The sequence below is a fragment of the Bradyrhizobium sp. Leaf396 genome (assembly GCF_001424605.1).
Classification (GTDB): domain Bacteria; phylum Pseudomonadota; class Alphaproteobacteria; order Rhizobiales; family Xanthobacteraceae; genus Bradyrhizobium; species Bradyrhizobium japonicum_C.
The window spans coordinates 1-55720 of record NZ_LMQJ01000028.1 but is presented as its reverse complement, the minus strand read 5'-3'; the positions used below and the strand labels follow the sequence as shown (position 1 = coordinate 55720).

The 55720-nt window shown below is 65.1% G+C and carries 48 protein-coding genes and 1 pseudogene; 25 read left to right on the top strand and 24 right to left on the bottom strand.

From position 1 onward, the window contains the following. Positions 1-141: 141 nt before the first annotated feature. Genes hmgA through ASG57_RS23605 form a run of 4 tightly spaced genes read right to left on the bottom strand, consistent with a single transcriptional unit; the run spans position 142 to position 4322 of the window. Complete coding sequence (hmgA, locus tag ASG57_RS23620) at positions 142-1488, bottom strand: homogentisate 1,2-dioxygenase (RefSeq protein WP_024342969.1); 1347 nt, start codon at positions 1486-1488, stop codon at positions 142-144. Between the two features lie 2 nt (positions 1489-1490). After that, on the bottom strand, positions 1491-2447 hold the full coding sequence (locus ASG57_RS23615; protein WP_024342970.1) for an MBL fold metallo-hydrolase: 957 nt from the start codon (positions 2445-2447) through the stop codon (positions 1491-1493). Positions 2448-2471: 24 nt separating this feature from the next. Next, positions 2472-2696: a DUF2783 domain-containing protein gene (locus tag ASG57_RS23610; RefSeq protein WP_024342971.1), complete on the bottom strand. Its 225-nt coding sequence runs from the start codon at positions 2694-2696 to the stop codon at positions 2472-2474. 12 nt (positions 2697-2708) lie between these two features. Then, a complete protein-coding gene (locus ASG57_RS23605; RefSeq protein WP_057197678.1) occupies positions 2709-4322 on the bottom strand; it encodes an FAD-dependent oxidoreductase in 1614 nt (537 codons plus the stop codon). A 110-nt stretch (positions 4323-4432) separates the two neighbouring features. On the opposite strand from ASG57_RS23605, the gene ASG57_RS23600 reads away from it, so the two are divergent. After that, positions 4433-4975 (top strand): MarR family winged helix-turn-helix transcriptional regulator, encoded by a 543-nt coding sequence (locus ASG57_RS23600; RefSeq protein ID WP_024342973.1) that lies wholly within the window; start codon positions 4433-4435, stop codon positions 4973-4975. A 58-nt stretch (positions 4976-5033) separates the two neighbouring features. Here ASG57_RS23600 and ASG57_RS23595 read toward each other — a convergent pair whose 3' ends face one another. Beyond that, positions 5034-5840 (bottom strand): N-acyl homoserine lactonase family protein, encoded by an 807-nt coding sequence (locus ASG57_RS23595; RefSeq protein WP_057197676.1) that lies wholly within the window; start codon positions 5838-5840, stop codon positions 5034-5036. Between the two features lie 366 nt (positions 5841-6206). Between ASG57_RS23595 and ASG57_RS23590 the strand changes: the two genes are divergently transcribed. The 4 genes from ASG57_RS23590 to ASG57_RS23575 all read left to right on the top strand — a co-directional run bounded on the left by ASG57_RS23590 (position 6207) and on the right by ASG57_RS23575 (position 12780). Further along, positions 6207-7742, top strand: coding sequence for a caspase family protein (locus ASG57_RS23590; protein WP_024342975.1), 1536 nt, complete (start codon positions 6207-6209; stop codon positions 7740-7742). Positions 7743-7886: 144 nt separating this feature from the next. Then, positions 7887-8558 carry an OmpA family protein gene (locus ASG57_RS23585; protein ID WP_024342976.1) on the top strand — a complete coding sequence of 224 codons (672 nt, stop codon included), beginning with the start codon at positions 7887-7889 and terminating at the stop codon, positions 8556-8558. 158 nt (positions 8559-8716) lie between these two features. Then, on the top strand, positions 8717-9646 hold the full coding sequence (locus ASG57_RS23580; protein WP_024342977.1) for an RND family efflux transporter: 930 nt from the start codon (positions 8717-8719) through the stop codon (positions 9644-9646). Then, on the top strand, positions 9646-12780 hold the full coding sequence (locus ASG57_RS23575; protein ID WP_024342978.1) for an efflux RND transporter permease subunit: 3135 nt from the start codon (positions 9646-9648) through the stop codon (positions 12778-12780). Before ASG57_RS23580 ends, ASG57_RS23575 begins: the two co-directional genes overlap by 1 nt. Positions 12781-12982: 202 nt before the next feature. Here ASG57_RS23575 and ASG57_RS23570 read toward each other — a convergent pair whose 3' ends face one another. Beyond that, positions 12983-13657: a Crp/Fnr family transcriptional regulator gene (locus ASG57_RS23570; RefSeq protein ID WP_024342979.1), complete on the bottom strand. Its 675-nt coding sequence runs from the start codon at positions 13655-13657 to the stop codon at positions 12983-12985. Positions 13658-13892: 235 nt separating this feature from the next. Between ASG57_RS23570 and ASG57_RS23565 the strand changes: the two genes are divergently transcribed. From ASG57_RS23565 to ASG57_RS23515, 11 genes are all read left to right on the top strand, one after another. Then, a complete protein-coding gene (locus ASG57_RS23565; RefSeq protein ID WP_057197674.1) occupies positions 13893-15968 on the top strand; it encodes an AsmA family protein in 2076 nt (691 codons plus the stop codon). A 236-nt stretch (positions 15969-16204) separates the two neighbouring features. Further along, positions 16205-18652, top strand: a complete 2448-nt coding sequence (locus tag ASG57_RS23560; protein WP_057197672.1) for an adenylate/guanylate cyclase domain-containing protein — start codon at positions 16205-16207, stop codon at positions 18650-18652. 220 nt (positions 18653-18872) lie between these two features. Beyond that, on the top strand, positions 18873-19739 hold the full coding sequence (locus tag ASG57_RS23555) for a hypothetical protein (RefSeq protein ID WP_057197670.1): 867 nt from the start codon (positions 18873-18875) through the stop codon (positions 19737-19739). Positions 19740-19930: 191 nt separating this feature from the next. After that, complete coding sequence (locus ASG57_RS23550; RefSeq protein ID WP_230646820.1) at positions 19931-20638, top strand: GntR family transcriptional regulator; 708 nt, start codon at positions 19931-19933, stop codon at positions 20636-20638. Positions 20639-20684: 46 nt separating this feature from the next. Beyond that, the gene (locus tag ASG57_RS23545) at positions 20685-21647 is read left to right on the top strand and encodes an ABC transporter substrate-binding protein (protein WP_057197668.1); all 963 of its coding nucleotides are present in this window, start codon (positions 20685-20687) and stop codon (positions 21645-21647) included. A gap of 5 nt (positions 21648-21652) precedes the next feature. After that, on the top strand, positions 21653-22408 hold the full coding sequence (locus ASG57_RS23540) for an ABC transporter permease (protein WP_024342985.1): 756 nt from the start codon (positions 21653-21655) through the stop codon (positions 22406-22408). Next, on the top strand, positions 22387-23193 hold the full coding sequence (locus tag ASG57_RS23535) for an ABC transporter ATP-binding protein (protein WP_051160764.1): 807 nt from the start codon (positions 22387-22389) through the stop codon (positions 23191-23193). Before ASG57_RS23540 ends, ASG57_RS23535 begins: the two co-directional genes overlap by 22 nt. 7 nt (positions 23194-23200) lie before the next feature. After that, positions 23201-24022, top strand: coding sequence for an ABC transporter permease (locus ASG57_RS23530; protein ID WP_057197666.1), 822 nt, complete (start codon positions 23201-23203; stop codon positions 24020-24022). A gap of 9 nt (positions 24023-24031) precedes the next feature. After that, positions 24032-24691, top strand: a complete 660-nt coding sequence (locus ASG57_RS23525) for a polysaccharide deacetylase family protein (protein WP_057197664.1) — start codon at positions 24032-24034, stop codon at positions 24689-24691. A gap of 3 nt (positions 24692-24694) precedes the next feature. Next, positions 24695-25564, top strand: a complete 870-nt coding sequence (locus ASG57_RS23520; protein WP_057197662.1) for a fumarylacetoacetate hydrolase family protein — start codon at positions 24695-24697, stop codon at positions 25562-25564. Positions 25565-25600: 36 nt separating this feature from the next. Continuing rightward, positions 25601-26644 carry a uroporphyrinogen decarboxylase family protein gene (locus ASG57_RS23515; RefSeq protein WP_200948582.1) on the top strand — a complete coding sequence of 348 codons (1044 nt, stop codon included), beginning with the start codon at positions 25601-25603 and terminating at the stop codon, positions 26642-26644. Between the two features lie 32 nt (positions 26645-26676). Here the strand turns inward: ASG57_RS23515 and ASG57_RS23510 are convergent, their stop codons facing one another. From ASG57_RS23510 to ASG57_RS23500, 4 genes are all read right to left on the bottom strand, one after another. Continuing rightward, positions 26677-27945 carry a Spy/CpxP family protein refolding chaperone gene (locus ASG57_RS23510; RefSeq protein WP_057197659.1) on the bottom strand — a complete coding sequence of 423 codons (1269 nt, stop codon included), beginning with the start codon at positions 27943-27945 and terminating at the stop codon, positions 26677-26679. Positions 27946-28105: 160 nt separating this feature from the next. Beyond that, positions 28106-29179, bottom strand: coding sequence for a LysM peptidoglycan-binding domain-containing protein (locus tag ASG57_RS23505; protein WP_057197658.1), 1074 nt, complete (start codon positions 29177-29179; stop codon positions 28106-28108). A gap of 154 nt (positions 29180-29333) precedes the next feature. Then, entirely contained in the window at positions 29334-29471 is a 138-nt protein-coding gene (locus ASG57_RS38055) for a hypothetical protein (RefSeq protein ID WP_155248772.1), read from the bottom strand. Between the two features lie 79 nt (positions 29472-29550). Next, a complete protein-coding gene (locus ASG57_RS23500) occupies positions 29551-30597 on the bottom strand; it encodes a class I SAM-dependent methyltransferase (protein WP_024342993.1) in 1047 nt (348 codons plus the stop codon). A 138-nt stretch (positions 30598-30735) separates the two neighbouring features. Between ASG57_RS23500 and ASG57_RS23495 the strand changes: the two genes are divergently transcribed. Then, positions 30736-31782 carry a GlxA family transcriptional regulator gene (locus ASG57_RS23495; RefSeq protein WP_230646821.1) on the top strand — a complete coding sequence of 349 codons (1047 nt, stop codon included), beginning with the start codon at positions 30736-30738 and terminating at the stop codon, positions 31780-31782. A gap of 88 nt (positions 31783-31870) precedes the next feature. On the opposite strand, the gene ASG57_RS23490 is transcribed toward ASG57_RS23495, so the two are convergent. From ASG57_RS23490 to ASG57_RS38050, 3 genes are all read right to left on the bottom strand, one after another. After that, entirely contained in the window at positions 31871-32845 is a 975-nt protein-coding gene (locus ASG57_RS23490) for an ABC transporter substrate-binding protein (protein ID WP_024342995.1), read from the bottom strand. 188 nt (positions 32846-33033) lie between these two features. Next, positions 33034-33156 carry a hypothetical protein gene (locus ASG57_RS39715; protein ID WP_283805299.1) on the bottom strand — a complete coding sequence of 41 codons (123 nt, stop codon included), beginning with the start codon at positions 33154-33156 and terminating at the stop codon, positions 33034-33036. Between the two features lie 99 nt (positions 33157-33255). Beyond that, positions 33256-33432: a hypothetical protein gene (locus tag ASG57_RS38050; RefSeq protein WP_156402783.1), complete on the bottom strand. Its 177-nt coding sequence runs from the start codon at positions 33430-33432 to the stop codon at positions 33256-33258. Positions 33433-33651: 219 nt separating this feature from the next. Here ASG57_RS38050 and ASG57_RS38800 point away from each other — a divergent pair, with 219 nt between their 5' ends. Both ASG57_RS38800 and ASG57_RS23485 read left to right on the top strand, forming a co-directional pair. Continuing rightward, a complete protein-coding gene (locus tag ASG57_RS38800) occupies positions 33652-33822 on the top strand; it encodes a hypothetical protein (protein ID WP_196232439.1) in 171 nt (56 codons plus the stop codon). Between the two features lie 349 nt (positions 33823-34171). Continuing rightward, positions 34172-35062 carry an efflux RND transporter periplasmic adaptor subunit gene (locus tag ASG57_RS23485; RefSeq protein ID WP_024342996.1) on the top strand — a complete coding sequence of 297 codons (891 nt, stop codon included), beginning with the start codon at positions 34172-34174 and terminating at the stop codon, positions 35060-35062. A 115-nt stretch (positions 35063-35177) separates the two neighbouring features. Here ASG57_RS23485 and ASG57_RS23480 read toward each other — a convergent pair whose 3' ends face one another. Further along, positions 35178-36026: a caspase family protein gene (locus ASG57_RS23480; protein ID WP_024342997.1), complete on the bottom strand. Its 849-nt coding sequence runs from the start codon at positions 36024-36026 to the stop codon at positions 35178-35180. 420 nt (positions 36027-36446) lie between these two features. Here ASG57_RS23480 and ASG57_RS23475 point away from each other — a divergent pair, with 420 nt between their 5' ends. From ASG57_RS23475 to ASG57_RS23465, 3 genes are all read left to right on the top strand, one after another. Next, on the top strand, positions 36447-38174 hold the full coding sequence (locus tag ASG57_RS23475) for a hypothetical protein (protein WP_057197654.1): 1728 nt from the start codon (positions 36447-36449) through the stop codon (positions 38172-38174). A 152-nt stretch (positions 38175-38326) separates the two neighbouring features. Beyond that, positions 38327-39052 (top strand): thermonuclease family protein, encoded by a 726-nt coding sequence (locus tag ASG57_RS23470; RefSeq protein WP_057197652.1) that lies wholly within the window; start codon positions 38327-38329, stop codon positions 39050-39052. A gap of 102 nt (positions 39053-39154) precedes the next feature. Beyond that, a complete protein-coding gene (locus ASG57_RS23465) occupies positions 39155-40342 on the top strand; it encodes a pyridoxal-phosphate-dependent aminotransferase family protein (RefSeq protein ID WP_057197650.1) in 1188 nt (395 codons plus the stop codon). A 65-nt stretch (positions 40343-40407) separates the two neighbouring features. Here ASG57_RS23465 and ASG57_RS23460 read toward each other — a convergent pair whose 3' ends face one another. Together ASG57_RS23460 and ASG57_RS23455 are read right to left on the bottom strand one after the other, a co-directional pair. Beyond that, positions 40408-41511, bottom strand: coding sequence for a hypothetical protein (locus tag ASG57_RS23460; RefSeq protein WP_057197648.1), 1104 nt, complete (start codon positions 41509-41511; stop codon positions 40408-40410). Then, the gene (locus ASG57_RS23455) at positions 41511-42947 is read right to left on the bottom strand and encodes an MBOAT family O-acyltransferase (protein ID WP_024343002.1); all 1437 of its coding nucleotides are present in this window, start codon (positions 42945-42947) and stop codon (positions 41511-41513) included. Before ASG57_RS23455 ends, ASG57_RS23460 begins: the two co-directional genes overlap by 1 nt. A gap of 248 nt (positions 42948-43195) precedes the next feature. Between ASG57_RS23455 and ASG57_RS23450 the strand changes: the two genes are divergently transcribed. Beyond that, positions 43196-45295 (top strand): S9 family peptidase, encoded by a 2100-nt coding sequence (locus ASG57_RS23450; RefSeq protein WP_057197646.1) that lies wholly within the window; start codon positions 43196-43198, stop codon positions 45293-45295. Between the two features lie 27 nt (positions 45296-45322). Here ASG57_RS23450 and ASG57_RS23445 read toward each other — a convergent pair whose 3' ends face one another. Together ASG57_RS23445 and araD are read right to left on the bottom strand one after the other, a co-directional pair. After that, the gene (locus tag ASG57_RS23445) at positions 45323-46042 is read right to left on the bottom strand and encodes a ribonuclease activity regulator RraA (RefSeq protein ID WP_057197644.1); all 720 of its coding nucleotides are present in this window, start codon (positions 46040-46042) and stop codon (positions 45323-45325) included. Between the two features lie 99 nt (positions 46043-46141). Continuing rightward, the gene (gene araD / locus ASG57_RS23440) at positions 46142-47881 is read right to left on the bottom strand and encodes an L-arabinonate dehydratase (RefSeq protein ID WP_057197642.1); all 1740 of its coding nucleotides are present in this window, start codon (positions 47879-47881) and stop codon (positions 46142-46144) included. A 262-nt stretch (positions 47882-48143) separates the two neighbouring features. Between araD and ASG57_RS39840 the strand changes: the two are divergent. Together ASG57_RS39840 and ASG57_RS23435 are read left to right on the top strand one after the other, a co-directional pair. Further along, positions 48144-48242, top strand: a pseudogene (locus ASG57_RS39840) (response regulator); the annotation flags it as partial. Between the two features lie 52 nt (positions 48243-48294). Beyond that, on the top strand, positions 48295-51903 hold the full coding sequence (locus ASG57_RS23435) for a PAS domain S-box protein (RefSeq protein WP_057197640.1): 3609 nt from the start codon (positions 48295-48297) through the stop codon (positions 51901-51903). 165 nt (positions 51904-52068) lie between these two features. On the opposite strand, the gene ASG57_RS23430 is transcribed toward ASG57_RS23435, so the two are convergent. The 6 genes from ASG57_RS23430 to ASG57_RS23405 form a co-directional block, all read right to left on the bottom strand. After that, positions 52069-52704, bottom strand: a complete 636-nt coding sequence (locus ASG57_RS23430) for a response regulator transcription factor (RefSeq protein WP_024343007.1) — start codon at positions 52702-52704, stop codon at positions 52069-52071. A 475-nt stretch (positions 52705-53179) separates the two neighbouring features. After that, positions 53180-53683 carry a response regulator gene (locus ASG57_RS23425; RefSeq protein WP_024343008.1) on the bottom strand — a complete coding sequence of 168 codons (504 nt, stop codon included), beginning with the start codon at positions 53681-53683 and terminating at the stop codon, positions 53180-53182. A gap of 137 nt (positions 53684-53820) precedes the next feature. Next, positions 53821-54138 (bottom strand): hypothetical protein, encoded by a 318-nt coding sequence (locus tag ASG57_RS23420; protein WP_011083221.1) that lies wholly within the window; start codon positions 54136-54138, stop codon positions 53821-53823. A 2-nt stretch (positions 54139-54140) separates the two neighbouring features. Beyond that, positions 54141-55019, bottom strand: a complete 879-nt coding sequence (locus ASG57_RS23415) for a CheR family methyltransferase (RefSeq protein ID WP_057197639.1) — start codon at positions 55017-55019, stop codon at positions 54141-54143. Between the two features lie 30 nt (positions 55020-55049). Continuing rightward, a complete protein-coding gene (locus ASG57_RS23410; RefSeq protein ID WP_024343010.1) occupies positions 55050-55439 on the bottom strand; it encodes a response regulator in 390 nt (129 codons plus the stop codon). Positions 55440-55474: 35 nt separating this feature from the next. Continuing rightward, positions 55475-55720, bottom strand: a 246-nt coding sequence (locus ASG57_RS23405) for a chemotaxis protein CheW (RefSeq protein WP_200948581.1), incomplete at its 5' end; no start/stop codon positions are given.

Below are 55720 nucleotides of genomic sequence, written 5' to 3'. Positions count from 1 at the left end.
AAGGATTCTATAACCGGACAAGGCTCCATTCCGCACTCGGATATATCCCCCCGATCGAGATGGAGCTAAAAGCCGCTTAACCCGTCCACTTTATCGGGGGAAGATCACACCCTCTCCCGCAAGGGGAGAGGGCGACGAAAGCTACGGCCTGCTCGGATCGAAGCGCTTCTCCAATCCGTTCCAGCAATCGGCGTAGTCCTCCTGCAGCGTCGAGGATTTCGCCGCATGTGCGGTGACGCGCTGCGGGTAGCGGGTCTCGAACATGAAGGCCATGGTGCCGGTCAGCTTCACGGGCTTCAATTCGCCGTTGCTGGCGTGCTCGAAGGCGTCCCGGTCGGGACCGTGCGGCAGCATGCAATTGTGCAGGCTCATGCCGCCGGGGACGAAGCCTTGCGGCTTGGCATCGTAGACGCCGTAGATCAGGCCCATGAACTCGCTCATGATGTTCATGTGATACCAAGGCGGACGGAAGGTGTTGTCCGCGACCATCCAGCGCTCGGGGAAGATCACGAAGTCGATATTCGCGGTGCCTGCCGTCTCCGACGGCGAGGTCAGCACCGTGAAGATCGAGGGATCGGGATGGTCGAAGCCGATCGCGCCGACGGGAGAGAAGGTGCGCAGATCGTATTTGTACGGCGCGTAATTGCCGTGCCAGGCGACGACGTCGATCGGCGAATGAGGGAGCTGCGTCTTGAACAGCGAACCGCCCCACTTCACGAAGAGCTCGGTCGGCGTGTCCTTGTCCTCGTAATGCGCCACGGGCGTGAGGAAGTCGCGCGCATTGGCGAGGCAGTTGGCACCGATCGGTCCGCGCTCCGGCAGTGTGAACGCGCCGCCATAATTCTCGCAGAGATAGCCGCGCGCCGGCCCGCTCGGGATCTCGACGCGGAACTTGACGCCGCGCGGGATCACCACGATCTCGCCCGGCTCGGCATCGATGCGGCCGAACTCGGTGACAAGGCGAAGATTGCCTTGCTGAAGCACGAACATCAGCTCGCCGTCGGCATTGTAGAAATGCTGGTCCACCATCGACTTGGTGATGAGGTAGACATGCGCGGCCATGCCGGCCTGGGCGTTGACGTCGCCCGCGGTCGTCATGGTCTGCACGCCCTGAACGAAGGTGACTTCATCCTTCGGAAGCGGCGTCGGATCCCAGCGCAGCTGCGCGATCGGCAGGTCGTATTCATGGCAAGGCGCCGAGCGCCACAGCCCGGCATCGGCCTTCTCGAAGCGGCCGGAATGCTTCACCGAGGGGCGGATGCGGTAGAGCCAGGAACGCTCATTGCTGCCGCGCGGCGCGGTGAAGGGCGAGCCGGAGAGCTGCTCGGCATAGAGCCCGTAGGCGCAGCGCTGCGGCGAGTTGCGCCCGATGGGCAACGCGCCCGGCAGCGCCTCGGTCTCGAAGCTGTTGCCGAATCCGGACATGTAGCCCGGCGTCACCTGGGCCGAGCTGCGGACGATCTGGTCAGGCGAGGTATTGATGTTCATGACTATCCTCCTCCTTGCAGGGCGGCCCACATTTCCTGGTCGCGCTTGTCGGTCCAGATCACGGGATCATCGATCCCCGATGCCTCGTCGTAGGCGCGCGAGACGTTGAATGGCAGGCAGTGCTCGTAGATGGCGAAGCTGGAAAACTTGGGATCCATCACCTCGCGGGTCGCCGCCATCGATTCCTTCAGCGTGCGCCCCTTGGCGACGGAGATTTCGGCGGCGCCATAGAGCGAGGTGACGAAGTCGCGCGTCATGGCGATGGCCTCGCGAACCGTGCTAACGCCCTTCAGCGCATCGCCGCGGCCGGGCGCGATCGCCTTCGGATTGAAGTTGCGGATCTCGTTCAACGTCATCGGCCATTCGCGCAAATGCGCATCGCCGCAATAGCAGGCCGAGTGATACTCGATCAGGTCGCCGGAGAACATGACTTCAGCATCGGGCACCCAGGCGACGATGTCGCCGGAGGTGTGGCCGGCCCCTAGCTGCATCAGGCGTACTTCGCGCTTGCCGAGGTAGATTGTCATCTCGCCTTCAAACGTCAGCGTCGGCCACGTCAGGCCGGGGATGCTCTGCGCATCCTGAAACAGCCGCGGGAAGCGACCATATTCGGAATCCCAGTCCTGCTTGCCGCGCTCTTCAATGAGACGATAGGTCTCCTGCGAGGCGACGATACCTTGTGCTTTGTAGGCGGAAGCACCAAGCACGCGCACGGCGTGATAGTGCGAGAGCACGACGTATTTGATCGGCTTGTCGGTGACGGCGCGGACGCGCTCGATCACCTTGTTGGCCATCGCTGGCGTCGCCTGCGCGTCGAATACGAGGCAGCCGTCGTCGCCGACGATGACGGCCGTGTTTGGATCGCCTTCCGCAGTAAAGGCATAGAGATCGGTGCCGATCTCGGAGAAGGTGATCTTCTTCTCGGAGAGATCGCCGGTGGATGCGAAATTCTTCGCCATCAATTCGTCCTTCAGGTCACAGGGTTATTGTTGTTGCTGTTGTTGCTGCTGGCCGTCGATCATGCGGCGCCTGGCAAGCCCGATCGCCTCGCGCAGCACGTCGATGTCGCCGATATGGTTGGCGAGGATCAGCACCAGCGCCGCGTCGAAATCGGCGCTCTGCTCCTCAGTGAGACCGCGATGCGCCTCGACGATGGCGCGGAAGGCGTCGTCCGGGCGAACGAAGTTCGAGCTGGTGGAGAGAGCCATTGCGCAAGAACCTCAGTTCAAACCCTGGGCGCGTGACAGCGCAGCCGCGATCATCGCGCCAGTCGGATGGCGGAACCGCGCCGCGACGTAGCCGTCGGGGCGCAGCAGATAGGCCGTTGCAGGCTGCGCATCGTAGCGCTTTGCGGCGAGACCCGCCGGGTCGGCCAGCCCGGCCTCGCCGCCGACGCGAATGTCCTTGACGCCGTCAGGGAGTTCGATCGGCGCACCATTGCCGAACGACAGCAGGGCGAAGTGTGTTCCACCCTGGCGAAAGACGTCGGTGAGATAAGTCTGTTCACCCTCGCGCGCGGCCACGGGCGCATCGAGCATAGAGCAGCCGGGGGGCGGCCCACCGGACCAGGCATCCGCATCGCGCGATGACAGCGGCGAGTCGTAGCTGCACGGCACCGACAGCCTGCCGCCATTGACCATGCGCTTGCCGAACTCGGTCTCCTTGGCAAGCGACAGCACCGCCTTGCGCAGCCGCGCCTCCTGATGCGAGTTCGGCGCCATGAAGTCGGTCGAGCGGGTGGATTCCCGAATGTTCTCGTCGGCCGCCATGCTGCGCTCGATATGGTAGCTCTCCAGCAGGCTCGCGGGCGATTTGCCACGCAGCACGCGATCGAGCTTCCAGGAGAGGTTTTCGGCGTCTTCGAGCCCCGAGTTCGCACCGCGTGCGCCGAAGGGCGAGACCTGATGCGCGGAATCGCCGGCAAAGATCACGCGGCCGTGGATGAAGCGGTCCATCCGCCGGCATTGGAATTTGTACAGCGAGATCCACTCGAACTCGAACTTGTCGTGGCCGAGCATGCGCGCGATCCGCGGCCGCACGTTTTCCGGCTTCCTCTCGACGACAGGATCGGCATAGCGGTTGAGCTGAAGATCGATGCGCCAGACATCGTCGGGCTGACGGTGCAAGAGCGCCGAGCGCCCGGCATGGAACGGCGGATCGAACCAGAACCAGCGCTCGGTCGGGAATTCCGCGGTCATCTTGACGTCGGCGATGAGGAACTGGTCCTCGAACACCTGGCCGGCGAACTCGGCGCCGACCATCTGCCGCAACGAGGAGCGTGCGCCGTCGCAAGCGATGACATATTGCGCATTCAGGCGATAGGCGCCCTCCGGCGTTTCGATCGTCAGCAGAGCGGAATCGTTGCGCTGTTCGAGTGCCGTCACCTTGTTGCGCCAGCGCAAGTCGATATCTGGCAAATCGCTGACGCGATCGACCAGATAGGCCTCTGCGTAATATTGCTGGAGATTGATGAAGGCCGGCCGCTTGTGGCCATCCTCCGGCAGCAAATTGAACTGATAGAGCTGCGACTCGCCGTGGAAGATGCGACCGACGCTCCACACCACGCCCTTCTCGACCATGCGGTCGCCGACGCCGAGCCGGTCCCAATATTCCAGCGAGCGTTTCGAGAAGCAGATCGCGCGCGAGCCTTCGCCGATGCGATCGGCATCGTCGAGAAGCACGACGCGCTGGCCGCGCTGGGCGAGATCGATCGCCAGCGACAGGCCGACCGGGCCCGCACCGACGATCACGACCGGATGCGCCGCCGGGCCTTGGGCCGAACGATCCTGATCGGGATGACGTCGATAGCCGAACTGGGATTTGGCCTGCGCCATGCACTAACCTCGGCTCTGGTCAGGGGAGGACTGATCTGCTAGATAGTCTCACGTGCAACTATTTTGGACCGGAGCCGGCCGGCCGTCAACTGGAATTCGGAGCACTCTCCTTGGCGAGGACATCCAGCGACATCGCGCTCAAGGCGCGGGAGGCCGTCGAGACGTCGGCGCGGTCAAAACCGCGGCTCGACCTGTTCAAGTTCGTGCCCTTCCGTCTCAACCGGCTCGCGGCGGAAGTCAGTTCCGCGCTCGCGGAGGAATATCAGGAACGGCATGGCCTCGACATCCCGGCGTGGCGCGTCATCGCGACGCTCGGCTTCCGCAACGATGCCTGCAGCGCGCAATTCATCTCGCAATGCACCCGCACGCACAAGTCCACCATCAGCCGCGCGGTGACGGCGTTGTTGCATCAGGAGTTGATCGAGCGGGTCGAGAACGAAGCCGACCGCCGTGAATTCCGCCTGCAACTGACCAGGAAGGGCCGCGCGCTCTATGAGGAGCTGTTCCCCCAATTGCTGCGGCGGGAAGATGAGATCCTCGCCTGCCTCTCCGCGCAGGAGCGCAAGCAGCTCTCGTCCCTGCTCGGCAAGATCGAGCAGAGCCTCGACCTGATTCAGACCAGCAAGGAAGCGGACGCCAAGCAGGCGTATTAATCACTTCTGTCATTTCGGGGCGCCGTGACAGCGGCGCCCTCTGAGTGACGCTATCGCGTCACTTCGCAAACGACCGGGTCGGCGGCAGGTGCAGCGCCCAGGCCTCGACCTTGTCGCTGGCGCTCGGATAGATCTCCGTGACGATCGGATCATGCCCGGGAATGAAGCGATCCGGATGGCCGGCCAGGCGCTCGATCGTCTCCCAGCCCATCGCCATGTCGCCGACATTATAGACGATCGGGAACGGGCTTCTGCGCTGCAGATTGGCGAAGTAATGAGCCGCATCGGATGCCAACACCACCGGTCCGCGCGCTGTCTCGACCTTGACCACCTGCAACCCGTCGGAATGGCCGCCGACGCGATGCACGGTCACGCCGGGAGCGACCTCGCCATCGCCGGAATAAAACGTGACACGCTCGCCATAGACGTGGCGCACCATCAGCGTGACATGCTCGACCGAGAACGGATGCCGCAACAAGCCGTTGCACATGCAGCGCCCGGTCGCGTAGGCCATCTCGCGCTCCTGGAGATGGAAGCGCGCATTCGGGAAGCGGTCGAGATTGCCGGCGTGGTCGTAATGCAGATGCGTCACGATGACGTCGCGAATGGATGTCGCCGCGACGCCGAAACGCTCCAGCGCATCGACAGGATTGAGCGTCAGCTTGCGCGCCCGCGCGCTCGCCTCCTCGGCATTGAAGCCGGTGTCGACCAGGATCTCGCGGCCCCCACCGCGGATCAGCCAGACGAAATAGTCGAGATCCTGCGCGGCGCTGTCATGCGGGTCGGGCAGGAGGAAGTTCATGCTGGGAGTGCGCGGCGACATCGTTGCATAGCGCAGAGCGTAGATTTCGTAGGCGTTTCCCATGGTCTTTGCTTTTTCTGGGTTGGATCTGGCGGGACGATCGAGCGCACCAAGCCATTGTCCGCCGCAAAGGTCAAACATTTGAGGTTGCGACAGAGGCAGGCCTGCAATGTGAGACCGATCACATCTTCATCGCCATGACTGCCATAACATGCTGCCGATGCAAATCGAACCAGGTCGCACCGAGCACATGACAGCCCGTTTATTCCACTACCGGCGCGCCCCTATGTTGCGGTCAATCGTCGCGATAACGACGAATCTCCAAGCGGTTGACGCCCCCTCCCCCCGGTTTGATAATGCCTGGAGCGTAAGTTAAGGTCGCCGCGGCGCAAGCTGGAACGGCGCCTTTTTGGCTGGACCGCGCTGATTATGAAAATTCGCTTCTTTTTTCTTCTGTCCCTGCTCATCTCGCTCGTTCCGACGGCTCCGTCGCTTGCGGCCGGCGAGCGCTTTGCGCTCGTCATCGGCAATGCCAAATATCCGGATGCCGATGCTCCGTTGAAGGAACCGATCAACGATGCGCGCGACATCGCCGATGAGCTCAAGCGTGACGGCTTTTCGGTCGAGATCGGCGAGAACCTGACCGGCGACGGCATGCGCCGCGCCTTCGACAAGCTCTACGGCAAGATCAAGCCCGGCTCCGTCGCGCTGGTATTCTTCAGCGGTTTCGGTATCCAGTCGGCACGCCAGAGCTATCTGCTGCCGGTCGATGCGCAGATCTGGACCGAATCCGACGTGCGCCGCGATGGCTTCAGCCTCGAGACCGTGCTCGGCGAGCTCAATACCCGCGGCGCCGGTGTCAAGATCGCGCTGATCGATGCCTCCAGGCGCAACCCGTTCGAGCGCCGGTTCCGCAGCTTCTCGGCCGGCCTCACGCCCGTCATCGCCCCGAACGGCACGCTGGTGATGTATTCGGCGGCACTGGCCTCGGTGGTCTCGGACGGCGGTGGCGACCGCAGCCTGTTCGTCCAGGAGCTGCTGAAGGAAATCCGGGTCCCCGACCTGATGGCGGAGGAGACGCTGAACCGCACCAAGATGGGTGTCACCCGCGCCTCGCGCGGCGAGCAGGTGCCCTGGATTTCCTCGTCATTGGCCGAGGACTTCTCCTTCATGCCCGGGACCGCCGGGTCGCGTCCCACAACGACGCCACCACCTGCGCCTCCGGCCGCGCCGGCCGTCGTCGCCAATAATCCGCCACCTGCTCCACCGACACCACCTCCGCCGCCGAAGCCGGCCGACACCGCTGCGGCACCGGCTCCTCCCGCACCGCCTGCACCCGCGCCGGCTCCCGCACCGAAGCCGCAGATCGAGGCCGCCCTGCCCCCGCCGCCACCGCCGCCACCGGTGAAACCGATTGATCCCGGTCCGGCGCCGAGCACAGAGACCGGCCCAAGCGCCGCCGTCCTGGCCGACGATCCCACGATCAAGGGCCTCACCGCCAAGATTGCCGCCAATCCGGACGACGTGAACGCGCTGTACCGGCGCGGCCAGGTCTATGCGAGCAAGGGCGCCTACAACCTTGCCATCAAGGATTTCGACGACACCCTCCGGATCAACTCGAAGGACGTCGAGGCCCTGAACAACCGCTGCTGGACCCGCACGGTGGTCGGCGACCTCCAGGGCGCGCTGAAGGATTGCAACGAGGCGCTGCGCCTGCGCCCGAACTTCGTCGATGCGTTGGACAGCCGGGGACTCGTCAACCTCAAGTCCGGAGCGGTCAAGAACGCGATCGCCGATTTCGACGCCGCCCTGAAGATCAACCCGCGCCTGACGTCCTCGCTCTATGGCCGCGGCCTTGCCAAGCAACGCAACGGCTCGGCCCAGGAAGGCGCGCTCGATATCGCCAATGCCAAGGCGATGGACCCGAACATCGTTCAGGAATTCGCAAGCTACGGAGTGCGCTGATATTTTTGTGAGTCGAGGCCATGGAAGCCTCGAACCTTCAACAGCCCTGGGAAGACCAATGGGCGGATGCCGCAACGGCCTCTTTCGGGGGCGTGTTGCTGGAGTTTGGAAGCACGCGAGCTGGCTGCGTAGGAGGGACTGGCTATGAAATCGGCTGCAAAAGGACTTACCGCGATCCTGTCCATCATCACCGTCGGGGCCGCGCTGTTGTTGCCGACCTCAGCCACCTACGCGGGCGATGAGAGCAACAGCAAGAATGTCACCGAGGACGAGATCGTCCGCGCACTCGCGCCGCCGGCCAAGAAGCCCCTGACCCGCGGCCTCTCGATCGCCCCGCCGACCGAAGCCGCGCCGAACGCGGCGGAGACCAAGCTGCTGCAGTCGGTGCGCGGCCGGTCGACGCGCTCGCTGTCGTCGACCGAGCGCGAGGAAATCGCTTCGGTCGCCAAGGACAAGCCGAACATCGATCTCGAAATCACCTTCGACTACAACTCCGCCAACATCAGCGCCAAATCGCTCCCGTCGGTGCAGGCGCTCGGGCGGGCCTTGACCAGCCCCGACCTGAAAGGCTCGACCTTCGTGGTCGCCGGCCACACCGACGCCGCCGGCGGCGAAGCCTACAACCAGGACCTGTCGGAGCGTCGCGCCGATTCGATCAAGCGCTACCTCGTCGAAAAGTACAACATCTCGGCGACCGACCTCGTCACCGTCGGCTATGGCAAGAGCAAGCTCAAGAATCCGGCCCAGCCGCTGGCGGAGGCCAACCGCCGCGTGCAGGTCGTCAACATGGAAAACAAGACCACCGCATCGAAGTGAGCACGACGTATTCGTCTGCAGTGACCAGTCGCGATGTGGTGTAAGGTCTCGCTTCCAGAGCGCGTCCCGCGGCCTTGCGGGACGCCGCTTTATTTCAGGGAAACGCTCTGTCTGGGCCGCGCGCGGATGGCCGTGAGCCAGGCCAGGATGATCCGGCGATGAATTTGACTCAGTATCTCAAGCCGGCGGGGACCGTGGTGTTCGTCCTCGCAATCGGCGTCGGCTATTATCTGTTCGAACGCCGGCACCGTCCGGAACCGAAGGAGACGCCAAGCGAGGCGCTCGTCATCGTGACGAAGTCGACCAACGCCTGTTTCTCCGACCTGGTGCGGGTAACTGGCTTCTTTGTGCCGCGCCGCGAGGCCGTCGTCGTTGCCGACCAGGAAGGCTCCAGGGTCACCGACCTCCTGGTCACCGAGGGAGCCGTCGTTGCCGACAACCAGGAGCTGGCGCGCCTGACCGCGCCGCCGCAGATCCCGGGCCAGCCGCAGCGCCCCGGCCCGCAAGGCCCGATCTCGCTGAAAGCGCCTGCGCCGGGGCTGGTCACCGAGGTCCGCACCATCGTCGGCGCGCCGGCCTCTCCCCAGGCCGGTCCGATGTTCCGCATCGCCGTCAACAACGAGATCGAGCTCGAGGCCCAGGTCCCGGCGGTGCACATGTCCAAGCTCAGTGCCGGTGCGACCGTGCGCATCAGCCGCGACGACGCGCCCGACTTGATCGGACGGGTCCGGCTGGTTGCCCCCGAGATCGACCGCGCCACCCAGCTCGGGCGCGTCCGCATTAGCGTCGCGAACAATCCCTCGCTGAAGGTCGGCGTGTTCGCTCGCGCCTCGATCGACGCCAAGCGCAGCTGCGGCGTCTCGATTCCCAAGACCGCGATCGACCATCTCACGGTGCAGGTCGTCAAAGGCAACATTGTCGAGACACGCAAGGTGCGGGTCGGACTGTCGTCCGACAGCGCTACGGAAATCCTGGAAGGGCTCGAGGTCGGCGAAATCGTCGTGGCCGATGCCGGCTCTTCGCTCCATGACGGCGACCAGATCAAGACCATGTTCGCCGATGAACTCGATCGCACGCGGGTACGCTGATGGCTCTGAATATCTCGGCATGGTCGATTCGCAATCCGCTGCCGTCTGTCGTCTTTTCGATCATCCTGCTGGTTCTCGGCTGGGTGTCCTTCACCAAGCTTGCAGTGACGCGGCTGCCCTCGGCCGACATCCCCGTGATCTCGGTCGCGGTCTCGCAGTTCGGCGCGGCTCCGGCCGAGCTCGAATCGCAGGTCACCAAGACGGTTGAAGACGCCGTCTCCGGCGTCGAGGGGGTGCGGCACATCACCTCCTCGATCACCGACGGCCTCTCGGTCACCACGATCCAGTTCGCGCTTGAGACCAACACCGACCGCGCGCTCAACGACGTCAAGGACGCGGTGACGCGCGTGCGCTCCAACCTGCCGCAGAACGTCACCGAACCACTGATCCAGCGCGTCGACGTCATCGGCCTGCCGATCGTGACCTATGCCGCCATCTCGCCCGGCAAGACGCCGGAGCAGCTCTCTTATTTCGTCGACGACGTGGTCAAGCGCGCGCTGCAGGGCGTGCGCGGCGTCGCCCAGGTCGAGCGCATCGGCGGTGTGGAGCGCGAGATCCTGGTCTCGCTGGATCCCGATCGCTTGCAGGCGATGGGACTGACTGCCGTCAATGTCAGCCAGAGCCTGCGCGGCACCAATGTCGACGTTGCCGGCGGCCGCGCCGAGATCGGCAAGAACGATCAGGCGATCCGCACGCTCGCAGGCGCCAAGACGCTCGGCGACCTCGCCGGCACCATGATCCCGCTGTTCGGCGGCGGCGAGGTCCGACTCGACGATCTCGGCACCGTCACCGACACCATCGCCGACCGCCGCACCTTCGCCCGCTTCAACGGCGAGCCGGTGGTCGCACTCGGCATCAAGCGTTCGAAGGGCGCCAGCGACGTGAAGGTGGCCGAGGCGGTGCAAAAGCGCATCGACGCACTGAAGGCCGCCTATCCCGACGTCGACCTGAAGCTGATCGACACCTCGGTCGAGTATACCAAAGGCAATTACCACGCGGCGATCTCGACCCTGTTCGAGGGCGCCATACTCGCCGTCGTCATCGTGCTGCTGTTCCTGCGGGATCTGCGCGCGACCATCATCGCCGCGATCTCGCTGCCGCTGTCGATCTTCCCGGCGTTCTGGGCGATGGACCTGCTCGGCTTCTCGCTGAACCTCGTCAGCTTTCTCGCCATTACGCTGTCGACAGGCATTCTCGTCGACGATGCCATCGTCGAGATCGAGAACATCGTCCGGCACATGAACATGGGCAAGTCGCCCTACCGTGCCGCGCTCGAGGCGGCCGACGAGATCGGCCTCGCGGTCATTGCGATCTCGCTGACCATCATCGCGATCTTCGCTCCCGCGAGCTTCATGTCGGGCATCGCCGGCCAGTTCTTCAAGCAGTTCGGCATCACCGTCTCGGTGCAGGTGTTCTTCTCTCTGCTCGCGGCCCGCTTCGTCACGCCCGTGCTGGCCGCCTATTTCCTCAAACACCATGCGCATGAGGAGCCGCCGCCCGGCCCCATATTGCGGTCGTATCATCGGATCGTGGCCTGGTCGGTGAAGCATTATTTCATCACGGTGCTGATCGGCCTTGGGGTCTTCGCCGCCTCGATCTGGAGCATCACGCTGCTGCCGCAAGGCTTCCTGCCGGCCCAGGACAGCGCCCGTTCACTGCTTGCCCTCGAGCTTCCGCCCGGCACCCAGCTCGCCTATACCGAAAAGGTCACCGAAGACATCGTCGCGCGCCTGCGCAAGCGGCCGGAAGTGAAGAGCATCTTCGTGGACGGCGGGCGCGTGCCGCCGGGCACCCAGGAGGTCCGTCGCGCCGCTTTGATCATCAATTATACGCCCAAGGACAGCCGCGACATCACCCAGCGCGAGCTTGAATTCTCCATCAGCCAGGAGCTGGAGAACGTTCCCGACATCCGCTTCTGGTTCCTGGACGAGAACGGCCTGCGCGCGATCTCGCTCGTGGTGACCGGCGTCGATGCCAACATCGTCAACAACGTCGCGAGCGAGCTTGCGACGCAGATGAAACGCATTCCCACCATCTCCAATGTGATCTCCGAAACCTCGCTGGAGCGCCCCGAACTGCGCATCCAGCCGCACGCCGATCTCGCCGCGCGGCTCGGCGTTTCGACCGAAAGCCTGTCCCAGACCATCCGCGTCGCCACTATCGGCGACGTCGGACCCGCACTCGCCAAATTCGACGTCGGCGACCGCCTGGTGCCGATCCGCGTCCAGCTCGAGGATGCCGCCCGCGGCAATCTGAAGACGCTGGAGCAGTTGCGCGTTCCGCTCGGCGAGCGCGGCGAGAAGGGCGGCGTGCCGCTCTCGGTCATTGCCGACGTCAAGCTCGACCAGGGCCCGACGAGCATCAACCGCTACGATCGTGAACGCCAGGCCACCGTCGCGGCCGACCTCGTCGGCTCTGCCGCGCTCGGCGATGCCACCAAGAAGATCTACGACCTGCCGGTCATGAAGACGCTGCCGAAGGGCGTGAAGGTCTCGCCCTCCGGCGACGCCGAAAGCTTGAACGAATTGTCGGACGGCTTCGCGACCGCCATCACGGCAGGCCTGATGATGGTTTACGCCGTGCTGGTGCTGCTGTTCGGCACCTTCCTGCAGCCGATCACCATCCTGTTCTCGCTGCCGCTCTCGATCGGCGGCGCGATCGCTGCCCTGCTCCTGACCGGCAAACAGCTCACCACACCTGTGTGGATCGGCATCCTGATGCTGATGGGAATCGTCACCAAGAATGCGATCATGCTGGTTGAGTTCGCGATCGAAGCCATCAAAGCCGGCAAACCGCGCGAGGAGGCGATGATCGATGCCGGCATGAAGCGCGCCCGTCCGATCGTGATGACCACGATCGCGATGGCCGCCGGCATGATACCGAGCGCGCTCGCATTCGGTGCCGGCGGCGAGTTCCGCTCGCCGATGGCGCTCGCGGTTATCGGCGGCCTGATCTTCTCGACCATCCTATCGCTGGTGTTCGTGCCCGCGATGTTCATGGTGATGGACGATTTCGGCGCCCTGATCTGGCGCTTCTCCAAGCGGCTGATCGTGCACAGCGAGGATGCCGAGACCGACGGTCATCACGAAACTGCGCCGGCACCGAAGAACGTCGCGCACCGTGCTGCGGAATAATCGCGATTCAGAAGCACAAGGCATGCCTGCAAGCGACTCCCATGACCCTGACCTCGGGGAAGATCGTCTTCGTTAGGCTGGGAGATGTCCAAGCACGGGAGGCCGAGCCCTAGCGGCGAAGCCGTCAAATGGTGGTCTCCGGCCGGGGACTCGTCGAGGGGAAATCTCGCCGCGGCACCATTGGGGTGCGCTTGCCAGCACCTCACTCGTTCCGCGCGATCGCCGTCAGCTTGGTCATGTTCCGCAAGAGGATGCGGCCGCGCTGGAGATCGAGGATGGCTTCCTTGCGCCAGGCCTGAAGCTGTCGGTTGACGCTCTCGCGCGCGGCGCCGACGAAGACTCCGAGCTGCTCCTGCGAGATGTGGACCTCGGAGCCGAAATCGGCCGCGAGCGCGCAGAGCCGCCGGGCCAAGCGAACCGGCAGCGGCTGCAGCATGGACTCTTCCATGCGCTCGCTCTGCCAGCGGATGCGCTGGCACAGCAATGCGATGATCTTGATCGCGACCTTCGGCTCGCGCTCGAGAAAGCTGAGGAAATCTTCGCGCCGCAGCACGAACAATTCGCTGGCCTCGCCCGCGGTGGCATCCGCCGTGCGGTTCTGGCCGTCCAGCACCGCGACCTCGCCGAACAGGTCGCCCGGACCCATGAAGTTCAGCGTCAGCCGGCTGCCATCGGAGGCGCCGGTTTCGATCCGCACCTGGCCGCGGCGGACGCCGAACAGCGCGTCCCCGGGATCGCCCTTCTGGAACAGGACCTCGCCGTTTCCGAGGTGCTGGGTGTGACAGAGATTGGACAGCCGCTGGAGCTCGTCCGCGCCGAGATCGGCAAACATCGGGTTCATCTTCAGGATGACCGCAAATTCGGCCTGCTTGCTCATTTCAATGTCCTTGTGGGGTCCCGGTCATTTCTCTTGGCAAATCACTTGAAACCATCGACTTCAGGATCGCGTAAAACCGCGCCGGGAAAGTGTGTCATAAGTCACATAACTTTGCAGCATCCCCCGACTATTTTTACGCGCTTGGAGCCGCTTCCCGTCCGGGGATAAACTCAGGCGCAAAGGACGGGTCGTCGGCGGGATTCGACGCCGATCGCCCCGTCGCTGGAAAGTCGACATGAGAGCATTGAAATTCGCCGGCGCGGCTTTGGCCGCCGTCATCGTCGTGATCGCACTCTTGCTGGTGGTCGGGATCCCCTCGGGCTTCCTGACCTCGACGATCGCCTCGCGCGTCGAGAGAGCAACCGGCTATCGCCTGTCGATCGACGGCACCACCAAGATCAGCCTGTGGCCGACGCTGAACGTCACCCTGAACGACCTCACGCTTGCCAGTCCCAAGGACCGTAGCGGCATCACGCGCCTCACGGTCGACAGCGTGCAGGCCGACATATCGCTCGCCAGCGTTTGGTCGGGCCGCCCCGAGATCAGCGAGCTCGTCGTCACCCATCCCGTGCTGTACCAGCCTCTGCTGCGCGAGCGGCTGCCGAATGCCGGCGGCGCCTCGAAGCCGCCCGCGCTGGATACCAATGGCGCGACCATCGACCGCATCAAGATCGTCGACGGCGAAGTCGCCTTCTCGCGCCTGCGCGACAGGGTCGATGGCCGCATCAGCGCCATCAACGCCGACGCGATCGTTGACCGCGACCGCAAGGTCAATATCTCCGGCACCGCGCGTGTCGGCGAACATCCGACCAAGTTCGACATCAAGGCGGCCATGCCGGCCTCGGCGGCCGAGCGGCCGACGGTTCCCGTGGATTTCGCGATCGACATGCCCGACGTGCTGAAATCCCAGCTCACCGGCCATGCCGAGATGCGGCTCAATGGCGATGTCGTGATGATCAACGGCGTGAACGGCAGGCTGGGCGAGGGCGTATTCAACGGCTGGGCTTCCGTCGACATTGCGAGCAAGCCGCTGGTCAAGGTCGACCTCGATTTCCAGCGGCTGGCGATGCCGCTGGCGAAATCGCCGGAAGGCACGGCAGGGCAGCCCTGGAGCAATGCGCCGATCGACGTCTCCGGTCTCAACTATGTCGATGCGCAAGTGAGAATCTCTGCCAACGAGGCCGTGATCGGCGATGCGCGCATCGCGCCGCTTGCGCTCGATGCCAAGCTCGCCGGCGGGGTGCTGAAGGCCGGAATCGCCAATCTCGGCGCCTATGGCGGCCAGGTCTCGGGCGAGGTGATCCTGGACGCGACCACGGGGGCGCCGAGCTTTGCCATGCATTCCGATCTCGTCGGCGTGCGCGCACTGCCGCTGCTCCAGGGCCTTGCCGAATTCGACCGCATCGATGGCAAGCTGCAGGCCAAGCTTGCCTTGCGCAGCGCCGGCAACAGCCAGCGCGCGCTGATGGCGAACATGCAGGGCACGGCCTTCGTCAATTTCCAGGACGGTGCCATCCGCGGCATCAATGTCGCGCAGATGATCCGTTCGCTGACGACGAGCACGCTGTCGGGCTGGCAAGGAAACCAGGACCCCAGCCCGGAACAGAGCACGGATCTGTCGCAGCTCTCGGCCTCGTTCCGCATCGACAAGGGCCAGGCGGTGACGACCGATCTCAATCTGATCGGGCCCCTCGTGCGCGTGACCGGCGCCGGCACCATCGCGCTCGACACCAAGATGATGGGCTTTCGCGTCGAGCCGAAGCTCGTGATGACGACCGAAGGCCAGGGCCGCACCTCCGAGCCGGTCGGTTTCGGCATCCCCGTGATGATCCAGGGCAGCTGGTCGCAGCCGCGGATCTACCCAGACATGGCCGGCATGCTCGACAATCCGGATGCCGCCTATGCCAAGCTGCGCGAGATGGGCAAGGGCCTGTTCGGGCCCGATGGTGCCGGGCTCGGCAATATCCTGGGCAGCCTTGGCAGTAACCTTGGGCTCGGCGGCACCGCCGCACCGGGGGGCAATGCGGCCGGCAGCGCCAATCCGCAGGCGCAGCAGCCGGGGCAGAACAACCTGCTCGGCGGCCCCCTGGGGGAGGCGATCGGCAATCTGATTCAGCAGGGGCTTTCAGGTGGCGCAGGAAGCAGCACTGGCAGCGCGCCGGGCAGTGGCCGTAGCCGCAGCCTGCCGGCAGCGCCCTCCACGCCGGCGCCGCAGGCCTCGCCTGCGGCCCCCGCTCTGGAGGACCCGCCGCTCGCGCAGCAGGACAGTCAGCCAATGAACGACGTGCTGCGGCAGCTCTTCAATCGGTGACTGGCCCGCTGGACTTCGCGGCCGACCCTTCATCCATTGCCTTCCTGCGGCTTCCTGCAACGATGAGGCTACGTCAATTTACCCGCCTTTTGTTCACCGGGGTTCGCAGGGAGTAACCACGCCGGCCGGTCCCGGGCCGCGCGACGGCCCTTTGGCGCAGATTGTGGTAGAACGGCTCGAAAGGGCCCGTACGGGCCAGTAGCGCGCAGCGTCAGCGGCGGCGCGAGAGGATCGGGATGGCAGGAGCGAACGACAAGACACGATCTCTGCGCGGGGGCCTGTTCGCCAAGTATGTCGTCTCCCTCGTCGGCCTCGTCGTGTTCGTCCTCGCCGTCAACGGGGCGATGGAGACCTGGATCTCCTACCGCGCCACCCGGACGCAGCTGACCGACGGGCTGGAGGACAAGGCGCAGGCCGCCGCGCGGCGGATCGAGCAGTCGATCTCCGAGCTCGACCGCCAGATCAGCTGGGTGACGCGGGCGAGCCAGGACACGCTGGAGAAGCGCCGCGCCGACTACGCCCAGCTTTTGCACCAGGTCTCGGTCGTCAACCAGCTGTTCCAGCTCAACGGCGATGGCCGCGAGGTGCTGCGCGTCTCCAGGCAATCGACCACGACCGGCAGCAATGCCGACCTCTCCCGCGACGTGCGCTTCACCGATGCCGTCGCCCGCGGCGTCAGCTATGCGCCGGCCTGGTTCGCCGACCGGACGCCATTGATGTCGATCTCGGTGGCGCATTCCGGCTTCAATGCCGGGGTCACCGTGGCCGAGATCGATCTCAGCTTCCTCTCCGACTTCCTGTCCGACGCCCAGGTCGGCAAGGCGGCCTTTGCCTATGTCGTCGATCCGCGCGGCCGCGTGCTGGCGACGTCATCGAAAGGGCCCGAGGTCGGCAAGGACCTCTCCAAGCTGCCGCAGGTTGCGGCCGCGATCGCGCCCGGCCACGAGCCCGACACGTCGGGCACCGACTTCAACGGCCATGCGGTGATGAGCGCCGCGAGCATCGTGCCGAAGCTCGGCTGGAGCGTGCTGTTCGAGCAGCCGACGACCCAGGCCCTGATGCCGATCCGCGACCAGCTGGTGCGCATCGCGCTCCTGATCGGCATGGGCCTGATGGTCGCGATCCTCGCCGGCACGCTGCTGGCACGCCGCATGATCATCCCGATCACGGCGCTGCGCGACGGCGCACACAAGCTCGGCGAAGGCGATTTCAGCCACCGCATCGACGTGCACACCTCCGACGAGCTGGAAGACCTCGCCGGGCAGTTCAACCGCATGGCCGACCAGATCCAGGAGACCTACTCGAACCTGGAGAGCAAGGTCGAGGAACGCACCCGTGATCTCGCGCAGTCGATCCACGAACTCAAGGTGCTGGAGGAGGTCGGCCGCGCGGTGGCCTCCTCGCTCGATCTCAACGCGGTGCTTGCCACCATCGCGGCCCGCGCGATCGAGATCACCCGTGCCGACGCGGTGCTGATCTATGGCTTCGACGCCGAGACGCGCCGCTTCAACCTGGTCGAGGCCAACGGCATCGACAAGTCCGCCGACGGCGCGCATGTCACCATCGCGCAAGGCGAGAACATCCTGAGCGATGCCGCCGACAGCGGCGAACCGATCGCGCTGGCCGAGCTCGGCGATGCCGCAGAGCAGCCGCTGCGCGAGGTCGCGCTCGCGGCCGGCTTCAGCTCCGTGCTCGTGGTGCCGCTGATCGACCAGCAGGGCACGCTGGGCTCGCTGGTGGTGCTGCGCCGCGCCGGCGGCGCGTTCGCGCCCAGCATCATCGGATTGATGCGCACCTTCGCCAACCAGGCCGTGCTGGCGATGCGCAATGCGCAGCTGTTCAGCGAAGTCGACCACAAGAGCCACGCGCTGGAGGCGGCAAACACGACCGTGCGCGCCCAGGCCGACAAGCTGCGCGAGCAGACCGAGCAGCTCAAGGACTGGAACAAGTCGCTGGAGGAGCGCGTCAGGACGCAGCTCGGCGAGATCGAGCGCATCCGCAAGCTCGAGCGTTTCCTGGCACCCCAGGTGGCGCAGCTGATCGCCTCCTCCGACAGCCCGGAGGGGCTGCTCACCAGCCAGCGCCGCGAGGTCACGGTGGTGTTCTGCGATCTGCGCGGCTTCACCGCGTTCACGGAAGCGACCGAGCCGGAAGAGGCGATGAACGTGCTGCGCGAATATCACGCCGCGCTCGGCCAGCTCATCTTCAAGTACGAGGGCACGCTCGACAAATATGCCGGCGACGGCGTGATGATCCTGTTCAACGCGCCGATCCAGTTCGAGGACCACACCAGGCGCGCCGTGAAGATGGCGGTGGAGATGCGCGACACCATCGGCCCCCTGACCGAGCGCTGGCGCAACCGCGGTCATAGCCTGGGGTTCGGCATCGGCATCGCGCTCGGCTATGCCACGCTCGGCCAGGTCGGCTTCGAGCAGCGCCTGGAATATGCCGCGATCGGCAGCGTCACCAACCTCGCCTCGCGCCTCTGCGGCGAAGCCAAGCCCAACCAGATCGTGGTGAGCCGCCGCGTCTACGGCATGGTCGAGCCATGGGTCGAAGCGCGCGCGCTCGACGATCTCCAGCTCAAGGGCTTCAATCACCCCGTGCTGGCGATGGAGATCCTGAGCTGGCGCGAGGAGGTGGAGAACGTGGTGGATGCCACGGCGGTGCGGCGACGAGGTTAGCCGCAAGCGAAAGTGCGAAAACAACCCCATGCACAGTAGGCGGGGGCTTTGAGGTCAATGACTTACGGCAGCCCCGCGCGGGTGCGGGCGCGGTTTGACACGTCGGGCAAAACACCGGCAGATTGGCACCATCCCCGCCCCTCTCCCCGAACCACATCCCTGCTCCCCGCGACCAACCCTCGCCTCAACGGCGAGGCTGAATCCGACTGGGAGACGACCCGTGGCCTTTGCCTTGCCTTCGCGTGCCTACGATCTGCAGATGCTGGACCGGCCCGCGGACCGTGCGCGGGACCATGGCTGGGTCTTTGGGTTGCCGCCGGGTATCAGCAGCGAGCAATGGCCGTTCGATCCCGTCACCGGCTATCCCCTGATGCACGGGTTCACCTTGCTTCTGCCGGAGGATTATCGCGTGCATGGCGAGGACATCGTCGCGGTGTCGTTCTTTGCCACCGCGCCCGATCACAATGACGGCGGCGCGCCCGACGACCCCGAGATCCGCGACGCGGTGATGGCCCGGCCCTCGCATCCGCGCCTGTCGCGCATGGCGGACGTTCTCAACTACGAATATGCCGCGCTGCTGCTGACGCAAGCCGAGTATGACGGCGCGTTCGCGGCACCGCCGGCGCCGCTTGCGCTGACAGCGGCTGAACGGCCGCGCTGGCTCGATGTCGGCGGGGCCCGCGCCTACCTCGAGGCAGCGCCGCCTTACGCGAAGAAGATGTTCGCCGCTCCGCCGCGCTCCGATCTCGGCGAGAACCGCGCGATCGCCCTGACGCCGCGCGCGAACGATCCCAATGCCGGCAAGGGACCGCAGGACAAGCACGTCCGCGAAAAGCCGCCGACCGGCTATCAGCCCTACTATTATTATGTCGGCGACCGGCCGGGCCGCGACAATTTTCGCCTGCACGACTGGGCCAAAGATCACGCGCACAACCATCTCGGCGGCACCATGCGGCCCTGCCAGGCCGTGCCGGAGATGAGCCCGTTCTACATCGAGTTCGAGGAATATTTCGGCGGCTACAATTTCGGCGGCGGCAACGCGCAGCTCGACTTCAAGGAGATGAAGTTCGATTGGGCGTGCGGATGAGGTGGCCCGGGCGCGGGGCGCGTCTCAAAGGTCATTGCGAGAAGCGAAGACGAAGCGTGTTCCGGTCGCGGCGAGCGTGCGGCAGGGGCCAAGGCTCACTTGCGCGCGGCGGAAAATCGATTTTCGATTTTTGTTGACCCGCGGATGGAGCGCTGCAATCATTTGCCCCGATGGGTCCGCTCCAGTTCGACATGTCGGGAAGTCCCGGTGATGGTCCGCGCAGCCTGACGTCGGCGCTGCACGAGCGGCTGCGCGCCGATATTCTAGCGACGCGGCTGCTGCCGGGCCAGAAGCTCCATATCGCCGGCCTCGCCAAGCAGTTCTCGGTGAGCCTTGCGGCGGTGCGCGAGGCGCTGTCGCGGCTCGTCGCCGATGGCCTCGTGCAGGCGTCGGACCAGCGCGGCTTCCGCGTCAGCCCGGTGTCGCTCGCCGACCTCGCCGACGTGACCCAGACCCGGATCGACATCGAGGGGCTTGCGCTGCGCCGCTCGATCGAGCGGGGCGACGATGCCTGGCTCGTGTCGGTGCAATCGACCTGGGCGGACCTGAAGGCCGTCCCCTATCACTACCCCGACGATCCGACCGTGCATTACGAGGAATGGGTGGTCCGCCACCGCATTTTCCACCGCGCGCTGGTCAACGCCTGCGGCTCGCCATGGCTGCTCGGCTTTCGCGACGTGCTGCACGAGCAGAGCGAGAGATATCGCCGCCTGTCGATCCGTCGCGAGCTCGGCGGCAAGCCGCGCGACGTCGAGGCCGAGCACGAGGCGATCGTCGCAGCCGTGGTGGAGCGCGACGCCGATGCGGCCGTTCGCGCCCTGTCGACGCATTTCGGCATCACCAGGGACTTCGTCGAGCTCGCCGCCTCGCGCATTGCGGAGGTGAGCCGCACGACCTGACGATTCCAAGAATTCGGCACAAAAAAAGACAGACCGGGAGGAAACAATGAAGATCAATCGTCGTCACGCATTCATGTCGCTCGTCGCCGCCGCCATTTTCGCCGGCCCGGCGAACGCCGCCGAAACCATTCGGGTCGGCCTGCCCACCAAAACATACTGGCCGACGACGATCGCCGAGACCGCGGTGCGGCAGAAGCTGTTCGAGAAGGAAGGCATCAAGGCCGAGCTGACGATCTATCGCAGCGGCGCGGAGACGTTCGAGGGCATGGCTGCAGGCGCCGCCGACATCATCCTCGACCCGCCGTCGCTGGTCTCCGCCGGACGCAAGAAGGGCGTGATGTCGCGCATCGTCGCCAACGCCGCGATGGGCAATTTCGGCTGGCAACTGATGGTGCCCGCCAAATCGACGCTTCAAGTCAAGGACCTCAACGGCAAGAAGGTGGCGATCACCGCGGCCGGCTCGGGCTCGGACCTGCTTGCGCTGTGGACCATCCAGGACAAGAAGATCGACTTCACGCGCGTTCCCGTCGGCGGCGGTGGCCTGGTGCCGAACCTGCTCGCCGGCAATGTCGACGCCGCCGTGGTCTATTCGCCGCTGAGCTTCCAGATCTCGAAATCGGGCGAGGCCAAGAGCATCCTCGATTACGCGACCGCGGTTCCGCCGAACCTCACCGCCGGCTGGATCGTGCTCGACAAGTTCGCCGAAACCAAGCCTGAGCTGGTGCAGAAGGCGGTCAACGCCCTCTACGGCGCGGTCGCATTCATGCGCGCCAATCGCGACGTCACCGTCAAGCTGATCGCCGAGCTCTACGAGATGCCGCCGGAGATCGCGGCCCTCGAATACGACAACACCATCATGAAGCTCGAGACCAGCGGCGACATGGGCGCGGCCAATGTGGGCGCGGCCGTGCAGCTCTCGCTCGATCTCGCCAAGCTCGGCGGGCTCAAGGACATCGTGCCGGCCGCGGAGGTGATCTCGACCAAGTTCAAGCCCGTCCCGACCAAGTAGTCGCGATGCAGGGCAAGCTCGCCATCAACCTGGCGCGGATCGCGATCATCGTCGCGATCCTGGCGCTATGGGAAATGCTGTCGCGCACCGGCATCGTCAATCCGCGCCTGCTGCCGTCGGCCTCCGACACGTTCGCGACGCTCGGCGAACTCCTGCAGCGCGCGGCCGTGCAGAAGGACCTGATGGTGACCGCGACCGAGGTGCTGACCGCGTTCGCTCTCGCCGTGCCGGTCGGCGCCCTGATCGGCTTTCTCGTCGCGGAGAACCGCTACTTTGCCGATGTTGCGAAGCCCCTGCTGTTCTTCGCCTTCAGCATCCCGAAATCGATCTTCCTGCCGATGTTCATCCTGGTGTTCGGCGTCGGCTTTGCCCAGAAGGTCGGCTTCGGCTTCTTCTCCACGATCTTCATCGTGATCATGTCGACCACCACGGCGGTGGAGTCCGTCAAGGTCGAGCATCTGACGGTGGCGCGCTCCTATGGCGCCACTCCGATGCAGACCGCGTTCCGCGTCTACCTGCCGAGCATGCTGCCGGTGCTGCTGGAGGCGCTGCGGATCTCCATGATCTTCAATCTCACCGGCGTGATCCTCGCCGAGATGTACGCCTCCCGCGACGGGATCGGCCATCAGATCGCAATCTGGGGCGAGAACTTCCAGATGAAGCAGCTCCTCGCCGGCGTCGTGATGGTTGCCGCGATCGCCATGACCTTCAACGAACTTGTCAGATGGGTGGAAACGCGATGCAGCCATTGGCGAACGTGACCCCGCTCAAGCCCGCCGCGCGCGCCGGCGCGATCGAGGTGAAGAATGTCGGCCAGGTGTTCAAGACCCGATCGCAGGACGTCGTCGCGCTGGAGGACGTCTCGCTCGAGGTCAAGCCCGGCCGTTTCGTCGTGCTGGTCGGCCCCAGCGGCTGCGGCAAGTCGACCCTTTTGATGATGATGGCGGGCCTGCGCCAGCAGACCGCGGGCACGATCACCATCAGCGGCGCGCCGATCCCGCAGCCGGACCCCGACAGGGTCGGCGTGGTGTTCCAGGAGGCCAGCCTGTTTCCCTGGCTGACGGCGGAGGACAATGTCGAGTTTCCGCTGGCGCTGCGCGGCGTTCCCAAGGCCGAGCGGAGGGCCAAGGCGCAGGATGCGCTCAAGCTGGTCGGGCTCGAGGGTTTCGGCAGGCGCCATCCGCACGAACTCTCGGGCGGCATGAAGCAGCGGGTCTCGATCGCGCGCGGGCTGGTGCAGGACCCGCCGGTGCTGCTGATGGACGAGCCGTTCGCAGCGCTCGACGAGCAGACGCGCATGACCATGGGCGACGAGCTGCTGCGCATCTGGGCCGCCACCGGCAAGACCGTCGTGTTCGTCACGCACAGCCTGACCGAAGCTGTGTATCTCGCCGACGAGGTGATCGTGATGTCGGCGCGGCCCGGCCGCATCGTGGACCATCTCCAGGTCCAGTTGCCGCGGCCCCGGACCTACGAGATGCTGAGCGGCGATGCCTTCGGCAGCCTGCGCGACCGCATCTGGCGGCACATCCGCAAATCGGCATGAGGCGGGGATGAGCGCCAGGATCAGCGCCAGGATCAGCGCCAGGACGCTGCGATATCTGATCGTGATCGGCCTGATCGCGCTGTGGGAGCTGCTGCCGCGCAGCGGGCTCATTGCCGAATTGTTCCTGCCGTCACTGTCGTCCACGTTGATGGCCGGGTGGACCGACGCGGGTGAATACGGCCATGCGCTTGCGGTCACGCTCTACGAGGTCGTGGTCTCCATGGCATTTGCCTGCGGCGGCGGCATCCTGCTCGGCGCCATCGTCGGCAGCCTTCCCGGCCCGCGCGTCCTGATCATGCCGATGGTGTCGAGCCTCTACGCGGTGCCGCTGGTGATCCTCTATCCGGTCTTCACCGTGTGGCTCGGCATCGGCTCGGAGTCCAAGATCGCGTTCGCCTCGATCTACGGCTTCCTGCCGACGATGCTCGCGACCGCGGCCGGCATCCAGACCATCGACCCGCAGCTCCTGCTCGCCGCCCGCAGCATGGGCGCGACACTGAGCCAGCGGCTCGTCCGCGTCATCATCCCTGCGGCGATCCCGACGGTGCTGTCCGGCCTGCGTGTCGGCGGCGCGCTGGTGATCGTCGGCGTGGTCGTCTCGGAAATGCTGATCTCCTCGGCCGGCATCGGCTATCTGATCTCGCGCTACCGCACCATCCTCGACAGCGCGCATGTGTTCGCCGGCGTGCTGCTCGTGCTGTTCCTCGCGATCGGCTTCAACGCCATCATCAGATGGATCGAGCGCAAGGCGGCGATCTGGCAAACCGGCACCCGTGGCGGTCAGGCCAATGACGAGATCGCTTCGGGCGCAATGCAGCCGGCGACGTGAGGTACGCGCGTGCACGACTTGACCCTGACATTCGACAACGGTCCGGATCCAGACGTCACACCGCGCGTGCTCGATATCCTCGGCGGGCGCGGCATCAAGACCACCTTCTTCGTCATCGGCGAGAAGCTTGCCGATGGCGAGCGGCGCGGCCTTGCGGAGCGCGCGCACCGCGAGGGACACTGGATCGGCAATCACACCTTTACGCACAGCGTTCCGCTTGGCGAGCAATCCGGGCGCGACACCGCGGAGAACGAGATCGGCCGCACGCAGGACGCGATCGGCAATCTCGCTCATCCGCAGCGCTGGTTCCGGCCGTTCGGTGGCGGCGGCAATCTGGACAAGCGGCTGCTCAAGCCGTCCGTGGTCGATTATCTCACCCGCGAGAAGCACAGCTGCGTGCTCTGGAATTCCATTCCGCGCGACTGGGACGACCCCGAGGGCTGGACCGAGCGCGCGCTCGGCCAGTGCAGCCGGCAGCCCTGGACGCTGATGGTGCTGCACGACCTGCCGACCGGCGCGATGGATCATCTGGAACGCTTTCTCGATCGCGCCGCCGCGGCCGGCGCCCGCTTCCGCCAGGACTTTCCGCCGCCTTGCGTTCCCATCCGCAACGGCGAGATCGCGCTTCCGATCGACGACTATGTTTCCTCCATCGAAGAGAGTGTTTGACCGATGAAAGTTGCAAGCTTCACCATCGCCGGCACGCCGAGCTATGGCATCGTCACCGACAAGGGTGTCATCGACGCGGGCAAGCGCCTGAAGGCCTATCCGACGCTGAAAACGCTGCTTGCGAAGGGCTCGATGGACGAGTTGAAGAAGCTTGCCGGCGAGAAGCCTGACTACGCGCTCGAAGACGTCGCGCTGCTGCCGACGATCCCCGATCCCGACAAGATCTTCTGCATCGGCGTCAACTACGCCACGCATCTTGCCGAGAGCGGTCACCCGACGCCGGCGCATCCGATGATCTTCACCCGCTTCGCCAACAGCCAGGTCGGTCATGGCCAGCCGATGATCCGGCCGCTGGAGTCCGAGCGTTTCGACTATGAGGGTGAAATGGCCGTCATCATCGGCAAGGGCGGACGGCGCATCTCGCGCGAAGCCGCGCTCAGCCATGTCGCCGGCTACGCCTGCTACAATGACGGCAGCATCCGCGACTGGCAGCGGCACACCTCGCAATTCGCGCCGGGCAAGAATTTCGCCGGCACCGGCGGCTTCGGACCTTGGATGGTCACGACCGAGGAGCTGACCGATATTACAAAGCAGACGCTGATCACGCGGCTGAACGGTGTCGAGGTGCAGAAGGCTCCGATCTCGGATCTCGTCTTCGACGTGCCGGCCCTGATCGCCTATTGCTCGACGTTCACAGAGCTCGCGCCCGGCGACGTGATCGTGACAGGCACGACCGGCGGCGTAGGCGCCTATCGTACGCCGCCGCTGTGGATGAAGGGCGGCGACGTCGTCGAGGTCGAGATCTCCGGCATCGGTATCCTGCGCAATCCCGTCAAGGACGAGGGTTCAGCCGCGGCAACGCGCGCGGCCTGAACGGTCGCGCTGAACAAGAACAAGAAGGAGACCCCCATGCCCATGCCGACGCACATCCTGCCGACCACCGTGGTCGGCAGCTATCCCCAGCCGGAATGGCTGGTGAACCGCGCCATGCTGTCGAAGGTGGTGCCGCGCACCCGCCTGCACGACATGTGGCGATTGCCGCCGGAACATCTGGAAGAAGCCCAGGACGATGCCACCATCGTCGCGATCCGGGACATGGAGCGTGCCGGCATCGACATCGTGACCGACGGCGAGATCCGCCGCGAGAGCTACTCCAATCGCTTCGCCACCGCGCTCGACGGCATCGACGCAGACAATCCCGCGATGATCGTGGCACGCACCGGCAACACGCAGACGCCGGTGCCCCGCGTCGTCGGTCCCGTGCGGCGCAAGGGCCCGGTCGAGCTGCATGACATGCAGTTCCTGCGCAAAAACACCGAGCGCGCCGCCAAGATCACGCTTCCCGGCCCCTTCACCATGAGCCAGCAGGCCAAGAACGAGTTCTACAAGGACGAGGAAGAGCTGGCGATGGCGCTCGCCGAGGCCGTCAATGCCGAGGCGCTCGACCTGCAGAAGGCCGGCGCCGACGTGATCCAGCTCGACGAGCCCTGGGTGCGCAACAATCCGGAGCTCGCCAAGCGCTATGCCGTCAAGGCGATCAACCGCGCGCTGCAGGGCATCACGGTGCCGACCGTGGTGCATCTCTGCTTTGGCTATGCAGCCGTCGTGCCCGGCTCGAACAAGCCCGCCGGCTATTCCTTCCTTGCCGAGCTGGACGACACCATTGCCGACCAGATCTCGATCGAGGCGGCCCAGCCGAAGCTCGACCTCGGCGTGCTCAAGGACCTGTCATCGAAGAAGATCATGCTCGGCGTGCTCGATCTCGCGGACCCCGCGATCGAGAGCGTCGATACCGTCGCCGACCGCATTCGCAACGGTCTGAAATATGTCTCGCCGGAGCGCCTGATCCCGGCGCCCGATTGCGGCATGAAATACATGCCGCGCGCGACCGCGTTTGGAAAGCTGAAGGCGATGTGCGATGCAGCGGCGAAGGTCAGGCGCGAGGTTGGCTAGCGGCTTTCGCCAGAGGCGTTTCGGCGCGAGTCTCACGCTCCCCGCTTCGGTCCGATCGCCTCGAACCCGGCCTTCTGCTCGTCGCTCAGATCCGCCTGGAAATCGTCGAGCGCATCGCTGACGCCGCCGACCTCTTGCAGCATCGTCTGCAGTCGCGCCTTGACGGCGGCGAGGCGTGCTTGCGGGGTCGCGGCGGCTTCCGTCGGGCAGGCGCTGAGCTTCTGCATGGTGCGCAGCGTGGTATCCTGCAGCACCTCAAATCGGGCGCGGGCGACCTCGTCGAGCTGAAGCGTGGAGGCGATGTCGGCGGCGGGCCATTGCTGCTGCACGAGCTGCTCATATTGGCGCTGCGCCTTTTCGTCATAGCGGGGATCGTAGTCCGGCTTACAAGCGGCAGCCGCCTGCGAGTCCTTGCGCTGAACCGCGGCCAGCGCGGCGCGACGCTCGTTGGCGAGCGCATTGAGCCTGCGTTTCTGGTCGTCATTGAGAAGATCGAAAAACTTCGAAAGCGGCGCTTCGATCGCGTCAATTGCCTTAATCATGGCCTCGATCCGCTCGCGCATCAGGCCGAGACGCTCCGAGGCATTCGCCGGGGCCTGCGACGGGCAGGCGTTGCTGATGGTGTCGCGCGCGGCAGTCCAGGCGGACGCGAGCTCGTCGAGCGCGGTGCGCTGCAACTCGTTCGCCTGCACGGTGCTCGCGACGCGGTCGACCGGCAGACCGCCGCTATCGCTGGCCTCGCAAAGGGCCTCCGCGGAGGGGACCCTCCGCGAGCGCCGGCCCTGCGACTTGGTGTAGGCGGCGAGCTCCGTCGCTGCATAAGGCGCGAAGATCGCGGCATAGATGTCGCCATAGCCGTACAGCGAGAGGCTGGTACTGTCGCCCAGGATGATCGCGTTGGTGAGATCATCGTGCGCGAATGGCCAGAATACCGGTCCTACCCAGCCGTAGCTGCCATCGGGATGGCGCCACCAGCCTTGCGGCCGGCGCCCGCCATGCCAGCCCGACAGCGCGGCCTGCGCCGTGAGGGCCGCGCGCAGGACGTAGGGGTTGGATCGCTGACCACGCCCGGCGCCGCGGGGATCCTGCGATCTCAACGCGGCGGAGCGGTGGCGGCCGCCGCGCACCCCCATGCGGGAGTGGCGCAGCCGCGACAGTCCCATCATGTGGCCGACCGCGAAGCGCGCGACGCCGAGTGGTCCGCCACGCAATCCGAATTGTGCCTCGGCTCTGCTTGGCAGCAGCACTGCCACAATCACCAGGGCGGCGCCGGCCAGCGCCAGCCCCACGCGCCCGGACATGAACGCAGACTTGACCGCCGATCTGGCCACGTCCTGACCCTCTCTCCCGCGGCAAGCGCGCAATGCGCCGCAGTCACGATGACGCGCGAGGGAACCGAATGTTCCGGCGCGGCACAGGGCAAAGCGTCGCAACCCATGCACGCCGGCCGCCGCAGCGGCATCACTCCGCCTTAGGCGGCATCACGAAGGTCTGGCCGGGATAGATCAGATTGGGGTTCTGGATCTTGTCCCGGTTGGCCTTGAAGATCACCGCATAGCGGGAACCATCGCCGTAGGCGAGCCGGCTGAGCGCCCACAGGCTGTCGCCCTTGGCAATGACCCGGTTGCCGCCCGCTTCCGCCGACGCGGCGGTGAGCACGTCTGCCGACGAGGCCGAAGCAACCGTCGTGGCTGCCGGCGCCCGCGCCAGGACCTTGGGCTTCGGCGCGCCAATCGGCTTCGGCCGGGCCGCCTGACCGTCGGGGACCGAGGCCAGGCGCGGTGAAGCCGACGGCAGCGCGGCCACGATATCCGACTTGTCGTCCGGCTTCTCAGCTTGCCTGGTGTCCTGCTTCGCCACCATTGCGGGCCGCGCGGGCGGCGGCGGCGCCTCGGCGACGGTCACCGGCATGGTCCGGCCGGACTCCGTGACCGTGCCGTCCGGCGCCTTGGCCCGGAGCGTCAGCTCATACGACCCGGCAGGCAGCTGCGGCGGGGTCATCACGAATTGGCCCGAGGCGTCCGCGACCACCGTATCGAGCGGCTTGCCGTCCCGCAGCAGTTCGACCCTTGCGCCCGGCGCGGCGCGGCCGGCAATCACCGCCGCCTCGCCGCGATCGTCGATTCGGGCGACGTCGAAACGCGGGCCGGCATCCGCAGCCGCCGGTGGCTTGCGAGGCGCGAGATCGCCGAGCGCGGCCACCTGCTTCTGCGTCTCGGCCAGCACGCCCGCCTTCGGCTCGGCGGCCGGCGGCGGCGCCGCGGCCGGTGCAGGCGGCGCAGCGGCGGCAAGCTCCGGCTTGGGATCCGGTCTCGGCTCCGGTTTGGCCTCAGCCTTGAGTTCGGTCTTGGGCTCGATCTTGGGCTCGATCTTGGCCTCGACACTGGGCTCGATCTTTGCCTCCGGCGCGACGGCGACGACAGTCTTCGTCCCGCCCGGCAGCAGGCGGCGCAGCTCGGTCGGGCCGACGACGAGCGCAGTGCCCACAAGGGCGAGCAGGCAAAAGGCAATGAAGGCCTTGGATGCGGTAATCATCTGAAAGGGACCTTGGGTGGCAAATCAGCCGACGGCGGCAAAGTGCGCCGATTTGGCTGCGGCAGCAAGACGGTCGATGTGATGATTCGTGCCATCCCCGGGATGAACCGGTGCTACCCCGCGGCACCCAAAGCTCGGCGCAGGCCGGCGTCGGTCACGCCCCCGCCGTGACGGTCCAGAATTCGCGCCATCTGCGGCGGCCGAGCGCAGCCAGCCGCCTCCAGGACCAGCGGGACAGGCCGGCGACCAGCGAGGCGCGGGCGAGAAGGAGGTGGAAGATGATGTCGATCACGGCAATTCTCGGCTTGCGTCCGCAGCGTACGGCCGGACTGCGCCCGCGCTGATCCGCCTCTGGAGAATGAGCGCGGCCCTCATGGCCGCGCTTCCAGGATCATGTTGAAGGGCGAACCGGCAGCCTTGGCGATCTGCGAGAAGCCGCCCTGCCGCAACACCTGCGCAATCCGCTTCTCGCCGGCCTGCGCCCCCAGTCCCAGACCGACATCCTGGCTCAGCGACGTCGGCAGACAGATGTGGGTGGAGCCCGCGTAGTAGACGCGCCCGACCGGATTGAGATTGTCGGCAAGGCTGTCGCCCGCCGCCGGCTCCACCAGCATCAGCGTGCCGTCGTCCTTCAGTGCAGAACGAATATGACGTGCCGCGCCAACGGGGTCGCCCATGTCGTGCAGGGCGTCGAACATCGTCACGAGATCGAAACCCGATCCGGCGAAATCCTGCGCCTTGGCGACCTCGTAGCGGAGATTGCGCACGCCGGACGTCTCGGACCTTGCGCAGCCGATCGAGGCCTCATCGTAATCGATGCCGATGAAGTCCGAGTTCGGGAAAGCCTCGGCCATCAGCCTTGTCGAATAGCCGTGACCGCAGCCGACGTCCGCGACCTTCGCACCTCGCTCCAGCTTCTCGACAACGCCGCCCAACGCAGGCAGCCATTCTGCGATCAGATGCGCGCGATAGCCGGGCCGGAAGAAACGATCGACACCGCAGGACATGCAATTGCAGTGATCGCTCCAGCGCAGGCCCTTGCCGGTTCTGAACGCTTCGGCCAATCGCGGCTCGTCGTGATAGACCGCCGGCAGCAGGCTGAAGCCGCCGACCATCGCGACCGGACTGTTTTCATCCGCGAAGACCGCCTTCTGCTCCGGTGTCATGCTGAACGTATCGTTCGTCGCATCGTAGCTCACGAAGCCCGAGGCCGCCTGTGCGGACAGCCATTCGCGGACGTAGCGCTCGTGGGTCCCTGTCCGATCGGCGAGCTCGCCTGACGTCATCGGGCGTTCGGCCAGCGCGCGGAATAGACCCAGCCGGTCGCCGAGGACGACGAGCGCCGCATTGGAGGCCGCGCCGAGTTCGTTGACCACGAGTCCGAGCAACTGCTCGAGCTTTGTCTCATCCAAGTTCATGACCTGCTCCTTCGAAGGCGCGGACGTGCGCCGTTGAGGTGCGACATACGGTGTCTGGACTTGCGGATGCAGAGGCAGAATAGTCAGTTTCGAGCCAATCGAGCCAGAGGCTGCAGAATGTCACGTGGACGTGTACGCGTGAGTATTCCGGTGTTTGCCGAATGCGATCCGTCGATCATCTACGGCGTATTCGACACATTGTGGGGCGCAGGGCGCATATGGGACGGCGTCAAAGGCGGCACGCCGGACGGCTTGTTCGAGCCGCGGCTGGTCGGCGCCGAGCCCGGCCCGATCACGCTGGTCACCGGCGTCAGCATCATGCCGCAGGACATCGCCGATCACGTCGCATCGACCGATATCGTGTTCGTGCCGAATGTGATCGTCACTGCAAAGACCGGCACCGCCGGGCTTGATCGCCGGCTCATCGCATGGATCAGGAAGATGCACGAGGCAGGCGCACAGATGTACGGTTCATGCGGCGGATCGCTCGTGCTCGCCGAAGCCGGCCTGCTCGACGGGTGCGAGGCGACGACACACTGGGTTTACGAGCCGGTGTTCCGAAAGCATTTCCCGGAGGTCAAGCTCCGCATGGACCGCGTCCTGGTGCAGAACGGGCCCGGACACAATCTCGTCTGCGGGGGCGGCGCATCGTCCTGGCAGGATCTCGCGCTGCTGATCGTCGCGAAATACGGCGGCACGGAAGAGGCGATCCGTATCTCGAAGCTGTTTCTCTACCAGTGGCATCGCGAAGGACAATTGCCGTTCGCCTCCATGGTGCAGAACGTGGATCACGGGGATGGCGTGATCACGCGATGCCAGGATTACATCGCGCAGAACTATCAGCGGCAGGATCTCATTGCGGCGCTGGCGCATCACTCCGGGCTACCGAAGCGCTCATTCGATCGCCGCTTCCGCGCAGCGACCGGCTATTCGCCGCTCGCCTATGTGCAGACGCTGCGCATCGAGGAGGCCAAGCAACTGCTCGAGACGACCGAAGCGGGTATCGAGGACATCTGTCGCGAGGTCGGCTACGAGGACGTGGCCTCCTTCCGCCGCCTGTTTCGAAAGCAGGCCGGCGTGTCGCCGAAGGATTACCGGCGCAAGTTTCAACTTCCCGACTACGTGGCGGAAGCCCGGCCCCCGGCCTCCGGCAAACCGGTCAGGGCGCGGCGTGCTGCCGGATAGCGGCAGCAGGAAGCAGCGGTCCCGACGACGCACTCAATTTTCCAGGGTCCGGCGACAGGTTAGCAGCTTAACGCTCGGCCCGCGCCGGTCATTCGATCACTTCATCGGCGGAGGCGATGATGGAGTCGGGCAAGCTCAGGCCGAGCATCTTGGCGGTCTTGAGATTGACGACGGTTTCGAACTTCGTCGGCCGTTCGATCGGCAATTCCGAGGGGGCCGTTCCTCTGAGAACGCGATCCACATACGACGCCAGGCGGAGATAAGAGTCGGAGAGCTTGGGTCCATAGGTGCAGAGGGCGCCGCTCCTGGCGAATACGGGCCACCCCGAAATGACGGGCGCCCGATGTTTCATCGCATGCTCGATGATCCGGCTCCGATATTGGATGGCAAAACCATCCGCAAAGAGCGAAATCGCTTGCGGGGGCTTCGAGTCCATCGCTGCGAATGCAGCGGCAAGCTGGTCTTGGTTTGCGGTGGCGAAGAAGTCGGTTGCCAGTCGGAGTTTCTTGGCCGTGTCCTCCGCGTAAGCGCGTTCGATCTGCGAGCCGGGATGTTCTGGATTGCCGACGATGGCGACGCGTTGCAAGCCTGGAACGGTATCTCGCAAGATTTCCAAACGCTTGGCGTTCAATTCGGCGGCCATGAACGTCAAGCCGGTCATGTTGGCACGCGGCCGCGCAAGGCTGCTGGCGAAGCCGGCGACGACGGGGTCGCCGCTGAAGACATACACGGTGGGGGTAGATAGCTTCAGTTCGGACACGACCGCGACGGCAGCGCCCTGCACGACCATCAGGTCGACGGGTTTGCGAACCAAGCTTGCCGCCAGCGGCGCAACGCGGGCTAGATCATCGTCGCCATAGCAATAGGTGACCTCGAGGTTCTCGTTCTCACGATATCCGAGTTCGCGAAGACCGGTGCGAAACACTTCGAGAAAAGGAGCAAGGCTCGCCTCTCGTTGCGCCGTGAGCCAGCCGATACGGAAAACCTTGCCCGCTGCGCGTGCGACGTTACGCGACGCCAATGCAAGAAAAATGCTCGAAGACAGAAATGCGCGTCGATCCATCTCGTTCTGTGTCCTGAACGGACCAAAGCTTAGCCATACGCAAACCCATTATCCAGCAACTGCCGCGAGAGCCAGTCATCCGCAAGATCATGCTCCCGACAAAAGGCGGGTCGAGCCGAGGGTTCGGGAGCGGACCAGGTCCGCCGAGCTGACGTGTATCGGCATCGGCCTGCGCGAGGTCGGGAGGCTCACATCAACCGTCGGGCTGCTCGCACTTCGGCGAATTCGGCGTCGGGGTGGCTGACGATGGTGGCGACCATGATGCCGCTGATGATCAACGACCAGGCGGTGTTCCAACAGATCCAAAACACGAGCCAGCCTCCGTTTCCAAGTTTTGCTGCACGCCGGGCCAACGGCATCGCCAGGCCCGCCGTTCCGGCGCGATACTCACGCCGGCGGCGCGCGAGGCGCTATTTTGGTCTGGTCGGAGACGGCGCGCGATCGGTTTGGCCGGTGTGGCGCTTTGCCACGACGTCACCATCGCGCTCGCCCTCCTGCGGACGCGGCGGAAGCTTGGGCTGGCCGGCCTGACCGCCATGCTTGCCACCCATGTCGGGCTTACCTTCGAGATCGTTCTCACGCGGCATGCCGGTTCAATGCGTTCGCGCGGCGTTGGTTCGCATCGGCATCGCAAGATCCCTTCCGATCCCCTGCGGGCCACAGCGGCGCGCCGGCCAACCCGAAGCTACCCTGCCGGCAGGAGCCGAACGGGGCGGAGTTCTTGATCCCGCCGGGGGAGCCGCGGCCACCGACCTACGTAAACATCCGTAATTCCACGAGGCCCGCCTTGGCGTCATATCTTGCGCATGGACCGACAAATTGTCTTCAAATGCCCCCAGACGGGCCTGAACGTGCAGCATCGGCTGACCGATGAGCCGGCCGATCGTACGCATGTGTCCGTGTCCTGCCCGGCCTGCACGCGGCTGCATTTGATCGAGCGCTCGTCCGGCAAGCTGCTCGGGGAGCGCCGCAGCTGACGGTCAGCGCGGTGCCGCGACCTGCCCTGTGACGTCTTCGACGTGGTGCAGCAGGACGACAGGTTGGCCGGCAGCATCCCGGATCGGCGATTGACCGGCTGCCAATGACGCTGGACGAACATGCCCCCAGAATCGTGGATGTCCTAGCGCCGCGGCGCCCTCACCCGCGTTCGGGCCGCGATGGCGACCAAGGTCAACAGGCGCGAACCTGTTCTCCAATCCCGCGACTAATCAAAGACTTGCCGCGACGCCTGCGGCGGCGCGGCATCCCGTCTTGGGACGACGCGGCCGTAGTGCGCGCGGCGGCCATCTGCTATCGGTTGGAGGCATAGCCCCCGTGGAATTTCCAATGCGTCATTTGTCCCGTGCCGTCGTTCGCAACTTGTGTCCCGCAGCCCTCGCCGGCCTGCTCGTCGTCAGCCCCTACCCGGCTGCCGCCGATGACGATGCGCCGAAGGGGCCGGCGGTCACGGTGTTGAAAGTCGCAAAATCTTGCTTCTCCGACATCGTCGAGGCGACCGGCACGATCATCGCGCGCGAGGAAACCTCGGTGCGGCCCGAGCGTCCCGGCCTGAAGGTCACGGACGTGCTGGCGGAAGCGGGCGACACCACCACCGCCGGACAGGTGCTGGCGCGGCTCGCGCTGCCCGAAGGCGGCACGCTTCAGGTCACCGCACCCGTCGCCGGCGTGATCGCAAATTCGACTGCGCAGATCGGCAACTTCGCCTCGGCCAAGGGCGAGGCGCTGTTCACGATCGTGGCGCGCAGCGAATATGATCTGGTCGGCCTCGTCGCCACCGCGGACGTGCGCAAGCTCGCAGTCAATCAGCAGGCCACCGTGCGGATCGCAGGTGCCGGCGACATCAGCGGCAAGGTGCGCCGCATCGGGGCGACCGTCGAGCCGAATATCCAGCAGGGCATGGTCTATATCGGCATTTCCTCGCAGAAGCGGCTGCTCCTGAACGGGAGCGGGCGCGCCCTGATCAAGACCGGGCAGAGCTGCAACGTCGCGGTGCCGCTGACCGCCGTGCAGTATTCCTCCGCCGGGACCGTGGTGCAGGTGATCCGCCGCAACCGCGTCGAGACCAAGCGTATCGAGGTCGGCTTGATGTCGGGCGGCAATATCGAGGTCCGCGACGGGCTCAACGAAGGCGATGTCGTCGTCGCGCGCGCCGGCGCGCTGCTCCGCGAAGGCGACCCGGTGCGCCCGGTGATGGCGAGTGCGGAAGCCGCGAAGTAGTCGCGGAGAAACAGGACACCTCACCCGTGCGGGCACTCCCCGAGAGGAGAGATCACCCCGCCCCGCTCGCGCTTGCGCATGATCGACCCTTCCCCTGCAGGGGAGGGTAGAAAAGCTAGCCGCCGGCTTCGCTCAACCGGACGTCTTCGAGCAACGAGGAGGAAACGGTCGGGACCTGCTCGCCTTCGCTGGCGCGCGAGATGGCGAGGCGCGTCTTGTTGAAGACGCTTTCGGCGCTGCCGGGCTGACCGAGGTTGTTGAGGAATTCGCTGACCAGCACGCTGTGCTCACCCCTGCCGTCGTCGACGACCTTGCCGGGCGACGCGGAGGTGAGGATCAGCGCGTTGTCGGACGCGCTGATCGGCGCGAGGCCGTGACTATAGGAGCGGAAGCGCCGCTCGTAAGGGTTACGGCGGGAGGCATCGACCACGACGAGCTTGGCCTTGGCGCCCTGCTCCTTCATCATGTCGAGCACGCCGTCGATGGAGACGCCATGCCGGCGCACGTCGCGTTCCTTCCAGATCACGGCATCGACCGGCAGCATGTAGCTCTCACGACCAGCCTGCACGCCGTAGCCGCCGAAGAACAGCATGACGACGCTGTCGCGCTTGATCCGGGACTTCAGGCGGTTGACGGCGCGGACCATGTCGTCCTTGGTTGCGTCTTCCACCATGTCGACGTCAAAGCCGTTCTTGCGCAGGGACGAGGACAGCGCGCGGGCGTCGTTGATCGACTGCGTCAGCGGCGCGCTGGCGTCGGGATAATGTCCATTGCCGATGACCAGCGCGAGGCGCGCGCTCTGACCGATCGAACCGGTGATCTGGTCGGTCGTGACGGCCTTGGCGGCATCGATCGCACGCATGTTCAGAGCAGCATGGGCGCCGATCGCGAGCGATACCGTGCCGATGAGGGCTGCGGCGACCGCGATCGTCCGTCTGGAAAGGTCGAGCTGCTTTACATTCATCTCGGTTCGTTTCCTGTGCCAAAGACCAGCCAAGCGCGCGCACACTGCTTGAGTAGCGAGCTAGCGTCTTTAGGTTTGAAGGATTGGCCGGGGGTGTGCCCCCGAATTGCGCGCAATTTGCGGCGCCGCACCAAACAAACCCTTAACCGCATATAGGACCTGGAGCAATAGATTGCCAAAAATTTGAGATAAGATCCTGAATATGTTGATTAATTCACCCCGCCAAACTTCTCGATTCTGGGCTTCCCCGTAGCCTTCCGGGGGCCGACCATGCAGCCCTCATGCCGGCATTTTCCGTGACCTCCTTCACGTTTGTATTTCCTGCGAATCCGGATAGCCTTTTCAAAGACTTGCAGGGGGTGGCGTGCGGACAGCTGCGCGCTCGCCGGCCCCGGCCAAGCCCCCGCAACCAGGTATTTCATGAGCTTTCATTATTTTGCCGGCGCCGCCTGCCGGGCGCTCACGGCGCGGAAGGACGGCCCCTCGCTTTACGACGTCTGCGACCCGGTATTGTCCGTGACGGCCGGCGGCGATCCACATCTGGCCCAATTCTACAAGACTGCACTCGGCAATCCCGCACTACGGATATTGCTCCGTCGCGCCGGCCTGCCCGAGCTGCGCGACGAGACGAAGCTGGCCCGGTTGCGCGAGGCGCTCGCCCGCGCCCGCGACGAGGCCGAGCCCGACTGGGCCGCGATCGGCCAGCCGATCGCCGATCTCGTCGACAGCATCGCGCTCGACCATCCCATGCCGCCACCGGCGCCGTTCGCTGCGGACATGCCGCAGAGCGCGCAGATCGACGGCGCGATCCGCGACTGCGCACAGCATCTGCTCGGCTCGCACCGCCGAAACGGTTTCCTGCCGACCTATGCCGCCTTCAACCTGATCGGCGATCCCGATTTCCGCGGGCGTGAGCTGATCATGGCACTGACGGGGCTGAACGCCCGCGGCTACAAGAACTCCTCGCTGCTGTTCAATCTCGCCCGCGTCTTCATCGCGCGCTCGCCGGCGCGCGCCGTGGTCAATCCGCCCTGGAAAGGCATTGCCGAGCCGATGTGGGAGCCGGTGCAGATCCGCCATCGCTCGGCCTATTACGACGCGTTCTTCATCGAGGCGCTGCTGAGCTATGTCGAAACCGGACTCGCCTCGCCGGCTGACAAGACGGCAGCGGAGCGCGCCATCGCCGACATGGTGGATTTCTGCGTCAACATCAGCCGCGAGGAGGTCGAGGGCCTGGGTGGCGCACGCTTCAACGTGGTCACCGCACTGGCGCCGGCGCCGCATCCACGCTTCTCCCGCTACTTCGCACAGATCAAGCAGGATCTCGGCTTCGGAATCTACGTGCCGGATTGCGACACCACGGCGTGCTCGATCTCCGCAGCGACGCAGGCCGGCTGCACCGATCCCATCATCGAACAGCCGCTATTGGACTTCTACGCCGGCTATCAGGTGCGCGCCGGCGTCAACGCCCCCCGCGTGACCGTGCCGCTCAACGACAACATCGACTACGAGGGCGGGGTTGCGACCTGGATCGACAACCTCGCCGGCGAGCGCCCTTACGGCAACGATCTCGACCCGACGCTCAATCTCGACATCCTCGAGGTGAGCTTTCGCAACCTGGGGCGCTGGAAGGTCTTGGAGACTCCGGCGCGGCTCGCCACCGTCCATCGCATCATCGGCTTTCAGAAGCGCCTGGCGGCGAGCGGTGCCTTCGCCAATCCGCGCTCGCACATCTACTATCTGCCGGAGCTCTACAGCGCCTATTTCGGCCGCTGCTATGCCGCGTTCCTGTCGCTGCCGCTGGCGGCGCAAGCGGCGATCGACCCAGCCGGCGATTTCGATTTCATCCGCCACCGCGTGCTGGCCTACGTCAAAGGCGAGCTGATGGCTGCGGAGATGAACGTGTTCGACGCCGCGTTGGCGCTGATCGCGCTCGGCCATCTCGGGGCAGACCCGCGCGCCTTCGCGCCGGCCTTGAACGTCATCATCTCGAGCCTTGGCGAAGGCGGCCGCCGCGGCCCGTTCCGCGCCTACGAGTGGAACAAGATGAAGACGCCGACGCGGATTCTTGTCGGCGGCCCGGAGGTGACGTCGGCCTTCGTGCTGATGGGACTGGCAGTGGCGAAGCGCGCGATGGCGCGGGGGTGACGAACTCTGTTACCCTGCCCTGGAGGGGGAGAACGCCCTTCCACAATGACGGGAAGTTGAAAGCTCAATCGTGAGGCATAAGCTGGCCGACGAGCCAAAAGCCGACCACAATTGCGCCGTCTAGCAAAGACGTTCATCACACGCGGACCGGCATGTTGCGAAAATTCCTCCTTGCGCTGTCTTTGCTGGCCCTCCCGTCGCTGGCGTACGCCGCCGAGATCGCCGGGACCGCAAAGGTCCGTGCCGGCGATGCGGTCGTGATCGGCAACACGCGCATTCGGCTCGGCGGCATCGACGCGCCCGCAATCGACCAGCTCTGCCTCAACACCAAGGCCGAGCGGTGGACCTGCGGCGTCGCGGCCCGCGACGAGCTTGCCAAACACGCCGACGGCAAGAACTGGGTCTGCCACACCCGCTCTATCGACCGGCGCGGCCGCACCGTGGCGCGCTGCGAGGTCGGCGGCGAGGACATCCAGAAATGGCTGGTGCGCAGCGGCTGGGCGCTGGCCTATACCCGCATGTCGCGCGACTACGAGGCGGATGAAAAGGCCGCGCGCGAGGCCAAGGTCGGGATGTGGCAGGGCGCCTTCATCGCGCCCTGGGACTGGCGCGTCCGAAACAAGAAGACCACTATTCTGGGCGCGACCAAGCCGCCCGACGGAGCGCATGCCGTGCTGCTTGCCTCGGCCTCGGGGCCGGTCGCCCCCTCGCCGGACTGCACCATCAAGGGCAATGTGAACAGCGCCGGCGAGTGCATCTATCACCGGCCGACCAGCCGCTGGTACACCCAGATCAGGATGAAGGTCAGCAAGGGCACCCGCTGGTTCTGCTCGGTCGAGGAGGCCGAAGCCGCCGGCTGCCGCGAGACCAAACGATAACCCAGACCCGCGTTTTGCGCGCTTTTCCAAGGCTTCAGCGCCGCGTAAAGGTATGACCCAGCAACCCATCAGTCCGTCCTCAAGCAACAAGGACCAACAGCAATGACCGTTCGCGCGGGCCGGGAATTTCTGGCCATCCCCGGGCCCACCACGATGCCCGACGAGGTGCTGCGGGCGATGCATCGCCCGGCGATCGACATCTACTCCAAGGAGATGCTCGACCTCACCGAGAGCCTGCTCGGCGACATCTCGAAACTGTTTGCGACCAAGGGCAAGTCCTACATCTACATCGCCAACGGTCACGGCGCCTGGGAAGCGGCACTCAGCAACGTGCTGTCGCGCGGCGACAAGGTGCTGGTGCTGGAGAGCGGGCGCTTTGCGATCGGCTGGGGCAATGCGGCCGCGCTGATGGGCGCCGAGGTCGAGGTGCTCAAGGGCGACTGGCGTCGCGCGGTGCGGCCGCACGAGGTCGAGGACCGTCTGCGCCGCGACAAGGAGCACGCCATCAAGGCCGTCGTCGTGGTCCAGGTCGACACCGCCTCGGGCGTGCAGAACGACATCGAGGCAATCGGCAAGGCGATCAAGGCGAGCGGCCATCCCGCGCTGTACATGGTCGACACCGTCGCTTCGCTCGGCTGCATGCCCTTCAAGATGGACGAATGGGGCATTGATGTCGCCATGTCCGGCTCGCAGAAGGGCCTGATGACGCCGCCCGGCCTCGGCTTCGTCGCCGCCAATGCGCGCGCGCTCGAGGTGCACAAGAAAGCCAACATGGCGACGCCCTATTGGAGCTGGAGCGAGCGCGAGGGTACCGAGAATTATCGCAAATATGCCGGCACTGCGCCGGTGCATCTGTTGTTCGCGCTGCGCCGGGCGATCGATCTCCTGCACGAGGAAGGATTGGAGAACGCCTTCCGTCGTCACAGCCTGCTCGGCGAAGCCGCGCGCCGCGCAGTCGCGGTGTGGTCGGAAGGCCAGGTGCTCGGCTTCAACGTCGCCGAAGCCAGCGAGCGCTCCAACACCGTGACCACCGTGACCATGAGCAACGGCCATGACCCCGCAGTGCTGCAGCGCTATTGCAAGGACAAGTGCGGCGTCGTGCTCGGCACCGGCATCGGCGATCTCTCGGGACAGGCCTTCCGCATCGCCCATATGGGCCATGTCAACGCGCCGATGCTGCTCGGCACGCTCGGCGTGATCGAGATCGGGCTCAATGCGCTGAAGATCCCGCACGGCAAGGGCGGGCTGGAAGCGGCGGTGGCGTATCTGGGTGAGGAAGTGGCGGCGTAACGTAACGCTGTCCCTGCCGACGCCGCGCCCCTTTCTTCCTTCTCCCCTTGCGGGAGAGGGTAAGATCAGTGCTCGAGGCGATATACTTCGATCTGGGTCTTCAACTCATTCAGCGATTTGAGCGGCGCTTTCGGGTCGACCCGATACTCCCCGCTTCTCAGCCACTTCAGCACCTTCGCATCGACTACCGGCGAGTGGTGAATGACGTCGCTGTAGTTGTCGAGATCGTGCGTCACCTGGCTGATCGCGCGGAAGTCATGGAGGCGGACATTGGGAAGCCGCGTCAGTCGCTGCGCAATGACGGCCGTCAGATCGGTGACGATCTTCAGCGTCTCGGGCGAGGCGTCGCGCATGGCGACGAATTGCAGGATCGAATAGGGCGGGAAATAGACGTCGAAGGTCACGTCGGGATGGCGTGAGATCAGGCCGAGAGCATCGCGCTCGAAATGTCCGACCATGGCGTCGTAGCCGTAGCCTTCGCCGAGGAAGCGGCTGCGCGCAGGATCTGTGATGTAGGTGAAGGCGGCAAGCGTCTTCTTCGCATTGTAGTCGCGCGCGACGTCGAAATCCCGCGGCAGCGCATAGATGTCGTCGACGTCCGCCAGCGCGAACTTGACGGGAAGAGACGGCGCTGCCCGGGTCAGCGGGTCGCGCAGCGGCGGAACCGACCTCAGCAATGCGAACAGCGACTCCTTCGCCATCGCCGCGCTGAACAGATAGGACGCGATGCCCGTGACCGTTGCGCGGTAAAGATCGACGGACAGATAAGGATCCGCCTCGATGTCGGCGGCATCGACGAAGATGAAGTCGTCCATCTCCCAGACCACGCGCCTTGCGCCGCGATCGATTGCCTGCTCCAGCACGAAGCTCTGCTGGCGTGAATTGGAGCCGGTCATCGCCAGCTTGAGCGAACGGGTACCGAGCGCGCGGTCGATCTCGCTCTGGCGAAAATGGATCGCGAGCGAGGTGCCCATGAAGGCAGTGTCGAACGACTGGCTGCGGATCAGCCCGGCATTCTGCACGCGAGTGTCTTCGGAATAGAACGCGGTGAGGCGCGAGGGACGGAGCAATTGCAGGGGATCGACGACATAGGTGAGCGCGGCCGCGCCTAGGACGCAAACGATGCTCGCGAGGAGCAGACGTCTCACATTGGTGAATGGGGCGCCCATCAGAACCGGAAATAGATGAATTCGCTGTGGCTCTGGATACCCAGAATGCCGAAGGCGAGCACCAGCGAGGCGCCATAGAGAAACAGCGGCCGCATGCGCCCTGCCCGCAAGGCCTCGCCGACCTTGCGGCTGCCGTGATCGTAACCCATGACCGCTTGCGTGTTCGGCGCCAGCCATACCAGCGGGGCGTAGATGGAGATCAGCACCAGCGCCGCGATCTCCTGGCGACCGAAGACGACCTCCGAGGGATCGACCATGGCGCGGAGGATCCGTAGCGCCCCGGCGACGCTCTCGGCCCGGAAGAACACCCAGGCGACGACCACGGCCAGGAAGGTGAGCGCGGCGCCAGCGATTCGAGCCGGCCTCGCAAGGGGTGACGGAATGCTCGGCACCACCGCGTTGAAGGCATGGTTGATGCAGAGATAAGCCCCATGCAGCGCGCCCCACGCAACGAACGTCCAGGCCGCGCCGTGCCAGAGGCCGCCGAGCAGCATCGTCATCATCAGATTGACGTAGCGCAGCACGCGGCCGCGGCGGTTGCCGCCGAGCGGGATGTAGAGATAGTCGCGCAGGAACTGCGACAGCGTCATGTGCCAGCGGCGCCAGAACTCGACGATGCTGGTCGCCTTGTAGGGCGAGTTGAAATTGACCGGCAGGAAGATGCCGAACATCAGCGAGATTCCGATCGCCATGTCGGAATAGCCGGAAAAGTCGAAATAGAGCTGGAATGTGTAGGCGAGCGCGCCAAGCCAGGCTTGGTCGAAGCTCGGCGAGCGCGCCTCGAAGGCGAGCGCGACCAGCGGCTGGATGCCATCGGCGAGGCAAGTCTTCTTGAACAGGCCGATTGCGAAGATGATGATTCCGCACAGGATCAGGTGCGCGTCCGGATGCTTCGATTCCTGGCGCTCGAACTGCGGAATCATGTCCTTGTGATGGAGGATCGGCCCGGCAATCAGATGCGGGAAATAGGTCACGAACAGCGCATAATGCGGCAGCGCATAGGCTGCGACCCGCCCGCGATAGGCGTCGACCAGGAACGCAATCTGCGTGAAGGTATAGAAGGAAATGCCGACCGGTAGCAGGATGTGGACGACTAGATGCGTGCCGAGCAGCGCGTTGATGTTCTCAGCCGCAAAGCCGGCATACTTGAAGATGCCGAGCACGAGGAGATCGCCGGCGACACCGAGAATGAGCGCGGCCTTTCGTTGGACGGGAGTGAGCTTCGCCACGATCAGCAGATGGCCGACGCCGTAGTTGAAGGCGATCGAGATCAGCAGCAGGGCCAGGAATTGCCAGCTGCCGATGGCGTAGAAGGCGAGCGAGGCCAGCGCGAGCCAGATCACCGGCGCCAGATTGCCGCGCCGGCCGAGCCAGAAATAGCCGGCCAGCACGATCGGCAGAAAAAGCAGGATGAACGGATAGGAATTGAACAGCATCAGGCTGGACCGGCGGCGGGAATCTCGTCCCTAAAGCATACGAGCGGCCGGTCAACAACCCGTCTGGTTCGGCGCTGCGCGGCTGGCAATTCGTGCTCTCGTCGCCATATTATGCGCGAACTGCCGCTCCTGTCGCCGTCATTGCCGGATTGACCCGGCAATCCATCGCTCACGAATCTTCGTTGGTGGATGCGCGGGTCAAGCCCGCGCATGACGATCCGAGCCGGCGAGACACGAACGAGGATTGAGTGACACAAGCCAAGACGCCTTCCCAGCCCCCCGTCGCCCCGCGCCGGCCGTATTCCTTCACGCGGCATGGGATCGCCGTGACCGACGACTATGCCTGGTTGAAGGACGCGAATTGGCAGGAGGTGCTGCGCAATCCCGCCGTGCTCGACCCTGATATCCGCAAATATCTGGATGAGGAGAACGTCTACACCGAGAGCCTGCTCGGCCATACCGCGGCTTTGCAAAAGACGCTGGTGCGCGAGATGCGAGGGCGGATCAAGGAGGACGATTCCAGCGTGCCGTCGCCCGATGGGCCCTTTGCCTATTTCCGCAGATTCCGCGAAGGCGGGCAGCACGAGCTGTTCGGCCGCATGCCGCGCGACGGCGGCGAGGGCCAGATCGTGCTCGACGGCGACGCCCTCGCCAAGGGCCACAAATATTTCAAATTTGGCGGAAGCCGGCACTCATATGATCACAAGCTGCAGGCCTGGAGCGCGGACACCAAGGGCTCCGAGTATTTTTCCATCCGCGTCAGGGACTGGGCGACCGGGACGGATCTCGACGACCTCGTCGAGGAGACCGACGGCGGTGTGGTCTGGACCGCGGACTGCAGGAGCTTCTTCTACGTGAAGCTGGACGACAACCACCGTCCGATGCAGGTGTGGCGGCACAGGCTCGGCACCAAGCAGGCCGACGACGCGCTGGTCTATGAGGAGCAGGATGCCGGCTGGTTCACCCATCTGCATGAGAGCACCAGCGGCCGCTTCTGCGTGATCGCAGGCGGCGACCACGAGACCTCGGAACAGCGGCTGATCGATCTCGCCAATCCCGAGGCGCCGCCGCGCCTGGTCGCGGCGCGCCAGGAGGGCGTGCAATATTCACTCGCCGATCGCGGCGACGAGCTCTTCATTCTCACCAATGCGGATGACGCCATCGACTTCAAGATCGTCACCGCGCCGCTCGCTTCGCCCGAGCGCAAGAACTGGCGCGATCTGATCCCGCACCGCACCGGGCTGTACATCATCGACATCGACCTCTATGCCGGCCATCTCGTGAGGCTCGAGCGCTCCCATGCGCTGCCGGCGATCGTGATCCGCGACCTCGCAACGAACGAGGAGCACGAGATTTCGTTCGAAGAAGCCGCTTATTCGCTGGACACGATGGGCTCCTACGAATTCGAGACGACGAATTTGCGCTTTGCCTATTCGTCAATGACGACGCCCTCGGAAGTCTATGACTACGACATGGTCAAGCGCACGCGCGTCCTGCGCAAGCGCCAGGAGATTCCGTCCGGCCACGATGCCGCCGACTACGTCACCACCCGCATCATGGCGAAATCGCATGACGGTGCCGAGGTGCCGGTCTCGATCCTCTATCGCCGCGGGCTCCCGCTCGAGGGCTCGGCACCGCTGCTGCTCTACGGCTACGGGTCCTACGGCATGGCGATGCCGGCCTCGTTCAATGCCAATCGCCTGTCGCTGGTCGATCGCGGTTTCGTTTACGCCATCGCCCATATCCGCGGCGGCGCGGACAAGGGCTGGGGCTGGTATCTCGACGGCAAGCGCGAGAAGAAGACAAATTCGTTCGACGATTTCGCCGCCAGCGCGCGCGCGCTGATCGATGCCAAATACACCAGCGCCAAGCGGATCATCGGCCATGGCGGCTCGGCCGGGGGCATGCTGATGGGCGCCGTGGCCAACCGCGCCGGCGAGCTGTTCGCCGGCATCGTCGCCGAAGTGCCGTTCGTCGACGTGCTCAACACCATGCTCGACGACACGCTGCCGCTGACGCCGCCGGAATGGCCCGAATGGGGCAACCCGATCGAGAGCGAGAAGGATTTTCGCACCATTTTGTCGTATTCGCCTTACGACAACGTTGCTGCAAAAGAATATCCGGCGATCCTGGCGATGGGTGGCTTGACCGATCCGCGCGTCACCTATTGGGAGCCCGCAAAGTGGATCGCGCGCCTGCGCGCCACCATGACCGGCGGCGGCCCGGTCCTGCTTCGCACCAACATGGGCGCCGGTCACGGCGGCGCCTCAGGACGATTCGACCGGCTGGACGAAGTCGCGATCGTGTACGCGTTCGCGCTGTGGGCGGTGGGGATGGCGGCGGCATGACCTGTTCCCGCGAGCGGTGAGAGGCGACTACCTCCCGTTCTTCTTCCGCCATTCCGCGAAATCGGTCAGCGTCTTCGGATCGGTGGCGGGATAGAGACCGAAGATGCCACGGCCCTTGCCGACTTCCTCGGTGACGAAATCCTCGAACGCGGTCATCTCGAAGGTTTCGTCGGCGATCTCCTCGGCCAAGTGTGCGGGGATGACGATGACGCCGTCGGCATCGCCGAGGATGACGTCGCCGGGAAATACCGGAGCGTCGCCGCAGCCGATCGGCACGTTGATCTCGATCGCCTGGTGCAGCGTGAGGTTGGTCGGCGCGCTCGGGCGATGGTGGAAAGCGGGAAAGCCGAGCCTGGCGATCTCGGCAGAATCGCGAAAGCCGCCGTCGGTGACGACGCCGGCGACGCCGCGCTTCATCAGGCGCGTGACCAGGATCGCGCCCGCCGAGGCGGCCCGCGCATCCTTGCGGCTATCCATCACCAGCACCGCGCCCGGCGGACAATCCTCAACTGCCTTGCGCTGCGGATGGGAGCGGTCCTTGAACACATCGATGGTGTTGAGATCCTCGCGCGCCGGCATGTAGCGCAGGGTGAAAGCCTCACCGACCATGGTCGGCTGGTCGGGGCTCAATGGGCGAACATCCTGGATCATCTGGATGCGGAGACCGCGCTTGAACAGCGCGGTGGCGACGGTGGCGGTGGAGACGGATTTCAGCTTGTTGCGCGTGGCTTCGGATAGTTTGGTCATGGGTGTACTCTCTCTGGTCGTCGTTCCGGGGCGATGCGTCAGCATCGAAACCGGAATCTCGAGGTTCCGGATTCGCGTCGCGCTCCGGAACGACAGAACCTAGTAGATCGACGGCTCGCCGATCGGCGCGCCGAAATCCGTCTCGAGAAAGTCGAAGTCGCAGCCGTCATTGGCCTGCTTGATGTGCCTGGTGAACATCCAGCCATAGCCGCGCTCGAAGCGGCGCTCGGGCTGCTTCCAGGCGGCGCGGCGCTTGGCGAGTTCGTCCTCCGATACATCGAGGTTGATGGTGCGGGCGGCGACGTCGAGCGTGATGAAGTCGCCGTTCTGCACCAGCGCCAGCGGGCCGCCGATATAGGACTCCGGGGAAACATGCAGGATGCACGCGCCGTAGCTGGTGCCGCTCATGCGCGCATCGGAGATCCGCACCATGTCGCGGACGCCCTGCTTCACCAGCTTGGTCGGGATCGGCAGCATGCCCCATTCCGGCATGCCAGGACCGCCCTGCGGCCCGGCATTGCGCAGGATGAGGATGTGATCCTCGGTGACGTCGAGATCGGGATCGTCGACCGCCTTCTTCATCGATGGATAGTCGTCGAACACCAGCGCAGGTCCCGTGTGCTTGAGGAAGCGCGGTGCGCAGGCAGAGGGCTTGATGACGCAGCCGTCGGGCGCGAGATTGCCCTTCAGCACCGCGAGCGCGCCTTCCTTGTAGATGGGATTGTCGATCCCGCGGATCACGTCGGCATTGTGGACTTCGGCCCCCTCGATGTTCTCGCCAATAGTCCTGCCGGTGACGGTGATGCAGTCGAGATGCAGGTGTGGCTTGATCTGGTTCATCAGCGCCGGCAGGCCGCCGGCATAGAAGAAGTCCTCCATCAAATACGTGTCGCCGCTCGGCCGGACATTGGCGATCACGGGCACCTTGCGGCTGGCGATCTCGAAGTCGTCCAGCCCAATATCCTGGCCGGCACGGCGGGCCTGCGCGATCAGATGGATGATCGCGTTGGTCGAGCAACCCATCGCCATCGCGACCGCGATGGCGTTCTCGAACGCTTTGCGGGTCTGGATCGTCTTCGGCGTCAGATCCTCCCAGACCATCTCGACGATGCGGCGGCCGCATTCGCTGGCCATGCGGATATGGTTGGCGTCCGCAGCGGGAATCGAGGAGGCGCCCGGCAAGGTCATGCCGATCGCCTCGGCGATCGCGGTCATGGTCGAGGCCGTGCCCATCGTCATGCAGGTGCCGTAGCTGCGCGCGATGCCGGCCTCGATATCGAGCCAGTCCTTGTCCGAGATCTTCCCGGCGCGGCGCTCGTCCCAGTATTTCCAGCCGTCCGAGCCGGAGCCGAGCGTCTTGCCCTTCCAGTTGCCGCGCAGCATCGGACCTGCCGGCAGATAGATCGCAGGGATGTTCATCGAGGTCGCGCCGAGCAGCAGCGCCGGCGTGGTCTTATCGCAACCGCCCATCAGCACGACGCCGTCGACGGGATGGCCGCGCAAGAGTTCCTCGGCATCCATCGCCAGCAGATTGCGGTAGAGCATCGTGGTGGGCTTGAGCAGCGATTCCGACAGCGACAGCGCCGGCAGTTCCAGCGGCAGGCCGCCTGCCATCAGGATGCCGCGCTTGACGTCATCGACGCGCGACTTGAAATGCATGTGGCAGGGCTGAGCGTCCGACCATGTGTTGAGGATCGCGATGATCGGCCGATCCTTCCACTCCTCGGGGGCGTAGCCCATCTGCATGGCGCGGGAGCGGTGGCCGAACGAGCGCAGGTCATCGGGCGCGAACCAGCGCGCGCTGCGGAGCTGGTCGGGCGTCTTTTTCTTGCCGGTCATGCTGTTCCTTGTCCGTCCGAAGAATTCGCCTTGCTCTTCTCACACGCTGTCCATCCCCGGCAAGACGCCGGACGGGCCGGAGGCGGACTTCAGCTATGCACTCAGGCCTGCGTACCGGTCCGTGCAGCGCAATAAATCCACGCCTCGGGCCGGAGAGGCTCCGAAGTGCTTGCGGGCAGAGCAGAATCCGCGCATCAATTTCATATTTGATGGCTTTGATTTTGGTCCGGGGACTTCCGCCTGACCAGGAGGACATTTGGACGTGGCCAACATCCTGATCGTGGATGACGATCCGGCCGTAGAGATCACCATCCGGCGGCGGCTGGAACGGGCAGGCCATCACCTGACGGTCGCAGGCGAGCCTCTTGCCGCGATCGATGGCTGCCTGGAGGCGGAAGAGCCGGAGGACGCCCATGTCCGCACCGGCTGCCGATGACAAGAACGCTCCCTCTGCTCCAGGCCAGACATGGCGCGGCGGGACGGCAATTGCTGCGAATGTCCCCATGAGGCTCGCAACCACGCTGGCAACGCGGCTGGCCGTCGCGATGATCCTGCTGGTGGCGATCACCGTGGCGGCCGTTGGATGGCTGGGCTATCGCAACACGACACAGGCGGTCATTCCGCGAGTCCTGGAGCGGGTCGAAGCCCAGGCACGCCTGCTCGCGAGCAATCTTCAATCCTATGCCGACGGAGTGCGCGGCGATCTGATCGGCTATCGCGCCGCGGCGGCCATCAAGGGCCTCATCCGCGCTCACGCCGCTGGAGGAATCGACCCTTCAGACGGCGTCTCGGAGCAAACCTGGCGCGAGCGTATCGCGACACGGCTCGTGGCCGAGATCGAGGCCAAGCCCATCTATGGGCAATTTCGGATCATCGGTATCGATAACGGCCAGCGCGAGCTGGTCCGTGTCGATCGCTCCGGACCGAATGGCGCGGCCCGGATCGCCCCGGACGACGAACTGGAGCGCAAGGGCGACCGAGCCTACTTCCAGGAAACGATACGGCTCAGGCCCGGCGAGATTTATGTGTCGTCAGTCGATCTCGCGACCCGCAGGGGAGGAACGACGACTCCTCACGTTCCAACTCTGCGCGTCGCGATGCCGCTGTTCACCGACGACGACAGGCCGTTCGGCATCATCGTGGCCAATATCGACATGCGCCCGGCACTCGACCATGTCCGCTCGACCGTGCGCTCGGGAGGAGAGATTTACGTCGTGAACTCGCGCGGCGGCTATCTCCTCCATCCCGATCGCACGCGCGAACTCGGCGCCTCGCATGACCGTCCCACTGACTGGCGCAAGGACTTCCCCTATTTCGCCGCGTTGGCCGGAACGCTGGACGTGTCGACGCGGCTCCTGACCGATGAATCGGGCCGGCCGAGCGGCGCGGCGATCGCCCCGGCACTGCTCGCGGGCAAGGAATGGGTCGCAATCATCGAGACGATTCCGGCGCCTGTGTTCGGCCTCGTGCCCGCGGCCATCCAAAGAACCTCCTTGCTCGTCGGCGTACTGGCCGTGCTCGCGGCGGCGGCACTCGCCGTGCTGCTGGCCCGGTCGCTGACGCGCCCGATCGGGCGCCTGACCGCCGCGGTACAAGCCATCGGCAGCGGGCGCCCGGCGGACATTCCCGTCGATGCCGGCGGCGAGACCGGCGTGCTGGCGCGGGCTTTTGCCCAAATGGTCGAAGAGACGCGCGCGAAAGCAGCCGCTCTCGAACGCGAGATCGAAGAGCATCGCCGCACCGAGGCGGCGCGGAGCCATCACGCGGCGCGCGAGAGCTTGTTCAGCGCCGCGGTGGAGTCGTCCGACGACGCGATCGTGATGCAGACGTTAGAGGCCGTCATCACCGGCTGGAATCCAGCCGCCGAGCGTCTTTATGGCTATACGGCGGAGGAGGCGATCGGGAAGCCGACGTCGATCATCGTTCCGCCCGACCGCCGCGAGCAGGGCAAGGATTACTTGCGGCGAATCGCGCGGGGCGAGCCGATCGAACGGTTCGAGACGGTGCGCCTGCGCAAGGACGGAACGCCGGTCGAGATCTCGCTTGGCCTGTCGCCGATCAAAGGACCGTCGGGCGAGATCATCGGCGCCTCCGGCAGCGCGCGCAGCCTGACCGAGGCGCGGCGCGCCGAGCGGGCGCTGCAGCACCAGCTCGAGGAGCGGCGGCAGATCTTCGAGACGTCGCAGGACCTGATCATGATCATGGATGCGCGGGGCCACATCGCGCAGATCAGCCCGAGCAGCGAGGCCATTCTGGGCTACCGGCCCGAGGAGATGACGGGCCGCAGCGGCGCCGATTTCATTCATCCCGATCATCTGGAGACGTCGCGCGATGAGATGCGCGCCCTCCGGCGCGGCGAGCGTCCGAAGCTCGCGGACACCCGCTGTTTCCACAAGAACGGACATGAGGTCTGGCTGTCATGGCTCGGCAGCTGGTCCGAGCCGGCGCATCGCTTCTTCTTTGTCGGACGCGACATGACCGAAGCGCGGCTCGCGCAGGAATCTCTCCGCGAGAGCGAGCGGCTTGCCCGCAACATCGTCGAGACCTCGCTCGACGCCTTCGTCCAGACCGACGAAACCAGCAGCATCCTGAACTGGAACTCGCGGGCCGAGCAGCTGTTCGGCTGGCACCGCGACGAGGTGCTCGGCAAGCGCACGATTGATCTCATCGTCGCCGAGAGCGAACGCGAGAGGGTCAGGTCGGGACTGAAGCGCTTCCTTGAGAACGCGGACGGCGGGACGCTGAACCGTCGCCACGAGCTCATGTGCCGCCGCCGGGACGGCAAGGAATTCAAGGCCGAACTCAGCGTTACTGCCCTGAAGCGCCGCGAGGGCCTGCTGTTCAACGTCTTCTACCGAGATCTCACCGACAAGATCGCCGCCGAGGAGCGCATCCGCCATGTCGAGAAAATGGAGGCCATCGGTCAGCTGACCGGCGGCGTGGCGCACGACTTCAACAACATTCTCACCGTCATCACGGGAACCATCGAAATTCTGGCGGAGGCCGTCGAGAAGGAGCCGCAGCTCGCAGCCATCACGAAGATGATCGACGAGGCCGCCGCGCGCGGCGCCGATCTGACCCAGCACCTGCTCGCCTTCGCACGCAAGCAGCCGCTCCAGCCGCGCGAGATCGACATCAATTCGCTCATCGTCGACACCGCGAAACTCTTGCGGCCGACGCTTGGCGAGCAGGTCCAGATCGAATCGGTGTTCGAGGACGAGAATTGCGTTGCCATCGTCGATCCCAACCAGCTCACCACCGCGATCCTCAACCTCGCGCTGAATGCCCGCGACGCCATGCCGGGCGGCGGCAAGCTCATCCTGGAGACGGGCGTTGCCTACCTCGACGAGGTCTATGCCAGCGCGAACGATATGCCGCCGGGGCATTACGTGCTGATCGCCGTGAGCGACACCGGAACCGGAATCCCTGCGAACATGTTGACCAGGGTGTTCGACCCGTTCTTCACCTCGAAGGGACCGGGCAAGGGCACCGGCCTCGGACTTTCGATGGTCTACGGCTTCATCAAACAGTCCGCAGGTCACATCAAGATCTACAGCGAGGAAGGCCACGGCACCACGATCAAGATGTATCTGCCGCCCGGCAAAACGCCGACCGCTGCGGGCGAAGGCGTGGCGCCGGCAACGATCGAGGGTGGGCACGAAACGATCCTCGTGGTCGAGGACGACCAGCTGGTGCGGGATTACGTGCTGGCGCAACTGCACTCGCTGGGTTACGTCACCTTGCAGGCCGCAAACGCCGCCGAGGCGCTCGCGATCGTCGCAGCCGGAAAGCCCTTCGACCTTCTGTTCACCGACGTCATCATGCCCGGCAAGATGAACGGGCGGCAGCTCGCCGACGAGGTGATGAAGACACGCCCCGATCTCAAGGTGGTTTATACGTCGGGCTATACCGAGAACGCGATCATCCATCACGGCCGGCTGGATACGGGCGTTCTCTTGCTGGCCAAGCCCTATCGCAAGTCGGATCTGGCGCGGATCATCCGCAAGGCGCTGCAATCGTAGCGGACCTCTCGTGTCCCGGACAAGGCGCAGCGCCATGAGCGCTGCGACGCAGAGCCGGAACCCAGAGACTCTCAGGGCGGACTTGGAGAGATCGGCCCCGGCTCAGCGGCGCATCATTGCACGATGCGCTGCGTCCGGGGCACGAGAGAGGATGGCCAATCGGCCTTACGACGCGCGTTGCGCCGCGGTCATCACGATGCGGATCAGGTCGGCGGCGTTGCGCGCGCCGAGCTTCTTCATAATGTTGGCGCGGTGGTCCTCGATCGTGCGCGGGCTGATGCCGAGCGTGCGGCCGGCTTCCTTGTTGGACGCACCCGAGGCGAACTGCTCGAGCACTTCGCGCTCTCTGCGCGTCAACGGCTCGCGTCCGGGGAAATGCAGCGAGCCGAACTTCGGTGATGCGTTCTCCGCCTGCCTGCGGGCATAGGCACCGATCGCCTCATCGAGCCGGGCGACGATCTCGCTGCCGCGGAACGGCTTCTCGATGAAGTCGAGCGCGCCGCTCTTGATCGCGCCCACTGCCATCGCAATGTCGCCCTGCCCGGAGATCATGAAGATCGGCGCCGGATAATCCTCGCCGTGAAGTTCCTTCAGAATGTCGAGACCGGACTTCCCGGGAATGTGCACATCGAGCAGGATCGCAGCTGGTGTTCGGCTCCGCGCAACAGAGAGCAGCGCCGCACCGTCCGCAAAGCAAATCACCTCATAGCCCGCCGCCTTCAACACCATCGACAAGGTGTCGCGAACGGCAGGGTCGTCGTCGACCACGAAGATTTCACCAGGAGAGCTTTGTTCGGCCATGTGCCACATCCAGTTGGCATGAGGGACTCGCGTCCGCACCAATCATCATGGCGCTTGGCGCGGATTCGGCCCACCCGCATTTGTACGGGACATGGACTTAACGCACAAGTAGCGGCATGGCGCCTAATCGCAGCGGACGGAGAATATCCATGCCAATTTGGCCTACACGTCGCTTCTTGTCGTAGACATCGAGAGCCGCGAGGTAATTGCGGCGCACCTTCCCTTGCTGATCGCACGGATCGAGACCAGCATGCGCCGGATCGCCGCAGCCCAGAGAACACGGCAGCGATAAAGAAGGTTCCGCAGTCGTCGTCTTGTTCCACGACGTCACGCGTCGTGATGCCACAGCCAACGCCGCTCTCGACGCTTGGCGGGCTGCCGTCGGTCTCGCTCGTGCAATGATTATCGGAATTCGGCAGCCCGGCCGTTGCGAGCAGCACTGCGGCCCACGCCCGGTCGCACGTCAGCACCGCGCCTAGGCGCGGTGCCGTTCCACGATGGCATCGGTGGCAACACCACCCCAAGTGTGAATCGCCGGCAGTCCCATCGCGGCTTTGCCGAGATTGGCGAGGCAGATGCGCAGAGCCGCAAGATCCAGCGGCTTCGGCAGGCTCTGGAGCTCGATCCCCACCGAACGGGCAAAGCTGCGGGCGCCACTGCGGCGCTTGCCGTCCATGCCGCTGATGACGATCACGGAACCCGCGAATTTCGCGCTCGCCATCTCGCGCAGCACGTCGATGCCGTCGCCATCCTCCAACACGAGATCGAGCGTCACGCAATCGAAGCGGGCCGCGCGGAGCTTCTCGATCGCATCCGCCACGGACGGCGCCACGGTGACTTCGTGGCCGGCCTGCCTGGCGGCGACCGTGATCAGGTGGCGTTGCGTGGCATCGTCGTCGACCACCAGGAGCTGAAGCGCTCTCCGCTCGGCGGCGTCGGGCAGGTTTGACGAGATGGGGGAAAGAGAGCTTCTGGGCATGCCGTATTCCTGAGATTGAGACCAGCAATGGATACACAGCTCGCGCTTAGGCGACGTAAAGCTGTTGCGGTCAATTGACTCGGATGTATTCAGCAGATGTGAAGCAACGCCCAAGGACCGGCGACAGGGCGGCCAGATCACGCCGCGGCGTCGTGACCGCCGGCTGCACCGCGCTTCTTCCTGTTCTTGCCGCGCAGGAACTGGATGTCCATCTCGGCACCATTGACGCGGACCAGTTCGCAGCGCCGGTACGCCAGACCCGTTGACGACAACAGCAGGAAGAACTCTTTCAGGTTCAGACCCTGGATCGACCCCTCGACCGTGAGGATGGCGTCGGTGTCGGAGATCGCGTTGAGCTTGCAATCCCGCCGCCAGGTGCCGTCGATGGCCATGATGCAGACATCATAGCCGCGGCTGAACGTGACGCGCTCCGCGCCCTTGCCATCCTCGGCCATGCCTATCGTCCCGCCATCGCCGCCATGCGCGGCGGCGCACCGGCGAGAGCCGGCTTGGCCGACGCCGCACGCAGGTCGTTCGGCTTGTAGAGGCCGCGCCGCTCCGGAATCGGCCTGAACACATCGGTCAGGCCGACCACGGTTTCGGCGGCGCCCAGCACCAGAAAGCCGTCGGGCTCGACCTGGCGCGCCAGCCGGTTGAAGATGTTGACCTTGGTCTCCTGGTCGAAATAGATCAGCACGTTGCGGCAGAAGATGACGTCGAAGGTGCCGAGCTGCGAAAAATCGTGCAGCAGGTTGAGCTGCCGATGCTGGATCATCGCTCGCAATTCCGGATTGACCTGCCAGGTCTCGCCGGTCTGCTTGAAATATTTGACCAGCATCTGGATCGGCAGGCCGCGCTGCACCTCGAACTGGCTGTAGACGCCGGCCTTGGCCTTCTCCAGCACTTCCTGCGAGAGGTCGGTCGCGATGATTTCGATGCGCCAGCCGGTGAGGGCCGAGCTCATGTCCTTCAGGCACATTGCCAGCGAGTAAGGCTCCTGCCCGGTCGAGCCGGCTGCGCACCAGATGCGCACGCTGCGCTTGCTCGCACGCGCCTTGATGATTTCCGGCATGATGTGGTCACGGAAATGATCGAACGGGACCTTGTCGCGAAAGAAGAAGGTCTCGTTGGTGGTCATCGCCTCGACCACGCTGGTGACCATCGCGCCGGAGCCGCCTTGCAGCTTCTGCACCAGTTCGCCGATGCTGGAGAGTCCGGCCTTGCGGGCGAGCGGCAGCAGGCGGCTTTCGATCAGATATTGCTTGTCCGCGGAAAGGTCGAGACCGGAATTGTCCTTCAAGAACTTGCGCAGATACTCATACTCGGTCGGATTCACGGAAGACCTCTTGCAGTTGTCGAGCGCGTTTCAGGCCGCCGTCTCTTCGCCCAGCGGGATCAGCCCGACTTCCTGGAATTTCGCCATCACGATGTCCTTGTCGAACGGCTTCATGATGTACTCGTTGGCACCGCCGCCCATCGCCTTCGTGATGTGGTCGATGCCGGTCTCGGTGGTGCAGAACACGACCATGGGTTCTTCGCCCCCGGGCATGCGGCGCAACGTGCTGAGGAACTGGAAGCCGTCCATCACGGGCATGTTCCAGTCGAGCAGGATGGCTTCCGGCATCGCCTTCTTGCAGTGGACCAGCGCCTCGACGCCGTCTTCCGCTTCGATCACCTGAAAACCCAGCGCTTCGACGATCCGGCGGGCAACCTTTCGGACGATGCTGGAATCGTCAACAACCAAACAAGTCTTCATTCTTGTTCTCCGACTCTAATATTTCCGGTGTGAGTTCACGCGGCCATCTGCACTTTGGTTTCGAGATCGAGGACGCGATCGACGTCGAGGACGACCATGAGCTGGCCGTCGAGGCGGTGGACGCCGCCGGCGAGCTTGGCCATGCGCGGGTCGAGGTTGACGGGGTTCTCCTCCATGCCGGCTTCGGGCAGGCGCAGCACCTCGCCGATCTGGTCGATCAAGAGGCCATAGGATTCGCCGCGCAGGTCGACGCCGACGGCCATCGGGGTCTTGCCATCCTC

Coding starts and splice junctions, on each gene's coding strand:
- ASG57_RS23570 (WP_024342979.1), bottom strand. CDS start 13,657: ATGAGCAAGCAGGCCGAATTTGCGGTCATCCTGAAGATGAACCCGATG.
- ASG57_RS23575 (WP_024342978.1), top strand. CDS start 9,646: ATGGCTCTGAATATCTCGGCATGGTCGATTCGCAATCCGCTGCCGTCT.
- ASG57_RS23430 (WP_024343007.1), bottom strand. CDS start 52,704: ATGGCCGAACAAAGCTCTCCTGGTGAAATCTTCGTGGTCGACGACGAC.
- ASG57_RS23435 (WP_057197640.1), top strand. CDS start 48,295: ATGTCCGCACCGGCTGCCGATGACAAGAACGCTCCCTCTGCTCCAGGC.
- ASG57_RS23540 (WP_024342985.1), top strand. CDS start 21,653: ATGCAGGGCAAGCTCGCCATCAACCTGGCGCGGATCGCGATCATCGTC.
- ASG57_RS23520 (WP_057197662.1), top strand. CDS start 24,695: ATGAAAGTTGCAAGCTTCACCATCGCCGGCACGCCGAGCTATGGCATC.
- ASG57_RS23530 (WP_057197666.1), top strand. CDS start 23,201: ATGAGCGCCAGGATCAGCGCCAGGATCAGCGCCAGGACGCTGCGATAT.
- ASG57_RS23580 (WP_024342977.1), top strand. CDS start 8,717: ATGAATTTGACTCAGTATCTCAAGCCGGCGGGGACCGTGGTGTTCGTC.
- ASG57_RS23420 (WP_011083221.1), bottom strand. CDS start 54,138: ATGGCCGAGGATGGCAAGGGCGCGGAGCGCGTCACGTTCAGCCGCGGC.
- ASG57_RS38800 (WP_196232439.1), top strand. CDS start 33,652: ATGGACCGACAAATTGTCTTCAAATGCCCCCAGACGGGCCTGAACGTG.
- ASG57_RS23490 (WP_024342995.1), bottom strand. CDS start 32,845: ATGGATCGACGCGCATTTCTGTCTTCGAGCATTTTTCTTGCATTGGCG.
- ASG57_RS23410 (WP_024343010.1), bottom strand. CDS start 55,439: ATGAAGACTTGTTTGGTTGTTGACGATTCCAGCATCGTCCGAAAGGTT.
- ASG57_RS23455 (WP_024343002.1), bottom strand. CDS start 42,947: ATGCTGTTCAATTCCTATCCGTTCATCCTGCTTTTTCTGCCGATCGTG.
- ASG57_RS23505 (WP_057197658.1), bottom strand. CDS start 29,179: ATGATTACCGCATCCAAGGCCTTCATTGCCTTTTGCCTGCTCGCCCTT.
- ASG57_RS23585 (WP_024342976.1), top strand. CDS start 7,887: ATGAAATCGGCTGCAAAAGGACTTACCGCGATCCTGTCCATCATCACC.
- araD (WP_057197642.1), bottom strand. CDS start 47,881: ATGACCGGCAAGAAAAAGACGCCCGACCAGCTCCGCAGCGCGCGCTGG.
- ASG57_RS23475 (WP_057197654.1), top strand. CDS start 36,447: ATGAGCTTTCATTATTTTGCCGGCGCCGCCTGCCGGGCGCTCACGGCG.
- ASG57_RS23535 (WP_051160764.1), top strand. CDS start 22,387: ATGCAGCCATTGGCGAACGTGACCCCGCTCAAGCCCGCCGCGCGCGCC.
- ASG57_RS23590 (WP_024342975.1), top strand. CDS start 6,207: ATGAAAATTCGCTTCTTTTTTCTTCTGTCCCTGCTCATCTCGCTCGTT.
- ASG57_RS23470 (WP_057197652.1), top strand. CDS start 38,327: ATGTTGCGAAAATTCCTCCTTGCGCTGTCTTTGCTGGCCCTCCCGTCG.
- ASG57_RS23425 (WP_024343008.1), bottom strand. CDS start 53,683: ATGCCCAGAAGCTCTCTTTCCCCCATCTCGTCAAACCTGCCCGACGCC.
- ASG57_RS23460 (WP_057197648.1), bottom strand. CDS start 41,511: ATGGGCGCCCCATTCACCAATGTGAGACGTCTGCTCCTCGCGAGCATC.
- ASG57_RS23515 (WP_200948582.1), top strand. CDS start 25,601: ATGCCCATGCCGACGCACATCCTGCCGACCACCGTGGTCGGCAGCTAT.
- ASG57_RS23485 (WP_024342996.1), top strand. CDS start 34,172: ATGCGTCATTTGTCCCGTGCCGTCGTTCGCAACTTGTGTCCCGCAGCC.
- ASG57_RS23480 (WP_024342997.1), bottom strand. CDS start 36,026: ATGAATGTAAAGCAGCTCGACCTTTCCAGACGGACGATCGCGGTCGCC.
- ASG57_RS23550 (WP_230646820.1), top strand. CDS start 19,931: ATGTCGGGAAGTCCCGGTGATGGTCCGCGCAGCCTGACGTCGGCGCTG.
- ASG57_RS23560 (WP_057197672.1), top strand. CDS start 16,205: ATGGCAGGAGCGAACGACAAGACACGATCTCTGCGCGGGGGCCTGTTC.
- ASG57_RS23610 (WP_024342971.1), bottom strand. CDS start 2,696: ATGGCTCTCTCCACCAGCTCGAACTTCGTTCGCCCGGACGACGCCTTC.
- ASG57_RS23445 (WP_057197644.1), bottom strand. CDS start 46,042: ATGACCAAACTATCCGAAGCCACGCGCAACAAGCTGAAATCCGTCTCC.
- ASG57_RS23510 (WP_057197659.1), bottom strand. CDS start 27,945: ATGTCCGGGCGCGTGGGGCTGGCGCTGGCCGGCGCCGCCCTGGTGATT.
- ASG57_RS23595 (WP_057197676.1), bottom strand. CDS start 5,840: ATGGGAAACGCCTACGAAATCTACGCTCTGCGCTATGCAACGATGTCG.
- ASG57_RS23565 (WP_057197674.1), top strand. CDS start 13,893: ATGAGAGCATTGAAATTCGCCGGCGCGGCTTTGGCCGCCGTCATCGTC.
- ASG57_RS23605 (WP_057197678.1), bottom strand. CDS start 4,322: ATGGCGCAGGCCAAATCCCAGTTCGGCTATCGACGTCATCCCGATCAG.
- hmgA (WP_024342969.1), bottom strand. CDS start 1,488: ATGAACATCAATACCTCGCCTGACCAGATCGTCCGCAGCTCGGCCCAG.
- ASG57_RS38050 (WP_156402783.1), bottom strand. CDS start 33,432: ATGCCGCGTGAGAACGATCTCGAAGGTAAGCCCGACATGGGTGGCAAG.
- ASG57_RS23615 (WP_024342970.1), bottom strand. CDS start 2,447: ATGGCGAAGAATTTCGCATCCACCGGCGATCTCTCCGAGAAGAAGATC.
- ASG57_RS23465 (WP_057197650.1), top strand. CDS start 39,155: ATGACCGTTCGCGCGGGCCGGGAATTTCTGGCCATCCCCGGGCCCACC.
- ASG57_RS23500 (WP_024342993.1), bottom strand. CDS start 30,597: ATGAACTTGGATGAGACAAAGCTCGAGCAGTTGCTCGGACTCGTGGTC.
- ASG57_RS23545 (WP_057197668.1), top strand. CDS start 20,685: ATGAAGATCAATCGTCGTCACGCATTCATGTCGCTCGTCGCCGCCGCC.